This is a genomic window from Chryseobacterium cucumeris (genome assembly GCF_016775705.1).
Lineage (GTDB): Bacteria > Bacteroidota > Bacteroidia > Flavobacteriales > Weeksellaceae > Chryseobacterium > Chryseobacterium cupriresistens.
On record NZ_CP068760.1, the window covers coordinates 2883575 to 2941245 of the forward strand.

At 37.5% G+C, this 57671-nt stretch carries 43 protein-coding genes (2 of these 43 running past the window's edge); 20 read left to right on the plus strand and 23 right to left on the minus strand.

The window, feature by feature from the left end:
• The 3 genes from JNG87_RS12950 to JNG87_RS12960 all read right to left on the minus strand — a co-directional run.
• A protein-coding gene (locus JNG87_RS12950) for a reprolysin-like metallopeptidase (protein WP_202838793.1) crosses the window boundary here: on the minus strand, window positions 1-2870 show its 5' portion. It extends 91 nt beyond the left edge of the window; only the first 2870 of its 2961 coding nucleotides appear in the window; its start codon is at window positions 2868-2870; its stop codon lies off the left edge, out of view.
• Window positions 2871-3096: 226 nt separating this feature from the next.
• Window positions 3097-3924, minus strand: a complete 828-nt coding sequence (gene tatC / locus JNG87_RS12955) for a twin-arginine translocase subunit TatC (protein ID WP_202838794.1) — start codon at window positions 3922-3924, stop codon at window positions 3097-3099.
• Between the two features lie 130 nt (window positions 3925-4054).
• Window positions 4055-5014: an SIS domain-containing protein gene (locus tag JNG87_RS12960; protein WP_202838795.1), complete on the minus strand. Its 960-nt coding sequence runs from the start codon at window positions 5012-5014 to the stop codon at window positions 4055-4057.
• Window positions 5015-5172: 158 nt separating this feature from the next.
• On the opposite strand from JNG87_RS12960, the gene recQ reads away from it, so the two are divergent.
• From recQ to lpdA, 7 genes are all read left to right on the plus strand, one after another.
• Window positions 5173-7377 (plus strand): DNA helicase RecQ, encoded by a 2205-nt coding sequence (gene recQ / locus JNG87_RS12965; RefSeq protein ID WP_202838796.1) that lies wholly within the window; start codon window positions 5173-5175, stop codon window positions 7375-7377.
• A 1-nt stretch (window position 7378) separates the two neighbouring features.
• Window positions 7379-7702, plus strand: coding sequence for a hypothetical protein (locus tag JNG87_RS12970; protein WP_202838797.1), 324 nt, complete (start codon window positions 7379-7381; stop codon window positions 7700-7702).
• Between the two features lie 27 nt (window positions 7703-7729).
• Window positions 7730-7933, plus strand: coding sequence for a hypothetical protein (locus JNG87_RS12975; RefSeq protein WP_202838798.1), 204 nt, complete (start codon window positions 7730-7732; stop codon window positions 7931-7933).
• A 10-nt stretch (window positions 7934-7943) separates the two neighbouring features.
• Window positions 7944-9026, plus strand: a complete 1083-nt coding sequence (locus tag JNG87_RS12980; RefSeq protein ID WP_202838799.1) for a glycosyltransferase — start codon at window positions 7944-7946, stop codon at window positions 9024-9026.
• Window positions 9027-9102: 76 nt separating this feature from the next.
• Entirely contained in the window at window positions 9103-9447 is a 345-nt protein-coding gene (locus JNG87_RS12985; protein WP_202838800.1) for a hypothetical protein, read from the plus strand.
• A 37-nt stretch (window positions 9448-9484) separates the two neighbouring features.
• On the plus strand, window positions 9485-9871 hold the full coding sequence (locus JNG87_RS12990; protein WP_202838801.1) for a cupin domain-containing protein: 387 nt from the start codon (window positions 9485-9487) through the stop codon (window positions 9869-9871).
• Window positions 9872-10001: 130 nt separating this feature from the next.
• Window positions 10002-11405: a dihydrolipoyl dehydrogenase gene (gene lpdA / locus JNG87_RS12995; RefSeq protein ID WP_047429636.1), complete on the plus strand. Its 1404-nt coding sequence runs from the start codon at window positions 10002-10004 to the stop codon at window positions 11403-11405.
• A gap of 139 nt (window positions 11406-11544) precedes the next feature.
• Here lpdA and JNG87_RS13000 read toward each other — a convergent pair whose 3' ends face one another.
• A complete protein-coding gene (locus JNG87_RS13000) occupies window positions 11545-11991 on the minus strand; it encodes a hypothetical protein (RefSeq protein WP_202838802.1) in 447 nt (148 codons plus the stop codon).
• Window positions 11992-12125: 134 nt separating this feature from the next.
• On the opposite strand from JNG87_RS13000, the gene JNG87_RS13005 reads away from it, so the two are divergent.
• Window positions 12126-12950 carry a S1 RNA-binding domain-containing protein gene (locus JNG87_RS13005; protein ID WP_202838803.1) on the plus strand — a complete coding sequence of 275 codons (825 nt, stop codon included), beginning with the start codon at window positions 12126-12128 and terminating at the stop codon, window positions 12948-12950.
• Between the two features lie 37 nt (window positions 12951-12987).
• Here the strand turns inward: JNG87_RS13005 and JNG87_RS13010 are convergent, their stop codons facing one another.
• Complete coding sequence (locus JNG87_RS13010; protein ID WP_202838804.1) at window positions 12988-16899, minus strand: T9SS type B sorting domain-containing protein; 3912 nt, start codon at window positions 16897-16899, stop codon at window positions 12988-12990.
• A 178-nt stretch (window positions 16900-17077) separates the two neighbouring features.
• Between JNG87_RS13010 and JNG87_RS13015 the strand changes: the two genes are divergently transcribed.
• From JNG87_RS13015 to JNG87_RS13030, 4 genes are all read left to right on the plus strand, one after another.
• The gene (locus tag JNG87_RS13015; RefSeq protein ID WP_062675102.1) at window positions 17078-17671 is read left to right on the plus strand and encodes a TetR/AcrR family transcriptional regulator; all 594 of its coding nucleotides are present in this window, start codon (window positions 17078-17080) and stop codon (window positions 17669-17671) included.
• Between the two features lie 88 nt (window positions 17672-17759).
• Entirely contained in the window at window positions 17760-19112 is a 1353-nt protein-coding gene (locus tag JNG87_RS13020; protein WP_062675101.1) for a TolC family protein, read from the plus strand.
• Between the two features lie 9 nt (window positions 19113-19121).
• Window positions 19122-20183, plus strand: coding sequence for an efflux RND transporter periplasmic adaptor subunit (locus JNG87_RS13025; RefSeq protein WP_137905617.1), 1062 nt, complete (start codon window positions 19122-19124; stop codon window positions 20181-20183).
• A 7-nt stretch (window positions 20184-20190) separates the two neighbouring features.
• A complete protein-coding gene (locus tag JNG87_RS13030; protein ID WP_110010947.1) occupies window positions 20191-23379 on the plus strand; it encodes an efflux RND transporter permease subunit in 3189 nt (1062 codons plus the stop codon).
• 352 nt (window positions 23380-23731) lie between these two features.
• Here the strand turns inward: JNG87_RS13030 and JNG87_RS13035 are convergent, their stop codons facing one another.
• From JNG87_RS13035 to JNG87_RS13055, 5 genes are all read right to left on the minus strand, one after another.
• Complete coding sequence (locus tag JNG87_RS13035) at window positions 23732-24079, minus strand: IS110 family transposase (protein WP_202838805.1); 348 nt, start codon at window positions 24077-24079, stop codon at window positions 23732-23734.
• Window positions 24080-24365: 286 nt separating this feature from the next.
• Window positions 24366-26225, minus strand: coding sequence for a CocE/NonD family hydrolase (locus JNG87_RS13040; protein WP_110009984.1), 1860 nt, complete (start codon window positions 26223-26225; stop codon window positions 24366-24368).
• A gap of 276 nt (window positions 26226-26501) precedes the next feature.
• Window positions 26502-29267: a TonB-dependent receptor gene (locus tag JNG87_RS13045; protein WP_202838806.1), complete on the minus strand. Its 2766-nt coding sequence runs from the start codon at window positions 29265-29267 to the stop codon at window positions 26502-26504.
• Between the two features lie 96 nt (window positions 29268-29363).
• Window positions 29364-29783, minus strand: coding sequence for an SH3 domain-containing protein (locus JNG87_RS13050; RefSeq protein ID WP_202838807.1), 420 nt, complete (start codon window positions 29781-29783; stop codon window positions 29364-29366).
• 6 nt (window positions 29784-29789) lie between these two features.
• Window positions 29790-30278, minus strand: a complete 489-nt coding sequence (locus tag JNG87_RS13055) for a BON domain-containing protein (RefSeq protein WP_202838808.1) — start codon at window positions 30276-30278, stop codon at window positions 29790-29792.
• 220 nt (window positions 30279-30498) lie between these two features.
• On the opposite strand from JNG87_RS13055, the gene JNG87_RS13060 reads away from it, so the two are divergent.
• Both JNG87_RS13060 and JNG87_RS13065 read left to right on the plus strand, forming a co-directional pair.
• Complete coding sequence (locus tag JNG87_RS13060; protein WP_202838809.1) at window positions 30499-31749, plus strand: dicarboxylate/amino acid:cation symporter; 1251 nt, start codon at window positions 30499-30501, stop codon at window positions 31747-31749.
• Between the two features lie 6 nt (window positions 31750-31755).
• Entirely contained in the window at window positions 31756-32478 is a 723-nt protein-coding gene (locus JNG87_RS13065; protein WP_202838810.1) for a phytanoyl-CoA dioxygenase family protein, read from the plus strand.
• A gap of 45 nt (window positions 32479-32523) precedes the next feature.
• Here JNG87_RS13065 and JNG87_RS13070 read toward each other — a convergent pair whose 3' ends face one another.
• The 3 genes from JNG87_RS13070 to JNG87_RS13080 all read right to left on the minus strand — a co-directional run bounded on the left by JNG87_RS13070 (window position 32524) and on the right by JNG87_RS13080 (window position 36688).
• On the minus strand, window positions 32524-33294 hold the full coding sequence (locus JNG87_RS13070; RefSeq protein WP_202838811.1) for a hypothetical protein: 771 nt from the start codon (window positions 33292-33294) through the stop codon (window positions 32524-32526).
• 19 nt (window positions 33295-33313) lie between these two features.
• On the minus strand, window positions 33314-36115 hold the full coding sequence (locus tag JNG87_RS13075) for a GH92 family glycosyl hydrolase (RefSeq protein ID WP_202838812.1): 2802 nt from the start codon (window positions 36113-36115) through the stop codon (window positions 33314-33316).
• Window positions 36116-36232: 117 nt separating this feature from the next.
• Window positions 36233-36688 (minus strand): hypothetical protein, encoded by a 456-nt coding sequence (locus tag JNG87_RS13080; protein ID WP_110009979.1) that lies wholly within the window; start codon window positions 36686-36688, stop codon window positions 36233-36235.
• Between the two features lie 150 nt (window positions 36689-36838).
• Here JNG87_RS13080 and JNG87_RS13085 point away from each other — a divergent pair, with 150 nt between their 5' ends.
• Together JNG87_RS13085 and JNG87_RS13090 are read left to right on the plus strand one after the other, a co-directional pair.
• Window positions 36839-37945, plus strand: coding sequence for an Mrp/NBP35 family ATP-binding protein (locus tag JNG87_RS13085; RefSeq protein WP_110009978.1), 1107 nt, complete (start codon window positions 36839-36841; stop codon window positions 37943-37945).
• A 47-nt stretch (window positions 37946-37992) separates the two neighbouring features.
• Entirely contained in the window at window positions 37993-38241 is a 249-nt protein-coding gene (locus JNG87_RS13090) for a NifU family protein (RefSeq protein WP_002977212.1), read from the plus strand.
• A gap of 155 nt (window positions 38242-38396) precedes the next feature.
• Here the strand turns inward: JNG87_RS13090 and JNG87_RS13095 are convergent, their stop codons facing one another.
• The 7 genes from JNG87_RS13095 to ppk1 form a co-directional block, all read right to left on the minus strand.
• Window positions 38397-39422 (minus strand): hypothetical protein, encoded by a 1026-nt coding sequence (locus JNG87_RS13095; protein WP_137905057.1) that lies wholly within the window; start codon window positions 39420-39422, stop codon window positions 38397-38399.
• 300 nt (window positions 39423-39722) lie between these two features.
• Window positions 39723-40115 (minus strand): DUF3060 domain-containing protein, encoded by a 393-nt coding sequence (locus tag JNG87_RS13100; RefSeq protein WP_110009976.1) that lies wholly within the window; start codon window positions 40113-40115, stop codon window positions 39723-39725.
• 177 nt (window positions 40116-40292) lie between these two features.
• On the minus strand, window positions 40293-43331 hold the full coding sequence (locus JNG87_RS13105; protein WP_202838813.1) for a choice-of-anchor I family protein: 3039 nt from the start codon (window positions 43329-43331) through the stop codon (window positions 40293-40295).
• Between the two features lie 143 nt (window positions 43332-43474).
• The gene (locus tag JNG87_RS13110) at window positions 43475-43624 is read right to left on the minus strand and encodes a hypothetical protein (protein WP_156106575.1); all 150 of its coding nucleotides are present in this window, start codon (window positions 43622-43624) and stop codon (window positions 43475-43477) included.
• Window positions 43621-44274 carry an NAD-dependent epimerase/dehydratase family protein gene (locus JNG87_RS13115; RefSeq protein ID WP_202838814.1) on the minus strand — a complete coding sequence of 218 codons (654 nt, stop codon included), beginning with the start codon at window positions 44272-44274 and terminating at the stop codon, window positions 43621-43623. The genes JNG87_RS13110 and JNG87_RS13115 overlap by 4 nt, the downstream gene beginning before the upstream one ends.
• A 278-nt stretch (window positions 44275-44552) precedes the next feature.
• Window positions 44553-45437 carry an exopolyphosphatase gene (locus JNG87_RS13120; RefSeq protein WP_202838815.1) on the minus strand — a complete coding sequence of 295 codons (885 nt, stop codon included), beginning with the start codon at window positions 45435-45437 and terminating at the stop codon, window positions 44553-44555.
• Window positions 45434-47506, minus strand: coding sequence for a polyphosphate kinase 1 (gene ppk1, locus JNG87_RS13125; protein ID WP_202838816.1), 2073 nt, complete (start codon window positions 47504-47506; stop codon window positions 45434-45436). The genes JNG87_RS13120 and ppk1 overlap by 4 nt, the downstream gene beginning before the upstream one ends.
• Before the next feature lie 241 nt (window positions 47507-47747).
• Here ppk1 and JNG87_RS13130 point away from each other — a divergent pair, with 241 nt between their 5' ends.
• Together JNG87_RS13130 and dnaK are read left to right on the plus strand one after the other, a co-directional pair.
• Window positions 47748-48452, plus strand: coding sequence for a hypothetical protein (locus JNG87_RS13130; RefSeq protein ID WP_123279316.1), 705 nt, complete (start codon window positions 47748-47750; stop codon window positions 48450-48452).
• Between the two features lie 202 nt (window positions 48453-48654).
• Window positions 48655-50553, plus strand: coding sequence for a molecular chaperone DnaK (gene dnaK, locus JNG87_RS13135; protein WP_202838817.1), 1899 nt, complete (start codon window positions 48655-48657; stop codon window positions 50551-50553).
• Window positions 50554-50667: 114 nt separating this feature from the next.
• On the opposite strand, the gene JNG87_RS13140 is transcribed toward dnaK, so the two are convergent.
• Window positions 50668-51030 carry a winged helix-turn-helix transcriptional regulator gene (locus tag JNG87_RS13140; protein ID WP_202838818.1) on the minus strand — a complete coding sequence of 121 codons (363 nt, stop codon included), beginning with the start codon at window positions 51028-51030 and terminating at the stop codon, window positions 50668-50670.
• Between the two features lie 93 nt (window positions 51031-51123).
• Here JNG87_RS13140 and JNG87_RS13145 point away from each other — a divergent pair, with 93 nt between their 5' ends.
• Window positions 51124-51567, plus strand: a complete 444-nt coding sequence (locus JNG87_RS13145) for a DUF3291 domain-containing protein (RefSeq protein ID WP_238349589.1) — start codon at window positions 51124-51126, stop codon at window positions 51565-51567.
• A gap of 78 nt (window positions 51568-51645) precedes the next feature.
• Window positions 51646-52788 carry a cytochrome-c peroxidase gene (locus JNG87_RS13150; RefSeq protein ID WP_202838820.1) on the plus strand — a complete coding sequence of 381 codons (1143 nt, stop codon included), beginning with the start codon at window positions 51646-51648 and terminating at the stop codon, window positions 52786-52788.
• A gap of 147 nt (window positions 52789-52935) precedes the next feature.
• On the opposite strand, the gene JNG87_RS13155 is transcribed toward JNG87_RS13150, so the two are convergent.
• Both JNG87_RS13155 and JNG87_RS13160 read right to left on the minus strand, forming a co-directional pair.
• Window positions 52936-54810 (minus strand): hypothetical protein, encoded by a 1875-nt coding sequence (locus JNG87_RS13155; RefSeq protein ID WP_202838821.1) that lies wholly within the window; start codon window positions 54808-54810, stop codon window positions 52936-52938.
• A gap of 1157 nt (window positions 54811-55967) precedes the next feature.
• A protein-coding gene (locus tag JNG87_RS13160; RefSeq protein WP_202838822.1) for a hypothetical protein crosses the window boundary here: on the minus strand, window positions 55968-57671 show its 3' portion. It continues 228 nt past the right edge of the window; only the last 1704 of its 1932 coding nucleotides appear in the window; its start codon lies off the right edge, out of view; the stop codon is at window positions 55968-55970.

Here is a 57671-nt window from a genome sequence, read left to right on the forward strand (position 1 = left end):
TTATGATCATTAATTGGTCCGTTCATTACTTTCTGACCGGCCATATTCGTAATGACAAACTGAGCTTTAGATGAGATTTCAGTTACATTCAATATATCACTTGCCGGGTTAGGGTAGATCTGGATTGAACTCTTATCTTTCACTGTCTCACTCGTGGAAAGCTGCTGCTGAATCAACACCGGATAATCCTCAACCTCACCATATTGCTGGTTGCTGCATCCGCTGCTTGGCTGGCTTTCATATCCTAATACAACTCTCATAATAACGTTTCCTCCCGTATACGCGTCTGCCGGTACAGAGAATGTTCCGGAAACAGGTGATAAGATACTAGGTGCACTGGTATAGATGACTTCAGAAGAAGAGAATACTCCGTCTTTGTTAAAATCTATCCAGGCGGTTACTCCGTCGTTATACTGAGAACCTGTCCATCCTTTGGTGATACTTACATTATTTCCTGTAGATCCGGACATCAGCGTAATCAGTTTTGAAGGATCTGTAGTATAGTCTGTATAAGGTGTATTGCTGCTGGTGTTTGAAACAGGGCTCATACCCGCACCGGTTACTGTAACATTGGAAATATACTCGTCAGCAGCATTTGTTCCTGTGATTGAACATTTGGTAAATGATAATGTGGTAAAATTTGTTGATGCTGAATAAGAACCAACCGAACCTCCGCAGACATTGGCTATCTGTACTTCATATTGAGTAGCTTCTGTAAGCCCTGAAATAGTATAAGAATTTGTTGAAACAGGAATGGTAGTCCATGTGGCTGTCCCCACTTTTCTGTACTGTACAGAATACGTTGCTCCAACTAACGCTGTCCAGTTTACAGATGCAGATGTTCTGGTAATACCACTTACCGTAACTCCTGTAGGAGCAGATGTTGTACAGGCGCCCGCTGATGCGGAAACAGTAGCATTCCCAATGGCATAGAATACATTATCAATGGCACTTACTCTTATTTTTACACCGGTACCTGTAGCCAGAGAAGAGAATGAAAACGGCTCAGATCCGTCATTGGCAGTAGATGGACTGATAACTGTCCATGTCGTTCCATTATCTGTAGTATAATCTATTTTAACATTCTGAACATTGTATGGAGCATTATTCGTGTTGACAACATCCCAGGTAACCGCTCCAGGCGTATTATTATAAACGGTGGTTGAAGTTACTTTGAAAGGACCTTCATTTCCTATGTCTACTTTCATCAGACTGCTTTGTGTCTGTTGCTGTGCAGCATCCGGATTGTTATCTCTCACTGTTACCTTGAAATTCATGGTTCTTGGGATATTGGATACAGTTTCCCAGTCTGTAGGGCTGGTAAGAGTACCATTAAGAACGTTGGTGAATTTAGGGAAATAACGGGTAGGGGAAGTGGTAGGCATCAGAGATCTGAAATTCGCACCATTATTTCTGGTTGCACTTACCGGACCAAAAGCAGACGTAGCCAGATCATACTGTTCCCAGGTATAGGTCATCGGATCATTTTGTGTATCTGTTGCAGAAGCTGTTAACACAAAAGCTGTTCCTTTAGGGATCATTTTATTAGCCATTGGCTGAATAGAAGGTGGTGTATTTGCCACATTTGTAATAATTCCACAGTCCTGAGCATTAACGTAGGCTCCTACTTCTTCAATATTTTTGGTATGGAAATAAGCATCAGAATGCATCTGAACATTATAGTTGGTAATACCGGCATATCCCATAATCGAAGATCCTGATCCCGGCTCCATGTGGGCTCCGTGCAAAGCAATAGACATGGTGTGTGCAGCACCAAACTGGTGACCAATTTCATGAGCTACAAAATCGATATCATAATTATCTCCAAAAGGCTGATCCGGAGTAGAAGGAGAAGTGATTCCCGCTCCTTTGGAAGTCGCATCATTGTTGTTTTCAGGATTTCTGCAGACATTTCCCACATCTCCGGCACTGCCTCCACCACCTCTGTGGCCAAAGAAATGTCCTATATCATAGGCAGCGTTACCTACACCAGCGGTATTGGTAAGGGTTTGCTGAAGCTGAAGGTTCCATGCTGCGGGAGCGCTATAGGTACCATTTGAATTGGTAATTACATTCGAATAAGGATCTGTAGCGGGATCTGCAAATATAAGTTGTGGAAGATCCTGTACGATCATGTGGATCCCAAAATCTTTTTCAAAAACACCATTTACACGGTTCATCGTAGCATTAATACGTGCTGCTGCCAAAGGAACACTTCCGGCAAGCTGTGTGTATTCACCGTTTACCGAGATGGCAATTCTATAGGTTCTGTATTTTTGTTCGTTACTTTTATTAGCGCTCCCTAAACCCTTTAAAACGTTTTTTGTTTTAAGCAGCTTATTCATTTCTTTCTTTGCCTTCTCAGGCTCAGCAGTTCTGCATTCGAAAGGGTCTTCATGGGATTTGTTGGATTTGAAAAAGACCCCGTATACATCCTTTTCTTTATTGATCGGTTCTATAAATTCGTATTTTCCTGAATCAGTATCGAATGTCATAGATTGGAAATCATTAGGTGCTGTACTGAACCGGATTTGTTTATGTGGATTATCTAACCCGATACCGGCATATGCTCCCAATTCGTATCGGTCTGCCATTGATTTTTCAACTACGGGCGAACTGTAAACCGAAAACCTTTCAATTCTTCCATCTGCTGTAGGGATAGAAACGATTACAGCGTTTCCTCCTTTTCCTGCTTCAGGAACATCCTTTAGTTGATTTCTTAGTGCAGAAAGATCAAATTTGTAAGCATATTCTACCTTTACTTCCTTTCTTATCGGGGTAATTTTTTCCGAGACAGGTTCCCAGCGTTGTGCCTGCAAACCGCCCAGACTTAAAGCCAGTGCACAGACGAAAATAATTTTCTTTTTCATATTTTTATTGATTGTTGTTAAAGTTTTTAAAGATAGCGTATTTTTTTAAAAGAAATGTTGATATAACTGTGTTAATTATTCTAAACTTTATATTTTTGGTTAAATTTTGTTGTTGTTTTAATTAAATTAAGAATAAATCTAATTAAGATTAATGTTTTTATATAAAATAAGCGCTACTATTCAACTGAATAGTAGCGCATATGCTTTTATGAGTAAAAAATACTGTTTATTTCTGTACTGCAGGAAGATTTGCGTTGTTTTTCTGTACTTTTTTATAAGTGAATGTACACATCATGATGCTGAATTCATATAAAATCAACAGCGGGAATGCGGCCATCAGCATACTTAAAACGTCTGCCGGAGTAATGATTGCAGCTACTACCATAATTAATACAATGGCATGGCGACGGTAAGTTTTCATGAACGCAGGCGTAAGAATTCCAATGCTGGTAAGGAAATAGATCAGAATCGGGAAAAGGAAAATAACACCCATACCCAACACCACCTGTAAAAATAATGTGGTATAATCACTTAAATCATAAAGGGGAACAATAATATCTGAGATTTTAAAAATAACTCCGAAATTGACTGCAAACGGAAGGATAAGAAAATAACCGCATAAAACTCCGGTCATAAAAAGCATCCATACCGCATTAATAATATAAATAGAATTTTTTTTCTCTCTCGGATGTAAAGCCGGACTGATAAAACGCCACAGTTCCCATACAATATAGGGAAATGCCGCTACCATTCCGCCAAAAATTGAAACAGCCATCATGACATTGAACTGCTGATACAATCTTTGTACACGAACAGGAAAGTCCTTTGGAAGATGAATACTGTCTTCACCTAAAATCATTCTTGAAAAATGATTTACAAGTCTGAAGGTAGGGAAATCATTTCTGGTAGGGCCAAAAAAGATATGGTCCATAATCCAGTTGATGTTAAAGCCTACCACAAAAGCGGCAACTATGATAGCAATAATCGATCGGATCAGGTGCCCTCTTAATTCTCCTATATGCCCAAGAAAGGACATGTCTTTACCTTCACTCACAGAATAAAATTTTAAAGCGCAAATTTATAAAAAAAATGACAGAAGCAAGAGTCTGTGAATGATTAGTTAGATTTTACCTGTAATCCGCAAAATCATTCCTCAGTTTAACATCTCCTCTGATTTATAAGTTCTAATTAATTCCTTCGTCTAACAGTTTATGCAGATCGATAATCCCAAAATACTTCCCGTTTTCCGTTACTACAAGCTGGCCGATATTATTTTCTTTCAGAATTTTCATGGCTTCTTTAGCCAAAGCACCCTTTTCAATTGTTCTCGGACGGGCAGACATGATATCTTTTGCTGACACCTTACTGATATCTTCTCCTTTCATCAGCATTCTTCTTAAATCTCCGTCTGTAATAACGCCAATAATCTGGTCTCCATTCGTTACCACCGTGATTCCGTGGCTCGAGGCACTGATGGAAATAATGACATCTCTTATTGAAGAATCTTCCGTAACCTGAGGCTTTTGAGAAGAAAGGAACTGTTCTACTTTTGATGTCAGGTTTTTTCCTAAACTTCCTCCCGGGTGGAATTTGGCAAAATCATTCGCTTTGAAATCATTCAGTTCCATTAAAGCAACAGCTAGCGCATCGCCCAATGCCATTTGTATTGTAGTAGAACTGGTGGGAGCCAGTTTATTCGGGCAGGCTTCGATATCAACATGAGTATCCAAAATAACTTCCGAAAATTCTGCCAGTTTACTGGATCTGTTTCCGGTCATGCCAATTAAAGAAGAAGAGTAATCTTTTAAATAAGGAACCAGATTGGCAATTTCCGGAGAATTTCCTGAATTTGAGATACACAAAACCACGTCCTGTTTCTGAATAACTCCAAGATCACCATGAATCGCTTCCGAAGCATGCAAAAACTGTGAAGGCGTACCGGTTGAGTTTAATGTAGCAACAATTTTGTTACCCACATGCGCAGATTTTCCAATTCCTACCACAATGAGCTTCCCTTTTGCCGAATGAATGATCTCTACTGCACTGGCAAATTCGTCATCAATTCTGTTTTTTAATTTTTCAAGTTCAGAAATTTCTATTTCTAAAGTGCTTTTTGCAATTGATATAATGTTGGTTCTATCCATTTTACGATGATAAGGTATACAAAAAAGTTCCTAAAAAATGTTATATTTTAAAAAGAATATTTAATATAAATTTTATTTTTTATAAATTCGTTCGCTTTTATTTTAAGCAGAATTTTTATAACTTTGGGTGAGATGCAAATTTAGCAATAGAAAATTAGATGAGCGCAAAAAAAGCCAATTTATCAGGCGAATTGAAAAAGTATTTTGGGTTTTCTACATTTAAGGGCCAGCAGGAACAGATTATAGATAACCTATTGAATGGGAAGGATATATTTGTTTTAATGCCTACAGGTGGCGGGAAATCATTATGTTACCAGCTTCCGGCTCTTATTTCGGAAGGAACGGCAATAGTAGTTTCGCCCCTGATAGCGTTGATGAAAAATCAGGTAGATGCCGTGAACGGCCTTTCATCTGATGATGGGGTAGCACACGTACTGAATTCATCATTAAACAAAACGCAGACCAAACAGGTTTTTGACGATATCAAAAGCGGCAAAACCAAGCTTCTGTATGTAGCTCCTGAATCATTAATTAAAGATGATTACCTGGATTTTTTGAAAGAAGTGAAAATTTCTTTCTTTGCTATCGACGAGGCTCACTGTATTTCAGAGTGGGGACATGATTTCAGACCGGAATACAGAAATCTGAAACAGATTATAGACAAAATCGCCAATGTACCGGTGATTGCTTTAACGGCTACTGCTACTCCTAAGGTTCAGGATGATATTCAGAAAACTTTAGGAATGACCAATGCATTGGTGTTTAAAGAAAGCTTTAACCGTCCTAATCTCTATTACGAAGTATGTCCTAAAATCAATGTAGATAAGGAAATTGTAAAATTTATCAATCAGCATAAAGGAAAATCAGGAATTGTATACTGCCTGAGCCGTAGAAAAGTGGAAGAATTTGCCCAGCTTCTGCAGGTGAACGGAATCAACGCCCTGCCTTATCACGCCGGTCTTGACCAAAAAGTAAGAGTAGCAAATCAGGATAAATTCCTGATGGAAGAGGTAGATGTTATTGTAGCCACTATTGCCTTCGGGATGGGAATTGATAAACCGGATGTACGTTTTGTGATCCATTACGACTTCCCGAAATCACTGGAAAGTTATTACCAGGAAACAGGAAGAGCTGGAAGAGACGGAGGAGAAGGCCACTGCCTGGCATTCTATGATCCGAAGGATATCGAAAAACTGGAAAAATTCCTGGCACAGAAGCCTGTTTCTGAAAGAGAAATCGGATTGCAGCTTCTGAATGAAGTGGTGGGCTATGCTGAAACTTCCATGAGCAGAAGACAATATATCCTGTACTATTTTGGAGAAAGTTTCGATCCTGTGAACGGAGACGGAGCAAAGATGTGTGACAACTCATCCAATCCACCAAAATTGAAAGATGCTACTGCCGATTTAAAAAAGGCCCTGGAGCTGATTAGAGATACAGGCGAGAAGTTCAAATCAAAAGATCTGATATCCGTCATTGTAGGAAAAGAAAATGCAGTGACGAAATCCTATAAACTTGAACAAAGTTCTCACTTTGGCTTTGGAAAGGATGAAAAAGATAATTATTGGAAAACAATTTTAAGGCAAGCGACTGTTCAGAATTTTTTACAGAAAGATATTGAAACCTATGGGGTTTTAAAAATTACAGAGAAAGGGAAAAGTGTTCTGAATGGCAAATCTAAAGATACCTTTTTAATTGCTGAAGACAGAGAATTTGATCTTACCCAGGCGAAAGCTGAGAGTGATCAGGTACAGCAGCAGGCTGGAGGAGGTCTGGATCAGAATCTTTTTAACCTGTTGAAAGAACTGAGGAAAAAAGTCGCTAAAAAACATGGAATTCCACCATATACGGTGTTTATGGATCCAAGTTTGGAAGATATGACGGTTCAGTATCCGATTACGGTAGATGAAATTACCAAAATCTACGGAGTAGGGGAAGGAAAGGCCAAAAAATACGGTAAAGAATTCGCAGACTACATCAAAACATACGTAGAAGATAACAATATCGAACGTACCCAGGATATGGTATTAAAACAGGTGGCCAATAAATCAAGCCATAAAGTTTTCATTATCCAAAGTACTGATAAAAAGATTGATCTTGAAGATATAGCAAGAGCTAAAAACCTTTCTATGGATGAACTCCTGAAAGAGATGGAAAGGATTGTTTACCAGGGCACCAAACTCAATATCGATTATTACATTGAAGATAATTTCGACGAGGACATTGTAGACGGATTCATGGAATTCATGAACGAATCTGAAAGCGACAGCATGAAGGTATTGCTGGATGAATTCGGGGATGAATTATCTGATGAAGAAGTGAGAATGTTGAGAATTAAATTCATCAGTGACGTAGCGAACTAAAATGACTCTAAACAATAACGAAATAATTTTAAAAGAAATTCTTCCTAAGAAGAGTTTCTTTTTTAATATGACAGAAAAGTTGAGGATAGCTTTTTCTGTATTCTACCTTGCAATAGGTATGTTTTTCATTACAAGTAGTTTAAATTCCAGCTTTTGGCTCTTTTCAATAATAGGATTTGGTGTTTTTTGTAATGCTTTATATGTTGCTTTTTTAAGATGGATTGTAAAGTATTGGAGACTGAAAAACAATTATTATGTAATTACAAATCAAAGAATAGCTATTGTTGAAAAGGAAAATGGGAAGATTGTAAAGTATAAGGAATAGAATGAAATAAAGGAAGTAAATGCCGAAATGAATACTAAACATTTTGGTAATATCATTTTTGGTGAACCTGAGACTTTTTTCGGTAAAAATGATGAAAGTTTTTCTTTTTTTAAGAGAAGAGGAGTCAATTTTACTGAAGATAAGTATGCCTTTCTAAGTGTTGGAAATATTAACGAAATTATTCCTTTATTTAACGAGTTAGGCTTGAAGGTTAACAAAACTTTTTACTAACTTTACACTGATGAAAAAAATATCTGTCATATTTATTCTGCCGGACTTAGAAACCGGGGGTGCAGAAAGGATTGTTACAACTATTGCGAATCATCTCTCCCGAGATCGGTTTGAGCCTAAGATTTTGCTGCTACGTAAGCAGGGCGGATATTTGAATTTTCTGAAAAAAGATGTCGAAATTATCGATATCAATACTGAAAGAATAAGACATTCATTAAGACCTATTTTAGGAGAAATCTACAGAAGAAAACCGGATATTGTCTTTTCGGGTTTTGGTGAGGTAAATGCTTATTTATCCCTGTTTATAAAACTGTTTCCAAGAACGAAATTTATTGCGAGGGAAACTAATGTTGTTACACAGCATGTAACCCGCAAAGAGATTAAGTTTTTCTATAATTTTTACAACAACTATCAGAAAATCATTGCTCAAAGCGATGATATGATGAAAGATCTTGTCGATAATTTTAATATTAAAAAGAAAAAAATTGTCAAGATCAATAATCCTGTAGACTTTGATTTTATTGAAGATAAAATGGCTATTTCTTTAAAACCTGAATGTTTCAAATACAATTATAAAAATGTAGTGGCCATTGGAAATCTGTCTTCCAGAAAAGGGTTTGATAACTTGCTGAAAGTTTTTTCAAGGCTGAAGAATGAAAACATTATGCTTCATATTTTAGGAGATGGAAAAGATAAAGATCTGCTGCTTCAGACCAAGGAGCTCTTAGGATTAAAAAAAGTAATTTTTCACGGCAGACAGGAAAATCCATACCAGTATCTGAAATATGCGGATTTATTTGTGCTTTCTTCAAGATACGAAGGCTTTCCCAACGTTCTTCTGGAAGCTGGTGCCTGCGGAACTTATTCTTTGGCCAACAACTGTCCCGGAGGAATTAATGAGATTATTCAGCATAATATAAATGGAGAGATTGCAGATATTGAGAACCATGACAGGTTTGCCCAGGAAATTGTAAGAATACTTCAGGGCAATTATAATCGGGATGCTGTAAAAAATTCTATTAAATCAAGGTTCTCGAAGAATATTATTCTGGATAAATATGAAAAGGTCTTATTGGATCTGATCAAACCATAATGACTCCATTTGCTTTATAGACTGTTAATTTCTTACTTTTGAGGCTACAAATTTTATCTGAAAAACAATTTTATTCATGAATAAAATCCAAAAATTAGGATGCGCCTGCGAGAAACCGAACTCCAGCTATACAGAATATAGAAGCTCAGCATTAGGAATTGATCATACCAACGGAAGATATGGAGAAGTAACGATTCAACAGTGCAAGTTGTGCCAAAGAATATGGATTCATTATTTTGTGGAATATGAGCATTATCCTAAATCAGGGAGATGGTATAAAGGAATTGTTTCGAAAAAAGACCGTCCCAACATCACTCCGGAAAATGCAGTAGAATATCTGGAAAGCCTTGAATGGTATGTCTATGGAGGCTCATTTTTTGAAAGTACGGGAACCATTGGACAAGGAAAGTTGAATATATAATCTTGCTATACTGATTTCTTACAATTAATACCGATCTATGAAGCCACTTATTTTCGCTGTTTTAATGCTGAACTCTGTTGTTATGATTGCTCAGCAGAAGACCATCTCCAGAAAAGAATTATTAAAAACTGCTCTTGATCAGAAAGTAAAATCCACAGAGATTCAGGAAATAACTATGGCTGCAGGACAAGGAGCTCCCGAGCATCTGCATCCCTGTCCCGTTTTAGGAATCATTAATTCCGGAGAAGCCGTTTTTCAGATAGAAGGACAGGAGAAAGTAGTACTTCATACAGGAGATGCTTTTTATGAACCTAAAAATGTGAAAATCCTTCATTTTGATAATGCATCATCTGAAAAACCTCTTGTGTTTACCGCAATTTATCTGAAGGAAGGCGATGAAGAAAATATAAAATTCATAAAATAATACTTTTCATAAAACTAGAGCATATAATTATCATTTTTAAAATTGATAAAACTCACTTTGGTGCTTGGTAATTTATATGTAAATTTGTGAGAATTAAGATAGATAATAATAAACAAATTCATACAATAACATGAGTCAATTCGATGTTACCGTAATAGGTTCTGGTCCCGGTGGTTATGTTGCTGCTATCCGTGCAGCACAGTTAGGTTTCAAAACAGCAATTATTGAAAAATATTCAACTTTAGGCGGAACTTGTCTTAACGTTGGATGTATTCCGTCAAAAGCGCTTCTTGACAGCTCTGAGCATTTCGAAAATGCAAAACACAATTTTGCAGGTCACGGAATCATCATCAACGAGCCGCAAGCGGATATTGCCAGAATGATCGAACGTAAAAACGAAGTGATCAAGCAGAATACTGACGGAATCAGCTACCTGATGAACAAAAATCAGATTACTGTTTTTGAAGGAGTAGGAAGCTTCGAATCTGCTACTCAGATTAAAGTGACTAAAAATGACGGTTCTTCGGAAACGATCGAGTCTAAATATACCATCATTGCAACAGGTTCTAAACCATCTACACTGCCTTTCATCTCTTTAGACAAAGAAAGAGTGATTACTTCTACGGAAGCTTTAAACCTTAAAGAAATTCCTAAGCATTTAGTAGTAATCGGAGGTGGAGTTATCGGTCTTGAACTAGGTTCGGTATACTTAAGATTAGGAGCACAGGTAACTGTTGTTGAATTTATGGATAAAATCATCCCTGGAATGGATGGAGCTTTAAGCAAAGAATTGACTAAAGTTCTTAAAAAACAAGGAATGAAGTTTATGCTTTCCACTGCGGTTTCTGCAGTTGAAAGAAACGGAGATACTGTAAAGATCACGGCTAAAGATAAAAAAGGTGAAGAAGTAGTTGTAGAAGGAGATTACTGTTTGGTTTCTGTAGGTAGAAAACCTTATACAGACGGTCTTGGTCTTGAAAAAGCAGGTGTAGAGCTTGACGAAAGAGGAAGAGTAAAAGTAAACGATCACCTGCAGACTAATGTTGCTAATATCTATGCGATCGGTGACGTTATCAAAGGAGCTATGCTTGCTCACAAAGCTGAAGAAGAAGGAGTTTTCGTTGCTGAAACATTGGCAGGACAAAAACCTCACATCAACTATAACCTGATTCCTGGTGTTGTGTACACATGGCCGGAAGTTGCTGGAGTTGGTAAAACTGAAGAGCAGCTAAAAGAAGAAGGTGTTGCTTACAAAGTAGGATCTTTCCCGATGAGAGCTTTAGGTAGAAGCCGTGCAAGTGGTGATATTGACGGTCTTGTGAAGATTATTGCAGACGAAAAAACTGATGAGGTTTTAGGGATGCACATCGTAGGAGCAAGAGCTGCTGACCTTATTGCAGAAGGGGTAATTGCTATGGAATTCCGTGCAAGCGCTGAAGACATCGCAAGAAGTTCTCACGCTCACCCAACCTATGCAGAAGCTATCAAAGAAGCTGCATTGGATGCTACAGCAAAAAGACCTATTCATATGTAATATCTGATTAAAAGATTTAATCATTTAAATATTTAAAATTAAAGGCTGTTTCTTTTGGAGACAGCCTTTTTTATATGTTTTTGCTATAAAGAACGGAACTTGGTTTTGAAAAAAAAATCATCTATAAACCAATAACTGTTTACATCATTTTCAGATGGTCATAAAACTTAGAATGTTTTGGTGCAATGTTGAACTGGATCCCAAAAGTTATCCCTTTAAAATATTTTTCTTTATGAATGGGAAAAGCATATCCTGTATTGAGAAATATTGCATTAAATAACGAAAAACCTATTCTCGGTTCCAATGAATATGGATTAGCTGATACTCCAAACATTTGCCCGAAACGTAAAAAATTAATATGGATCTCCGGGATGAATTTATCAGTTTGGTCAGCTCTGGTATAAAGCAGGGAAGGGCCAACGATAATGGAACCATCATAGGTTTCACCCAATCTGTATTCTAATCCTGCCTGAAGAACATTTCTTCCGGTATAACGGTAAGAAATACCCAGTGCTGTTTTTTTCAGCAGCTGAGCATTTGAAAAAAACGTTAAAAAAATAAGAGGTAGGATTATCAATTTTCTCATGATTATTTTTGTTCAAATATAAAGGTTTCAGAGGCTTTACAAAAGATGAAGATGGACCTTTAAAGAATTATAATAGCATTGACTAGGATAGCATCTTCAAATTTCCGTACCTTTGTCAGCTAATTTTATCATCAATGCAACTCGGAAAAACTCAAACTTTAACAATTTCAGAAAAAATTAATTCAGGATGGATCCTCGTAGATGAATCCGGTGAGAAGGCTTTTCTGCCTAAAATCTTTATTCAGGAAGAAAAAGAAACAGGTGAAGAAGTTGAAGTTTTTGTATATCAGGATGACGATAAATTAAAAGCAACCACTGAAATTCCTTTGGCTGAAGTAGGTGAATTTGCAGTAATGAGCTGTGTACAAAGCCTTCCTAGCGGAGCTTTTATGGATTGGGGAATCATTAAAGATTTATTTATTCCTTACAAGCAGCAGAAAACCAAAATCATCGAAGGAAAAAGATATCTGGTATATATCTATGTAGATGAAGATATGGAACTGATTACAGGTACTACAAAATTCAAAAGAAATCCTCAGTATGATGATCTTCCGTTCAAAAAAGGTGACAAAGTAGATCTGATTATGATGAACGAAAGTGAACTGGGCTGGAATGTGATCATCAACAAAAAATACATTGGTTTGATTTATGCTTCCGATGTTTTCAAAAAACTGTATCCATTGTCAGAAGAAACAGGATACATCAAAGCTATCCGTGAGGACGGTAAAATAGATGTTTCTTTGCAGCCGGAAGGTTTTGAAAATATTGATGAGTTCAAACAGAAGATTCTGAATAAACTGGAAGAAAATTACGGACTTTTGTATGTGTCCGATAAATCTTCTCCTGAAGAGATTAAAGATGAGCTTCAGATGAGTAAGAAAAACTTCAAGAAAGCAATCGGAGGACTTTATAAAGATAAGATCATCGATATCTCAGACGATAAAATCAAATTATTATAAAAATAAAAAACGGGCAGAAATTTCTGCCCGTTTTTTGTTACTCCCTGTTTTTGATCAAAAGCCATCCGTTGTAGATTCTTCCGTCAGAAACTTTTATGGTATACCAGTAATTTCCTGTAGAAATAGGATGGGATTCATATCTTCCGTCCCACTGGAAAGGTTTATTTCTGATAATCTCTTTGTAGATTACAGCACCTCTTCTGTCATATAAACTTACTTCTGTTCCCGGATAGTTTTCCAATCCTGCTATTCTCCACGCATCATTGATTCCGTCTCCGTTAGGACTGATGGCATTGGGAATATTAAATATCGAGAAGTTTTTCTGTCCTATAATACATCCGGATTTTGTTCTCACATAAACGGTGTATTCTCCCATACTTAAATTGGTGAAAATATTGGAATCCTGCCATGTGGAATTATTTAAAGAAAATTCAAAGTTTCCGCTCTGAGAAAGAATAACGGTCGCTGTATTGCTCGTGATATTGACAGAGACAATATGTGCTAAAACAGAATAGCTTACCTGAATTGAACTTGTATTTTCACAACCGAAAATATTGGCCACTTTTACAGTATATGTTCCCGGAGTCGTTACAGTAATTGTTTGAGTGGTTGCTCCGTTATTCCATTCATAAGAATTAAATCCTGGTCCTGCATCCAGAACAACAGACTTTCCTTCACAAAAATCAAGCTTATCAGGAAGTTGAACAAAAGGTTTTGGATTTAGGGTAAGAATTAACCGGACTCCTTTGAAACATCCGTCAGGCGTTGCCACTCTTACGTGAATAAGTGTTGTTCCGGTATTCAATACGTAAGCTGAAGGATTGGCAATAGGGGTGCCTGCAGTATCAGTGTAGGTAAAAATATAACCGGCCGGATTATTAATAATACTGGCTTCATAAGAATGAAGATCGACAGTCATTGAATTTGCGGTAGTTGAATTACATAAAACCTGTGTTACATCTTTTGCAGGAACATTATCCGTAGACAGAGTTACTGTTATTGCCAGTTTTTCAGATTCACAGTTGTTTAATGTTTGCGTTACATAATAGATTTGTCCGCTTACCAGAGGAGTTGACATTGGAATTACATTTCCTGCTGCATTATAAAATTTAAGAGCAGTTCCCGTTACAATCAGTTTTTCTAAAGTAGGGTTGGCAGAAGCACAGAAATCCTGATTTACATTGGCTGTCGGTTTAGGAGTTGTATTTACCGTTACCAAAACTGCTGTTTTATTACTCTCACAACCATTAATAGTCTGAGATGCATAATAGGTCTGTCCATTGATAAGAACAGTTGTTGCAGGTACAATATTTCCTGCTGCATCATACCATTTTATATTCTGACCTGTGATTTGAAGGTCAGAGATTTTAGGATTATTGGTGGCGCAGAAAGTTTGTGGAGTGTTAGCCGTTGTCGGAAGAGCTGTTGATGTCACAATTACATTCTGGTTCTGAGTAGCGGTATTTCCATTTCCGTCGTTATAAGTCCAGTGGATAATATAGTTTCCGGGGCTTGAATAAGATAAAGGATCTGTTGTTGTTGCAGTAATTGGTCCTGCACAGTTATCAGTAGCAGTAGGAATAGTAGTAACCGTTGTATGACAGTCTCCTGTAATGTCTGCCAGCAGAGTAACATCAGGAACCGGAGCCGCATTATCACCTACAATCACGTTTACTGTAAAAGTCCCGTCACAAGCGCCAGATCCTGAAACCTGGCATATATATGATCCTGCCTGAGCTGTTGTTGCATTTGGAATAGTTGGGTTTTGCTCATTGGATGTGAAGCCATTTGGCCCGGTCCAGCTATATACTGTTCCTCCGGTAGCGTTGAGTTGGATTGTCCCATTAGGACATACCGGCGAATTAGAAGTAACAACCGCTGCAGAGGTACAATCCTGAAATTTAGCAATGAAAATATCATTTCCACCACCTGGCGACTGTTGAAAGGTTCCCGGTGTTGCAATACCAGCTGAATTCCCACTTGACATGCCTGTCAGATAAATGGCACCTTCATCATCTTTTGTCGCCTCTCCCTGTTGCGTTGCACCGTTTCCTGTGTAATAGGTTCCCCATTCTTTTACATCATTCTGATTGTATTTAATTAAAAACGTAGAAATATACATTGCGGGCATTCCCATATAGGCACCCGGAGTAGAGATGTCGGGCTGCCCGCTGGAATGCAGTCCTGTAAAAAAAACATTTCCGTTAGTATCAGGATATGCCAATAGCTGGAAAGAGCCTGTAAAGTTAAAATAGCTTTTGCTAATCGCATTCGTAGTTAAATTTACCCTCCATATTCCAGGCTGCCCCATTGGAAAAGCGGTAGTTGAATATCTTCCCGGAAGAATTAAAGTATTATTTACAATTCTGGCTTTCCATATCTGTTCCGAACCACTGTTTCCATAATAGCTTGATCTCAGAATTGAAGTTCCTGATTTTGAAATCTTAAGGTATAGTCCGTCTGATTCCCCGCCTTTTAACGGTTGAAAAGCATTGTTCATAGGGATTGCAGAAGATTGTGTTGCTCCAATTATTTCAAGGTTATCGCTTGAGGAGAGAATTTGGAAAATGGAAGTAGAACCGTCACTTCTTCCAAAGTAAGTAGCCCAATCGACATTCCCTGTTGTTGAATTCAGAGATGCCAGAATACCGTCTGTATACCCGATCGGTGTTGATTTTGCAGGCTGCATGGCGTTAACAGTCGGAAAGTCAGCACTGAAAGAATCACCACCAATGTATACATGATTTTGACTGTAGGAAACAGTATAGAGTTTATTCTGCCTGCTTGAAGAAAACTCTTTTTCAAAAGCAAAACTTCCGTTATTATTAAACTTTACCAAAACAATATTTTCATTATATTGTGCTCTTTGAACGGTTCCGCCTGCATAAATATTAAAACTTTCATCAAAATCTACATCTGCAAATCCGTCATTCATTCCGAAACCATAGTAGGTTCCCCAAAGCCTCTGCCCGGTTTTGGTCAGTTTCATCAGGAATGCGTCAAGAGCGCCGGCAACATTTTGCTGATAGGTTCCGGAAGTAGCGAAGTTTGTGGTACTGGTAGTGGTTCCGAAAACATAGCCCTTACTCTGAAGATCTGTTTTTATCCTGCCGTAATCTTCTCCGTATCCTCCTGCATAGCTTCCCCATATTCTTGTGGGTACCGGATCTATTACAATGGTCTTGTCAGAAGTATTTACAGGAGCGGCAAATCCAAAAGTATGGTCTCCAAGATCCTTAAAAGAAACTTCAATATTTTTTTTGGTATTTCCGGCAATCCAGCTGTTAGGAATATCTTCATAGATTTCCCCAAACCGCACATTCATGGTGAGCCTACCATTGTTTATTAAAGTAGGAGCTCCATTAAATTTCATTTGTATGTCTGAAATTTTTCCACCAGGATTGATGATGAAATTATATTCGATGGGTTTTAAAGTATCGTTAGGTTTAAAGAATACCAAATCTATATGAGGGTATATATTCTTATAGCGGATTTTTTGATATCGGTGAACATTACTAATGCCTTTTGGATTATCTGGAAGGTTATAATAGTTATCATAATCCGGAGATCGGCCTTCTGCAGTAATTGTTGATTGGGTATTGGAATTCACGAGATCAATATCTACCCTGTGAATCAGCTTTTCATAAATATATTCACGGATATGATACTGATCTGGTACTGAAAGCGCATTTTTTTCCTTTTTTGAAAAATCAGGATTACTGGTTTTCTTTATTTCGTAAATATCGTAAGAAAATCCTCCGGTTCGAAGCTGTACATTAAGACCGTTTGAATGGAAAAGGTATCGTACATCTTGATTTACCTTCCCGTTCTGATCCGTAATCTGACCTTTGTTTTCATAAAAATAATAGGAGTTGTTTTCAGAAATTTTTTTCTGTGAAAATAGAAGTATCGTGCTCAAAAAAGAGAACAACGAAAGAATTTTCTTCATCAGTTATTAATTTTTGCGGCAAAGATATAAAAATAGCTTTCTTATTGAATAATAAGTAATCGTAAACTTTCATTCACAAACATGATGGATGTCATGACATTTTTGTTTAATATTTTTGTTTAACAATTTTGTCAAAAATAATTTTTACTATAAATTTGCACAAATTTGTTTAACAAAAATGTCAAATCAAGCAAAAAAAGACCAAACACAGGAATTGATCAAGGAGACAGCGAAGAATTTATTCTTTGTGAAAGGAAAGTTTGATGCTACTACGCAGGAGATTGCAGATGAAGCAGGAGTGAACAGAACCCTTATTAATTATTATTTCCGTTCAAGAGATAAGCTTATCCAGATCATCTTTGATGAAGCCCAAAGAGTAGAACAGGAAAAATCGAAGATCATTCAGAATTCAGCTCTTCCTTTTAAAGAGAAGATCAGCAAATTTATAGAAAGCAGTCTTTCCACAAGCCTTCAGTATCCATATCTGGAAACGTATATCGTGTCACAGATCAATAAAGGAACCTGCCATCACAGAGAAATTGAGGAAGATATCCTGAACGATATGTACAAGGATATTGAAAAAGAAATGGAATTGGGAAATATTGAGAAAATGGCACCAGTTCAGTTTATTCTGAATATGGTTTCGCTACTGGTATTTCCTAGTGCTATAAGACCATTATTCATGGAGAATCTATTAATTAATGATGAAGAATATGATAAGATTATTTCTGAACGAAAAGAAATTATTATCAATATGTTGTTCAAAAACTAAAAAAACTAAAGTATTTCTGAAAATGATTCGTCAAATAGAAATAAATAATGAATGAAAATTAAATAAAAAATAAACGAAGTATAAAATTATGAATAGAAAACGTATAACTGCTACAAAGCTAAAAATTGGGATAGCTTCAGCATTTATGATTTTCGGCTCTACCCTGATGTCTGCCCAGCAGCAGGTTTCCCTGCAGGAAGCAATTAAACAGGCACTTCAAAATAAAGCAGAAGCTAAAAAAGCTGCTTTACAGGTGAAAAAAGCCGAATACAAGATTGATGAAGCCAGAGCCGGTGCCCTTCCTCAGGTCAGTGCTACGGCAGGTTTAACCTATAATCCGATTATTCAGGAATCTTTGCTGGAATTTGGAGGAGAGAAAATCAGAGCTCAGTTTGGGCAGCCTTGGGGTTCAACAGCATCTGTACAACTTCAGCAGGCGATTTTTGATCAGAGAGTATTTACAGGATTGAAAGCTGCAAAATCAACTAGAGAGTTTTATGTACTGAATGCTCAGTTAACCAATGAACAGATTATTGAAAATGTTGCAACAGCTTATTATCAGGTGTTCGTACAGGAGGAAAACCTTAAAACGGTAACAGCCAGCTATGCCAACACTGAAAAAGTAAGAAATGTTATTAAAAGTTTGGTTGATAACGGTTTGGCAAAAGCAATCGATTTGGACAGAACCAATGTTCAGCTTACCAATATCGGTTCCAACAAGCAGGCTTTAATCAACTCTGTTGAACTTTCAAAAAATGCCCTGAAGTTTTATATGGGAATCCCGATTTCTACAGACATCGAGCTTGAAGAAAAACAAATCGAACCAAAACCTGAGCTGATTGCGAGCAACGTAAATCTTAATGATCGTACAGAGCTTAAAGTTTTAAATAAAAACAGGGAACTTTTGGTTTTCAATAAAAAAGCGACTGAAGCTTATCTTTATCCATCAGTAAATCTTACGGCGAACTACGGATGGGGAGCTAACGGAGCAAAATTCCCATTGACCAATGGCCTTAGTAAAGGCGTTCTCTGGAGCGATTTTTCAGCAATTGGTTTGAATGTCAATATTCCTATTTTCACGGGTGGAGCTACCAAAGCGAAAATCAACCAGGCAGAAATTGATATTCAGGATCTTGATGTTGATATTGAAAACACTCAGCTGAGCTTAAGTTTAGATTATAAAAATGCCGTTACCAATATGGAAAATGCATTGATCAATCTCGAAAGCATGAAAGATAATGTAGGATTGGCAGAAAGAGTTCAGAAAAATACCCAGTCAAACTACCAGTATGGGCTGGCAACACTTACAGAAGTGCTGGATTCTGAAAATGCTCTTACGCAGGCAAAACAGAACTATTCTAATGCATTGCTGGATTATAAACAGGCAGAGATCAAGCTGATAAAAGCTAAGGGTGAACTAAACACACTACAAAACTTATAATAAACTAAAATGAAAAAAACTTTAATATATATCATCGTAGCAGCTGTACTGGTAGGTTTAGCCGCTTACAAGATTGCGGGTAACAAAGAAAAACAGACGCAGGAAGTAAAAGAAGTTGCCAAGCAGGTAGATAAAATCAATGTTAATATTGTAACCGTTACAAGGGAAAATATTGATACAGACTACTCAGCCAACGGAACTTTTATTCCTAAGCAGGAAATGAACCAGTCTTCTGAAATATCAGGACGTATTGTAAGCGTTCTGGTAAAAGAAGGTTCAAGGGTAGGAGCAGGACAGGTTTTGGCAACGATTAAAAAAGATGCTATCGAAGTGGATGTTACCCAGGCTCAGAACAATCTTCAGAATGCTATTATTGATAACCAACGCTATGAGAACGCATATAAAACAGGCGGAGTTACAAAACAACAGCTTGATAACTCAAGACTACAGCTGAAAAATGCTCAGGCTGCAGTAAGAGCTCAAGGTGTGAAAGTAAATGATACAAGCATCCGTGCTGGAATCAGCGGTACTATCAACAAGAAAATGGTTGAACCCGGAACGGTGGTTTCTCCTGGAACATCGATGTTTGAAATCGTTAATATCAACAGTCTGAAACTTTCTGTTTTGGTAGATGAAAGCCAGATCGGAAAAATCCAGTTAGGTCAGGAAGTTCCGATTAAAGTAAATGTTCTTCCGGAAGACTCTTTCGTAGGTAGAATTACTTTCATCGCTCCTAAAAGTGATGCTTCTCTGAATTTCCCAGTTGAAATCGAAGTACAAAACAGAGGAAACCTTAAGGCTGGTATGTATGCAACAGCTAAATTCAGTACAAACAACGGCGCAGAAACTCAGAATATGCTGACAGTCCCTGCAGAAGCCTTTGTTAACGGAGTAAGCTCAGGACAATTATTCATTGTTCAGAATGGTGTTGCTAAATTGATCAAAGTAACCATCGGAAAAGTTTACGGAGATAAAGTTCAGATTTTAAGTGGATTGAATGGAGGAGAACAGGTGGTAACCAGCGGACAGATCAACCTGGACAACGGATCTAAAGTGAACATTGTAAAGTAGCAGATCTATGAAGTTAGCAGAAATATCGATCAAAAGACCCTCGCTGGTAATTGTATTATTTACAATTCTGACGTTGGGAGGTATCCTGAGTTATACACTCATGGGATACGAATTGATTCCGAAGTTTGAAACCAATATGGTAACCATTTCTACGGTCTACCCGGGAGCTTCGCCTGCAGAGGTGGAAACCTCCGTAACCCGGAAAATTGAAGATGCCGTAGGTTCTTTGGAAAACGTAAAAAAAGTAGAATCTTCTTCATACGAAAGCTTATCCGTAATCATGGTTCAGCTGAATGATGGAGCCGATGTAGATTACGCTTTAAATGATGCGCAGAGAAAAGTAAATGCTATTCTGGCAGACCTTCCGGAAGATGTGAAGGCGCCGTCTCTGAATAAATTCTCCTTAGATGATTTACCGATTATCACCATGAGTATTTCATCGGATAAACTGAATAGTAAGGACCTTTATGACTTATTGGATAAAAAGATTGAACCTATTTTCTCCCGTGTAAACGGTGTCGCTCAGGTTGACCTTGTAGGTGGACAGGAGAGAGAGATTCAGGTAAATCTTGATGAGAAAAAATTACAGGGGTACGGACTTTCAATTGGAGACGTACAACAGGCCATTCTTTCATCAAACTTAGATTTCCCTACAGGAAGTTTGAAGACGAGAACTACAAAATCTACGATCAGACTTTCAGGAAAATATAAATCTACGGAGGAAATGAACAACCTTGTTGTTTCCAATAAAAACGGAGCTCAGGTACGTTTATCTGATATTGCAACCGTTTTCGACTCTCAGAAGGATGTTGAAAAAGTAGCGAGATTCAATCAGTTCCCTACGATTTTGATGCAGGTTAAAAAACAATCTGATGCCAATGCGGTAGCAGTATCTGAAAGTGTTCAGAAGACCATTAAAACAGTAGAAGAAGCATACAAAGTTCAGGGAGTAAAAGTAAAAATCGTAAACGATACGACAGAATTTACCCTTGAATCAGCCAACCACGTTATTTTCGACTTATTCCTAGCGATTATCCTCGTGGCAATTGTAATGTTACTATTCCTTCACAGTATCAGAAACGCATTCATCGTAATGGTTTCTATCCCGGCTTCATTGGTGGCAGCGTTCATCGGAATGAACTTAATGGGATATACTTTGAACTTAATGAGTTTACTTGGACTTTCACTTGTGGTAGGGATCCTGGTGGATGACGCGATTGTAGTACTGGAAAACATTTACCGTCACATGGAGATGGGTAAAAGTAAGATCAGAGCAGCGTATGATGGAGCTTCAGAAATCGGATTTACTGTTGCGGCAATTACCCTGGTAATTGTAGTGGTATTCTTACCGATCGCGATGAGTTCAGGTCTTGTAGCCAACATCCTTGCCCAGTTCTGCGTCACGGTAGTTATTGCCACCTTATTATCTTTATTGGCTTCATTTACCATCATTCCTTGGTTATCATCAAGATTCGGTAAGCTGGAGCATTTAACAGGGAAAAACTGGTTTGAGAAATTCATTCTTTGGTTTGAAGGATTAATTGACAAGTTTACACACTGGATCACAGGAATCCTTGAATGGTGTCTGAAAACGACGTTAAGAAGAATTTCAACAGTGGTAATCACATTCATTGTTTTAATCAGTTCATTCATGCTGGTAGCATTTGGGTTCATCGGAGGTGAGTTCTTCCCGCCAATCGACCGTGGCCAGTTCCTGGTACAAATGGAATTGTCAAAAGATGCAACCGTTGAGAAGACAAACCAATTAACATTAGAAGTTGAGAAATTCTTAAGAAATGATAAAGATGTTGTAGATCTTATTACAACAGTAGGACAGCAGTCTACAGGTTTTGGTGGTGCTCAGGCAACTACTTACCAATCTGAGGTTCAGGTGAACTTAACTGATAAGTCTGAGCGTTCTGAAAGTACCAATATCAAAGCTGCAAAAATAAAAAGACAGCTGGAAGAGAAATTCACAGGAGTTGAGTTTAAAACGGCTCCAATCGGTATCATGGGAGCGGAAAATGCTCCTATTGAAATGGTAGTAACAGGACCGGATAACGCTACAGCAGTGAAAGAAGCAACAAGAATCCTTGAGCTATTGAAAAAAGTTCCGGGAGCAGTAGACGCCGAATTATCAACCGATACAGGTAGCCCTGAAGTTCAGGTAAGTATCGACAGAGATAAAATGGCAGCTTTAGGCCTGAATCTTTCAAGTGTAGGACAGACGATGCAGACCGCATTCAACGGAAATACAGACGGAAAATTCAGAGCGGGAGAATATGAATATGATATTAATATCCGTTTCGGTGATGTGAACAGACAATCTATTGATGACGTTAAAAACCTTATGTTTACAAACCCTCAGGGTCAGCAGGTTCGGTTAAGTCAGTTTGCTAATGTGGAAATGGGTTCAGGACCGAGTTTGCTTGAACGTAGAGATAAATCTCCTTCTGTAAAAGTAAGAGCGAAAGCTGTTGGTAGACCGGTAGGGGACGTAGCGAATGAATGGGCAAACCAGTTCATGAACAGCGATAAAAAGCCTGTAGGTGTAGATTACATCTGGAGTGGAGATATGGAGAACCAGCAGGAAGGTTTCGGTACATTGGGAATTGCATTATTGGCAGCTATCGTATTGGTATACCTGGTGATGGTTTCACTATATGACAGTTTTGTATATCCTTTCGTGGTATTGTTCTCAATCCCGTTGGCGATGATCGGGGTAATGGTTATCCTTGCCTTAACAGCCAACTCGCTGAACATTTTCACCATGTTGGGTATGATTATGTTGATTGGTCTGGTAGCGAAGAATGCGATCCTTATCGTTGACTTTACGAATGCAAGAAAAGCAGCTGGTGCCAATACTCACGATGCCCTGGTACAGGCGAACCACGCACGTCTTCGTCCGATCCTGATGACCACCATTGCGATGATCTTCGGTATGTTACCGATCGCATTGGCAACAGGTGCCGGAGCAGAGATGAACAAAGGTCTTGCATGGGTAGTAATCGGTGGTCTGACATCATCACTATTCCTTACCCTGATCATTGTACCGGTAGTATATTCATTATTTGACTCTCTTTTAAGAAGAATGGGACAACATAAGAAAGTAGACTACGAAGCTGAAATGAAAGCTGATTACGTACATAGAGAATTGAATGAAGACGGATTTACTCCGAAGCATTTGGATAAATAAATTAAACCTTTAATTAACCGAAAGCCGTGTCATCTTGATACGGCTTTTTTTGTTGGTAAATGTCATTCTGACGAAGGAAGAATCTCGTTTTGTAGTCTTTCCTATGAGATTCTTCACTTCATTTCATTTCGTTCAGAATGACAAACGTAGACTGTTAACTTTTGGCTCATTCAATAGGAGCGGCCTTACTCCTGAGCTCAGATGAAGGAAGCATGCTTAATTCTATAACGTTCATTATTCGGCTTTAGATTCTGTGTTAACTTCCAAATATTTTTTATACATTTATATTTATAAAAGCGACCTTGAGTTAGCTTGCGTAGGGTGAACGTCTTTGATTTTTACCCTACTTTCTTCAAAATCTATCTGAGCTTTTATCGGTAATGGTTTTGATATCCAGAGTCCTGATGAAATTACTGATCTTATTAGGCAGCACAATGACTGTTTTTTCTTCCTTTGCATAAAGAAAATGAGCAAATCTTTCATGATACACCCCCGTAGCCTCCATGACAAAAATAACCTCTATATTAAGTGTCTTTTTGCTGTACACCCATTTAAGAAGTGATTCAAAGCCTTTTTCGCTGTTGCTAAAAACTTTATAATCTTTGATTTCTGTACTTAGATCTTCCATTAATTTGCCAAAACTTGCCACCAGTTCATCTTTGGCTACATCTATTCCTACAACCTGTTTTAATGCACTCATATTTTTATCTTTAAATAAAAGCAAGTCTTCCTTCGTTTTGTCTCCTGATTATTATCCAAGATATCTTTTTCGATCCTTTAAATTCTGTTCAAACTCTAAAAGGAATAAAGAAGTGAGGACATTTCTAAAGCACAATATACTTCCTGAGTTATTTAGCCAAAACTGTTCTCTCACCCCTTTTGCTTTGTATGTAAATTTATTCTTTTGCAAACATAGGAGCCAAAACTTAAAATAAACTTCAAGCTCTAAAAACAAAAAAGCTGTTCAAACGAACAGCTTTTTCAATTTATTTTAAAATTTCAGCTTCAATGGAGCTGTCATCATACACTTTGATGAATGCTTTGGTGTAATCTTCTTTGTTGGCAAAATTCGGGTTATCCATAAATTTCTGTGGATTGATGGCGAAAAGCGGGAACCATGTGCTGCTGATCTGAATCTGGATTTTGTGTCCCTTTTTGAACGTATGAACTACATCCTGAAGTCTGAAGTTAACAGCCGTCTTCTGGTTCGGAACCAAAGCTTCTCCCTTTTCTTTGGTATTTCTGAATCTTGCAGGCATGATCTCACTTCTTACCATCTGGTGGTAGTTGCCATAGATAACGCCTTCTTTCTTTTCTGCAGGCTTAAAATCTTCAGGATAAACATCAATCAGTTTTACTGCAAAATCGGCATCTGTAGACGTGGATGCAATATTCAGTTTAGCCACAATCTCTCCTGCAAATGTAATATCATCAGTCAATACATCGGTAGTGAATGTTAATACATCTGGTCTTCCTACAGCAAATCTCTGGTCTTCCGACATATAATTTTTTGGAGTGAAACCGTTAAAGTCTTTTAAATGATCTGAGCTTAGAACAGGATTGTTAGGATCACTATAATATTCAGAATAGCCTTGTCCGGATGATTTTTTCAGGGTTTTATCAGAAAGATAGAAATTCACTTTCTGAGCATTTTTCGGTGGGTAAGAAGCGAATTCCTTCCATGCTTTAGCACCGGTGTCATACATCAGTGCTTCAGGAAGTCCTGCATCTTCTTTGGTATTGCCTTTCAGATAATGATTGAAAAACCTTGTTTCAATATTTTTCTGATAGTATGTAGCAATGCTGTCACCAAAATACGTTTCACTGTGGAAATGTTTTCCCTGCTCCTGAGACCAGCCGCCATGGGAGAAAGGTCCCATAACGATAGTATTTTTTGCTTTAGGGCTTGTTTTTTCTATGGTTTTATAAATATTCAATGGTCCTGAAAGATCTTCTGCATCAAACCATCCTCCGACAGTCATTACAGCGTGATTAATATTCTTTAAGTGAGGAAGAAGACCTCTTTTCTGCCAGAATTCATCATAGTTGGTATGATTCATAATCTCTGTCATGAAGAAATTATTCTTGTAATATTTTTCATATCCATCTTTCAGAGTACCCATATCTCTGTAGAATTTCAAACCGTCTTCAGAAGTCTGTTTGATGAAAGAATCCATATACCAGGCCTGTTTCTCCGGCTGCGTTTTTTGAACCCCAAAAACAGGGAATGTTCTGAAATAGCCGAGCATAAATCTTCCGTTGTGAAGAAAGTCGTCATTCCAGAAATCAGAAATAGGTGCCTGTGGTGAAGAAGCTACCAAAGCAGGATGCTGTGACAACGTTCCTACAGCAGTATAGAATCCCGGGTATGATGTTCCGAATTGGCCTACTTTACCATTGTTATCTTTCACATTTTTCAAAAGCCATTCGATGGTGTCATAAGTATCAGTACTTTCATCAACATCTTTTTTGGTCTTGCGTTCCACCTGCGGAGTCATATTGGTAAAAGTGCCTTCACTCATATATCTTCCGCGTACGTCCTGATACACGAAAATATACTTGTCTTTCATAAGATACGTGTTGGGACCTACCTTTGTTTTATATTCACTTTCTCCGTACGGTGCGATACTGTAACAGGTTCTCTGCATCAGGAACGGATATTTGTTCTTGTTCGATATATCTTTCGGGATATATACCGCAGTGAAAAGTTTTACGCCATCACGCATTGGAATATAAAATTCTTTCTTGGTGAAATTGTCTTTAACGAAAGTATCTTTCTGTTCCGTTTTCTGAGCTTTTCCAAGAATGAAAAAAAGAATACATAATACTGAAATATGGATTTTCATAAAAAAAATTTGATGCTAATTTAAAAATAAAAACAGGTTTATTCGTAAATCTTGTTTAAAAGGTTGTTGTGATTACTACTAATCTGTGTAATATGATGATATTTCTTGGAAACCACCCCGTCAAAAATTCTTTGAATTTTCGCCACCCCTCCGGAGGAGGGGAATATTACGTATTCACTTGTAATGGAGCTCAGTATTATATTTCAGGTTGTCTATAAAAATAGCCGGAAAGATCCGGCCATTATCAAAAATTATATATAAAGTATGGTGTGATTATTACTTCTTTTTTCCTGCAAACTTATTCAGTTTCATGCTGATGGAAAACATGATGTATCGTTTCAGGATGAGATCTTCACGATCTTCAAAATAAGAATCGGTGATCGTTCTTCTTACGCTTTGATTTTGATTTAAAACATCATAGACCTTTACTTTTGCCGTAAACTGTTTTTTATAGAACGAATATCCAAGGCTGGTATTCCAGAAGTAGAAATCTTTTTTAAAGCCCGGAGCAATGTTGGAATTGGTATTGTATTCAAAATCGTTTCCAAATACGAAATTGCCTTTCAGCATATAATTGGTGAGTTCCAGTTTTAAGGATTGATTGGCTGTATTTACATTCGTTATATTATAATTGGTATAATTTGAAAAACTGTATCCAAGTCTGTAAGAAGGTTTGATGGTCATTTTATCCTTGATTTCATAGGTAAGATTAAGGCCTGGGTTTAGATTATAAGAATTGCTGGTGAAAGATTGTCCATCAATGAAACCGTTATTGTAAGCATAATTCATGGTGAGTCTTGGATTGATAATAAGTTTATTATTCTTCCATTTCAATACTTTACTGAAACCTCCGCCGGCATTGATGCTTTTATTTCCGCTTACGTTGTCATAAGTAATAACCTGTTTCCCTGCATTATCATAGGTGGAAAAATTGATAATATCATTATTTCTGTACGTAAAGCCAATATTGAAATAGTAGCTGAGATCTTTTACTTTATTATAATTGTTGAAATACAGATAAAGATTGTTGGTCCAGGTGTTTTTTAAGTTAGGGTTTCCCTGATAGGTAATCAGAGGATTGGATTCATCTTTATAAGGAGTCAGTTGTTCTGCGGTGGGAATGGTGAAGTTGGAATAGTTGTAAATGTTTAAGGTTTTTCCTTCACTCAGCTGGTAGTAAAGATTGACATTATATTGGGGGAGTACAAAATTTTTCTGCAGATCATATTGCTGTCCGTTATAGATAGAATTTACCTTCATATCTGAAATATCAAGATTCATGGAAGCCCAGAAATTCAGTTTCTTTTTATTAATCTGATATGTAAGCTCAGGAGAGATCTGATTGATTCTTTGCTTCATATTGTTGGATAAAAGCTGATTGTATTTAGTATAATCTCCGGTTGTATTATCAAAATCATTTACATTCCTCAAGTCTCTAGTAGATCGGGTTTCATATTTCAATTCAAAACTTACACTTGAAGAATCGGAAACAGGTTCTGTATATCCGGCAGTAAAATTGAAACTGCTGTTCTGATTTTTATTTTTGGCTAACTGATCCCTGTTGTCTGTTGATATTCCATTGGATTGATAGAACGTGTTTTGAGATTGATTCAGATTATCCCTTCTGGATTCTGAAATGGAACTGTTCATATTGGCGGAAATTGAACGGCCTTTTTTTCTGAATTTTCTTGAAAAATAGAGATATGGATTAAATGAATTGCTTTCCGAATCATTACTGGAATACGCATTACTTTCATTCAGAAGACTGCCATTCCTTAAAGAAGAGGATCTTGAGTTATTGAAACTGAAACTGCTGTTTTTTGTAAATCTCGGAGAAAGGTAGATACTTGTCATAGAATCCAGCTTGATTTTAGCTGAAGTATCAAAACTGTATTGTTTGGATTCATTTTCTCCGTTACTTTCAGAATTGGTCTGAAGCGTGTAAGCAGGGAGAAGAGTAGACCTTGAGACTTTGGATTTTGTTTCCGTATTGGAATCGGAATGCATTAGGCTGAAGGAATCCAGATCGGCATCTTTTCCCAGTTTGTCACTGTAGTTTAAGCCAATGGTCGTAGACCTTTGAATTCCTTTCGTACCACCTCCCTGGTTAAAGTAAGTTACATTTCCTACCGTTGAGACAGATCCTCCCTGCATCATCCAGGCATTCCGGCCATTACCCATGCTGTCAAAAACCTCATCTCTGGAAAATCCCTGGGAATTGATATTATTGGAAGAAGCCAATAGACTTATTTTCGTATCCCCTTTAAAATAACTGGCCAATCCGCTTGCTTCATACCGTTTGTCTGATCCATAACCGACGGTAAGTCTTGTCAGTAAACCTTTATTTTTCTTTTCATCAATATTAAAATTGATGGTCGTATTCTGAGATTTGGCTGCTTTTCCGCTCAGTTCCTCCTCCTTTGTTTTGGTGGTGGTAAATTGGATATTCTTGATGATATCTGCCGGTAAGTTCTGAAGAGCGATTTTACCATCTTTATCAAAGAAAGGTTTTCCGTTGATCATAATTTGATCCACCTCTTTTCCATTCACAGTAATCTTTCCTTCATTGCTGATTTCTACACCGGGAATCTGCTTCAGAAGCTCTTCAATTTTACTGTCAGGCCGTACTTTGATAGCGGCTGCATTAAATTCAATCGTATCTTTTTTAATTTTTACCGGAGAAACCGTAATTTTTACCTCATCAATCGTATTCACAATGCCTTGTTTCTCGAGCTGAATATCCCCCAGTGATAATGACTGGTTTATTTTTTCAAATTTTTTCGAATAGGAAGATAATTTATCAGCGTCTACTTTAAGAATGGAAGGTTCTTTCATATCATCAATCTTCAGCGAGAATTTCCCTTCCCTATTGGTTGCCGTATAATTGATAATGGATGAATCTTTTTGTTTCAAAAGATAGACGGTGGCATTTTCTATCGCTTTCTTTTCGGAATCGGATATTTTTCCGTCAATGTGTAACTTTTGGGCGTGCAGAATAATGACAGTGAACATCAAAGTCAATAGCAACAGAGTTTTCTTCATTAGTTTTTTTTTCAGAGCCGTAAAAATATAAAAACATCCCAAAGTTGGGATGTTTCTAGGCTTTTTTTGTGAAAATTTATTATTTTTTAATAAAAATTATGCTCTTAAATATCTTGAGTAAGCATATCCTTCCTGGCCGTCTGCATTTTTCACTTTCCACCAGTCATCAGAAGTCTGCTCAATAAGCGTTACAGAAGAACCTTTTGCAGCTTTACCTACAACGGCGGCTTCAGTAGAAGGTTCCTGTCTGATATTAAGGTTAGATTCTTCAGTAGCCACTGTTAAAGAAGCTCCTGCAGCAAGACCTGCAACCTGTACATCAATATTGATATCTGAAGCAGAATAAGTAGAATCAATAGCTCCTAAAGCATTCCATACAGCATCTTTAGCCGCAGTATTGGAAGCATTTCCGGAAACATAAAGAATTCCGTCCTGCTCCTGAACCTGAAGATTGGAAATCCCTGCAGACTGTGCCGCTGAAACTACACTTGAATATTTATCTTGTAATTCGCTCATCTTTAATTATTTTACGATTAGGTTGTTGTTATACTTTCCGATTTTCAAAGCATCTACAGATTCTTTGATTTTTCTGGCCTGTAGAGCAGAAACATTTCCTGTAAGCGTAAGCTGTCCGTTTATAACTTCTACTTTTACAGAAGGGAAATCCTTCACTGCATCCTGAACTTTTTTCTGAACAGCAGGATCTACAGCAGATGCCGTTTCAACTGGTGCTGCAGGTGCAGGAGCTACTACGGTAGACATATCCATTACGTCTTTTACTCCGCTGATGGCTTTTAATTTAGCAATCATTGCGTCTTTAGACTGTTGATCTGCGAAAGTACCACTTAAGTGAGCTACACCTTCTTTTACTTCAACAGAAGCATTGGGATTAGAAGTTACTATAGTTGTAGCCTGAGTCTGAAGGTCGGCATCAGAAACTTTCTTTTTACAAGAAATAGCACCGAAAGATACAGCTACAGCTAATGCAGCCATTGCAATAGTTTTTTTCATATTGTATATTTATTAATGTTGTTATACACTCAAATGTAATAATAAAATTTGTACCAAAAGAATAAAAAGTCAATAAATGTTTCTTAATTTTTTTACAATATTTTCTAAACCAGGGTTTTAATTTTCAGGGATTAAAAACTTAATGCAAAATTCAACGCTATAGAAGAAAATCGTCTGCCAATTGAAAAACCATTATATTTGCGCAAATTGAACTATATATATGAAAGGACAGAATAAACTTTTTATAGCAATTATCATTGCCCTTCTTCTGGGAGTAGGAATCGGAGGTATTGTACACGTGAGCTATCCGGATAGTGCAGAACCCTTTTCTAAAAACATAAAACTGTTGGGAACGGTTTTTATCAGATTGGTACAGATGATTATTGCTCCATTGGTTTTTACGACATTAGTAGTAGGGATTGCCAAAATGAGTGATATCAAAATGATTGGAAGAGTAGGTACAAAAGCCATGCTTTGGTTTATTTCAGCTTCTCTGATTTCCCTTTTTATCGGGTTGATCCTTGTTAACTGGCTGGAGCCAGGACATGTTACCAAATTACCAATTCAGGATGTCGCTTCTGCTGACGAACTTCTTAAAAACAGCAAAAGTTTTTCCATGGAAGATTTCGTAAAACACATGATTCCTAAAAGTTTATTTGAAGCCTTCGCTACCAACGAAGTACTGCAGATTGTTGTATTTGCGGTAATGTTTGGAGTTGCTTTGGCTAATCTGGGAGAAGAATATGCTAAACCAGTTGTGAAACTATTTGATATTATTGCGCATGCTATTCTTAAAATGGTAGGCTATATCATGTGGTTTGCTCCTCTTGGAGTACTGGGAGCTATTGCAGCCGTAGTGGCCATCAATGGTTTTGAAATTTTTAAAGTATATGCTATTTATTTAAGAGACTTCTTCTTTGCTATAGGAGTTCTTTGGCTGGTCCTTTTACTGGTAGGATATTTCATCCTAGGAAACCGTCTTTTTGACCTTTTAAAAAGAATTAAAGAACCATTACTGATTGCTTTCTCTACTACAAGTTCAGAAGCAGTATTCCCGAAATTGGTGGAAGAACTGGAGAAATTTGGGTGTAACAGTAGAGTAGTATCTTTTATTTTACCTTTAGGATATTCATTCAACCTGGACGGAAGTATGATGTACATGACATTTGCTTCAATCTTCATTGCACAGATCTACGGAATCGAAATGACCCTTGGACAGCAGATCACTATGCTTTTGGTACTAATGCTTACGTCAAAAGGGATTGCAGGAGTTCCAAGAGCTTCTCTGGTAATTATTGTGGCAACATGTTCAATGTTTGGTATCCCGCCGGAAGGTATTGCTTTGATTTTACCAATTGACCATTTCTGTGATATGGGTAGAAGTATGACGAACGTACTTGGAAATACACTGGCAACCACAGCAGTTTCAAAATGGGAAGGACAGTTAACTGAACCATTAGACAAAATTTAAATATCAATGAGTTTAAACAACTTAGAAAATCATAAAAGCCATATTGAAAAATATGGCTTTGCTGTTATCAATGATGTGTTTTCGCAGAAAGAACTGGAAGACATCAACCTTGTTCTGCAAAATATAGACACTTCAAAAGAAAATTTTAGAAAGTCTGAAGACCTTTTTGCTATCAGGCAGTTCTTAAAAGAAGTTCCGGAAATCAAAGATCTTGTGTTTAATGAAAACATCCGGAAAGTGGTGAAAGAAATCTTCGGTGAAAAATATTTTGTGGTTAAAAGTATCTATTTTGATAAGCCTGAAACCTCCAACTGGTACGTGGCCTATCATCAGGATCTTACTATTTCTGTGGATAAGAAGTTGGAACTCGCTAATTTCGGACCTTGGACCACCAAACAAAATCAGTTTGCGGTACAGCCTCCACTCAACGTTTTGGAAAATATCTATACCATCAGAATCCATCTGGATGATACCGATGAAAATAACGGAGCATTGAAAGTAGTTCCAAAATCCCACACAAAAGGCATTTACAGACCGGAAACCATCGACTGGACTGTAGAAACAGAAGAAATCTGCAACGTAGAAAAAGGGGGAATTATGCTGATGAAACCTTTAACGCTTCACGGCTCTAACAGAACAACGAACGGAAAGAAAAGAAGAGTCATACACATCGAATTTTCTGATATCGAACTTCCGGAAGTTCTGCAATGGTCGGAAAGAATGAATTGATAAATAAACCCTTCTTCACATTCTGAAGAAGGGTTTATTTTAGTATTAATCACAGGAGATGACTTCACCATAAGGCTTGTCTATATTTTCTTTATGATAGGAGAGAAATAGTAGACCTTCTTTTGGGTTGGCATTCCAGAAAGATGTCGGTGTGGAGACTTTCATCTTTGTTTTCAGTATATTTTCGATCATATTATCCTTACTTCCAAAAGTTGTAACAGGAGTAATTTCCTGAATTTTTGATGTATCATCTATTTTTATTTTATAGATAGCAAAAGGCTGCTTAGGCTTGAATCCACTGATCTTTGACAAATCAGATTTATATTCAGTTTGGAATTCATCATAGCAACGGGTAAACTGTAAGCCTATAAACCTGAATGTATTATTATTTAAATAAGTAAAGGCTTTTTCCAGATTTTTAAGCCACGATTTTTCATCTTTTGTTGGTTTATTTTCCAGTTTTGATTTTGGAGTACAGGATGAAATGGAATAGGTGTTATTGTATTGGTTTAAAAAGATCAGATATCTTTCATTGACCAGGACATCAATTTCACAAGCTCCGGAATAGGAATTTCCAATGAGTCCTCTCACATTCATTGTTTTGAATGTTTTAGCTCCCTTATATACTTTTTCAATTTCAATATCTGCTTTATAGGATCTTTGCTCAGTATTTTCGTCATATACTTTCAAAATTTTGATAATACCTACAAATTCAGAATTTTGATAATTGTGTGCTAAGGTTTCATATACACATTTACAAGCTGAAACTTTTATAATACTTAAAAGTAAAAAGAGTAGTAATGATAATTTTTTCATAGGTGTTGTTTTTGTTTTTTTACTTCACAGCAATCTCATCAATAAAGATATAAGCATCACCGCCTGCTCCCTGATGCCATTCCGGAAGTTTTCCGAAGTAGTAGGCTTTTACTTTGATATAACGTGCTTCGGTAGGAAGAATTTCTGTAGAAAAATCTTTGATCTGTACTTTTTCATCCTTAGGATCAATAGTATTGTCAACGGTCTTCAGAAGGACAAAATCTTTTCCGTTCATGGAAGCGTAATATTCCACCTTTTTAGGCATCAGAATCCATGCTTTGCTATCCTGAAGGTACGTTGAAGATAAATATTTAATGTTTTGAGGGGATTTAAGATCAATAACGGCTTCAAAATTCTGTCCCTGATAACCATGCCATTCACCTTTTCTCCAGTTAACATCTCCTCTGATTCCGTCAATAAGAGCAAGATTTCCGGTAGCACTGTATTGTGGAGTTACTTTTGACAGAATATTAATATCCCAGTAATTGGGTCTTCTGTTGAAATGAGCAGTAGTTACAGAACTTTTTTCGCCGTTTCTTTCAGCATAAGCCATTACCTGAGTAGTTTTGGTGATGGAGAATGGTCCTTTATAAGTTGAAAACGTCTTTCTTTTATTGCTGTCACTCTCATCCATTGTCATATAATATACTTTGTCGCTTGGGTTTAATGGAGTGATTTCAACTTTGGTAGAAAAGTCGAAGATTCTGTCGGCAGCAATTACCGGAGAGGCTGTCTGTTCAGGATATTTAAAATCTTTAGCAGGTTTTACATTTTCGAAACCTAATTTTTTGAGCTCCGCTCTGCCTGTAGTTTTTGTAATCGTTCTTGTAGTGCCGTCTTCAAGGTGAATTTTAATTTCATCAAAATAAGGAGTGGTGGTTTCCCATTCCGGTAATCCCGGGGTTACAGAATAAATTCCCATTGAGCTTAAAACATACCAGGCACTCATCTGGCCGCAGTCTTCATTTCCGATCAATCCGTCAGGGGTGTTTTTATAAAAATTATCAAGAATGTATTTGATTTTCGCATCTGTTTTTTCTGGCTTGTCGACGAAATTATACAGATAGGCAATGTGGTGGCTTGGCTCATTTCCCTGGGCATATTGGCCCATCAATCCTGTGATGTCCACTTGTTCTCTTCCCGTAGTTTTATCAGGAGCAGTAAAGATAGCATCAATAAACTGTTCAAACTTTTCTTTCCCGCCATGAGCAGCAATAAGTCCCGGAATGTCCTGCTGTACAGAATATGAATAATGCCACGAGTTTCCTTCCGTATAATTGTTGTTAACTTCTCTCGGATCAAAAGGCTCATACCAATTCCCGTTTTTTCTCGGCTGCATAAAGCCTGTTTTTGGATTGTAAAGGTTTTTCCAGTTCTGAGAACGTTTCATGAACTCCTGATACTCTTCTTTTTTGCCTAAAATTTTTGCCATCTGAGCAATACACCAGTCATCATAAGCATATTCTACAGTTTTCGAAACACTTTCATGCTCGTCATCTATACTGATATAATGATTCTGTTTATAAGCATTCAATCCAAAAATATCCTGCATGGCAGAACCTTTTGCAGCCTGAAATGCCTTTTCATAATCAAACCCCTGAATTCCCTTAGCCATAGCATCTGCAATGACGGAAACAGAGTGGTAGCCAATCATACATTCTGTTTCATTGGAAGCCAGTTCCCATACCGGAAGTTTCCCTCCCTGTTCGTATTGTTTAATAAAGGTATTGATAAAATCAGCAGTTCTTTTTCTGTCGATTAAAGTCATCAGCGGATGTGCTCCTCTGAAGGTGTCCCAAAGTGAAAATACCGTATAATAATCAAAACCATTGGCGGTATAAAGCTTATTATCTCTACCTCTGTATCTTCCGTCTACATCCATATTGATGTTGGGTTGTGTGAAAACGTGATATAGAGCAGTGTAAAAAACGGTCAATTTGTTTTTATCATCAGATTTCACCTCAATTTTTGAAAGCTCTTTGTCCCAGTCAGATTGAGCTTGCTTTCTTACAGTGTCAAAATCGCCTGACTGTCCTTCTGCCAGCATATTTTTTCCTGCTCCTTCATATCCTGTAGGAGAAACAGAAACTTTTACATTGATCTTTTCTCCTTTTTTAACGGTGGCTGAAAATGCCAGGGCCAGTTTTGTTCCGGTAAAAAGATTGTTTTCCTGCTTTCCGTTAACTTCTTTTTTTGAAATTTTCATAGGCTTTGAAAACTCAATTCTGGCATAGATATACTGGTTGGTGGCCCATGCTTCACTTCTTCTGAAAACCTCAATGGTTTTATCATCAATGATCTTTACTTCTCCTTCCAGAAGTTTGTCTCTGTGGTTGAGGTCTAAGATAATATTGGCATTTCCGGCATTGTTGAAAGTGTATTCATGATACCCGACTCTTTTTGTCGTTGTAAGGCGAACATCAATATTATTTTTATCTAATTTTACAGCATAGAATCCTGCTGTTGCTTTTTCATTTTTATGCGAAAATTTCGAAGAATAGTCTTTGCTGTTCAGGCTTGGATTTCCCATAGTAGGTATCAGCATAATGTCTCCATAATCAGAAACTCCTGTACCATTTAAATGCGTATGAGAAAAACCATAGATGACAGAATCCGAATAATGATATCCGCCGCATCCGTCCCAGCTTCCATCAATTCTTGTATCGGGAGAAAGCTGTACCATCCCGAATGGAACGATTGCCCCGGGAAAAGTGTGGCCATGCCCTCCGGTTCCTATAAACGGATTCACATATTGGGAATAGCTCTGTGCAGAAATGATCTGAGTAATAAATATAGAAAATGCAATAAGCCCTTTTTTCATGTTCTGATTTTATCAGACGAAGATATTGAAAAACAGCAAAAGTGATGCAATAAAAGATCATTACCGTTTGTCCTGTTAAAAACGATCTCATTCATAAGAAGACAGAGCGAATTTAAATTACACTTCTCCTTCAAAAAAATGATTGAGATAGGTCTCTTTATCTTTGTCTTCTCTTCCGGAGCCCAGATATTTTTTCCAGGACTGAGATTCATGATAGACAATACCCATTTCCCAGACACAATAAGTTGGGAGGTGGGTTTTGTTTCTGTCCCATATTTCAAATTGTCCGGAACCATCATAATACACGCTCTCCCATAATTCGTTTTCATTTCGCCATGTACATACCAGTAAAAGATAGTTTTTTCCGCAGCGGTGCATAATGACAAATCCGAGATCATCAATGTTTTTAAAGTTTTCTTCAGCACTTTCGATACACTTTTGGGCATTTTCAATGTCCTGTTGTGAAACTTCTGCAGGATCATTGGCCAGGTCATACCATTTGAATTTTGTTTTTCCAACAATAATAATTCCTTTTGGCTGTGCATATTTGGAAGGATAGGAGGTCGTTTTCATATCAATTGCTTTCTGGGAGAGGATGTGGTATCAGAATGAAAAAACAGAATAAGAAATTTTTAACGATCTGATTTATCACCTGATATTATAGATTTTATTGATTCTAAATTACCGAAAAAATGCGTAAATTTGTAAACAATTTATATTTATATGTTGACGAAAGAAAAGGTTCAGGAATTCCTTAAAGAAATAGAAGTAGACGATTTGGTGAATAATCTTCAGATTATGGGTAACGATGTTTATATTGATATGACTGCCCATTCGCCTGCAATGCACGAAAAGAAAAAACTGGAGGCTGCTATGAAACAGGCTTTTGCCAGTGAGTTTGGAGAAGACATTCATTTAAAACTTAAAATCGTTTCTCCGGAGCCTAGTGAAATTCAGCAAAGTCAGATCAAAGGAAAACAGATTCCGGGAATTCAAAATATTATCGCTATTGCTTCCGGTAAAGGAGGAGTAGGGAAATCTACCGTTTCTGCAAATATGGCAGTAACGTTGGCTAAAATGGGCTTTAAAGTAGGATTACTGGATGCTGATATCTACGGTCCTTCAGTTCCTACCATGTTTGATACAGAGGGACAAAAACCAATTTCTGTAGAAGTGAATGGTAAGAATCTGATGAAGCCTATCGAAAATTATGGAGTAAAAATGCTTTCAATAGGATACTTCTCAGGAGCCAATCAGGCAGTAGTATGGAGAGGTCCTATGGCTTCAAAAGCTTTGAACCAGATGATCAGAGATGCAGCATGGGGAGAACTGGATTTCCTTCTAATTGACCTTCCTCCGGGAACAGGTGACATTCACTTGTCAATTATCCAGGAAGTACCAGTAACAGGAGCGGTCATCGTAAGTACACCTCAGCATGTTGCATTGGCAGACGTAAGAAAAGGAATTGCCATGTTCCAGATGGAAAGTATTAACATTCCTGTGCTTGGTTTGATCGAAAATATGGCGTATTTTACACCGGAAGAACTTCCTGACAATAAATATTATATCTTTGGAAACCAGGGAGCACAATATTTAGCGGAAGATCTTGGAATTCCGGTATTGGGTGAAATTCCACTAATCCAGAGCATCAGAGAAGCAGGTGACGTTGGAAGACCGGCAGCACTTCAGGAAGGATCTAAAATTGAAGATATCTACACAGAAACTGCCAGAAAAATGGTAGAAAGCTTAGTGGAAAGAAATAAAAATCTTCCTCCCACTGAAGCAGTGAAGATTTCCACAATGGCAGGATGCTCGCCAAAAGCAAAATAATAATAATTTCAATAAAATTTGAAGAAACCGAATTGAACTGAAAAAATATGGAAACAAACATAACGCACGAAGATACAGTAACAAGAGTAATGGAAGCTCTGGAAAGCATCAGGCCGTTTTTGAATAAAGACGGTGGTGATATTGAGCTTATTGATGTGAAAGATAATCAGGTGTTTGTAAAACTTTTAGGTAACTGTTCCGGGTGTTCATTGAATTTTTCAACCTTAAAACTGGGTGTTGAAAATACAATCAAACAACATGCTCCGGAAATCGAAAAGGTAATCAACGTAGAGTAAATTATATCTGAGATATTTTTAAAAAGACAGGCTTTTTTTAAGGCCTGTCTTTTTATTTGCATTAATAACAATAAGTTTGGTGAACCAAACCTGACGTGTTTTTAATCCGTCAGGTTTATTAATTTCTAGGTATATTTTCACGAAATAAATGAAAATTATAATCCTGCCGGAGGTGCAGCTGCTGCTCCACTATTTAATCCTCCTAAGTTTTGAGACACTGGTGTAAGCGTTTTAAGTACACTATTATTGATAACAAGGCAGTAGATTGTCCATGTTCCATTCACTCCACCTGGAGTAGCCGTGGCTAAATAGTCAGCTGATAAACGCCATGTTCCGGCAGAAGTAAATGCAAACACATTTGCGGGAGCATAAGTAGGAGGTGTTGTTCCTGTATTAGTATTTAAAGAGGTGTTAAAACTATTTCCTACTACTGTCACAGTATAATCTGTGCTGCTTATTTTAGTGTCATAATTAGCAATCCAGTCTCCATTAACGTTAGAAATTGTATAAACAATATAATTTAGCGGTGATGTATTTCCGGTTGATGAAACAGCAATTTTCACTTCTCCTGTTGTGTTGTCTCTCACAAGGGTAGAAACATTAGTTGATGAATTGGAACTTGCAGCAGTCCCAATTCTCACATTACCATTAATATCCAATTTAGTAGTAGGTGCGGAAGTCCCGATTCCTATTCTGTCATTTTGTGTATCTACAGAAAAAGTAGTGCCGTCAATATTAAATTGATTGACACTGGGGGTACTTGCCGTAAAAGATAATGTTTTATTAGTCATGGCGACAGTACGATTTGCTTGTATCGTACCATCTGTATTATATATACTGGTATCGCTGGGAACAGAGGTAATTACTTTTTGCCAGATCGTTCCATCAAAATAATAGTAGCCGGGTGTAGTAACATTGTTTGTTTTTACTGTAAGGGTACCTGTTGTATCTAATACATATACTAAGGTACCTGTTTGCGGGGAATTATAAGCCCCGTCTTTAGCAATAAGGTCAGCTCTTGATAATCTAGGAGTGATTAATCCCTCAGCAATAGCAGGAGCTGTGGCTGTTGTTAATGCTTTTACATCAAGAGTTGCAGTGGGAGAGCTTGTGTTTATCCCTACTTGAGCAAAATATAAGCTGAAAAATAAGCTTAATGAGAACAATAGTACTTTTTTCATGATTTCTTTTGGTTTTGTGTTTTTTAACTGTAAAATGGTTTTACTGTTAAATATTAAAATGTTATTTAAATATACAAATAATATAATAAATTTGATTGAAATTTTTATTTGAAAAAGGTCATAAGGAGATACTTTATAAGCAGGAATTTTTAAGGACTGTCTTTTATTTGTATTAATAGCAAGAAGTTTGGTTCAGCTTGGTGAACCAAACCTGACGGGTTTTTAAAACCCGTCAGGTTTATTAATTAATTTATACTTTAGGTCTAGGATGAGATTTTTCAGATTCCGAAAAATGTTTTTTTATTGTTTTACAACCTTATTTCCCACTCCAGTAATAGAAACATCCGGTTTCCCTGATTTTGTTCCTGAAGTTCTGTAGTAAACGGTGTTATCACCACCTTCCATGGATATTTTGTCTACTTTATCGATGTATATTTTGTTACCTGTTCCTGAGATTGTAACTTTTTTTGCACTCCCTTTTACCGTAAGCTTGTTATCACCACCTTCTACCTCAACAACGCCTCCGCTGAGTGTATAATTGAGTGTATGTCCTACACCTTCTACATGTACCACTTTATTGCCTTCGGTTTTCTCCACACCTTTTGTAGATTCTGTTTTTCTTGATTGTGAGAAAGCAGTAGCTGTTCCCAGCAACAGGAAAGTAAGAATTCCTGCGGTTTTAATATTCTTCATGCGAATTGGTTTTTTATTCGGGATAAATATAGATATAAAATGCTTTCTTCCAAGTATTTCAAAAGTTAAATCATCTTAAATAAAGAGTCTTCATATGGCATATTGTATATTCCAATAACAAAAAAGCCCCGGAAATCCGAAGCTTTACAATGGAATGGTATGCTGTAATATATATATTTACTTTACAATAACTCTCTTGATCTGTCCTTCTGAAGTTTTTACCAGATAAACACCGGTAGAAAGCGTAGAAGTATTGATTGTTAAAGCATTCTTTTCTTTTCCGATCAATTTTCCGGACATATCGTACAATTCGTAATCCTGTTTTCTGTTGAAATAAAGTGTATTTCCTTTGTTGACAGGGTTTGGAAATACATTGAAGGTTGCCTGTTCAGATTTTATCTCACCTGTTCCAAGCGTAGCAGGCATGGCTACTTCATACATGGATAAAGTTCCGCTGATCTCATTCGCAACGATCACATACCCTTTATTGGTTGTTGTATTTTCAGGGGCAATGTAAATGATTCCTTCAGGACCATTGTCTCCTCCGTATGCTGAAGTAGAACGGGAATGTTTGTAATCTGTAAACGTAGGGTTATTAGGGTTCGTAATATTATAAACCATAACACCTCCGGTTCTTTCCAGTGTGATGAAAGCATACGTCTGTCCGTTGATGTTTCCTAAAGCAACTCCTTCCGGTTCCGGACCTTTGGCGCGGCTTCTGTTTTTAATACCGTTAGACTCATTATCAGCATTGAAAATTAAAGGATGGTAAGCTGAAATATATCTTTCAAACTGATCTCCGCTGTCGTAGACAATCTGTTTAGTATCAGCATTGAAAATAGAGAAAGAACGTGCTCCTAAAGCCGCCATTTCTTCAAACTCCGAATCTCCATCCGTATTTCCTGTAGCAGATGAAACCCTGAATCTGCCAAGATTATAAGCCGCTTTTAAAATACCTGCATTCGGAAACAATACAGGATCTAAAGTATAACTGTTAGCACCTACTGTAGTTCTTTCGCTGAATCCTGAAAGATCTTTTTCATCACCTTCATTAGCGGTTATAATATAATTGGTGTTTCCTATTTTATAATTCTGTACAGCGTCCGGAACATAGTAAGCTTTTACCGGCCAGTTGGCAATTAAAACCTCTCCATTACTATCTGAGGCATCAAAACCGTTACCCGGAATACTCATGTCTTTTTTTCCCAATCCCCAGATTCCTGTGATGGTTTTTGTAACCAGATTAATCTCAGCGATGGCATTGTTTTCCTGAAGAGTTACCCATGCTTTCTGACTGTCGGCACTGATGGTTATATATTCCGGTTCCAGATCCTGAGAAAGGGTATTATTCGTTCTTACTTTTCTTAAACCGGTAGCGGTTAATGCTGCTACCTGATTATCAAAACTATTAAAATTAAGTGTCGCTACATTACTTTGGGTAAGATTTCCGATACCTCCGGAAATATCAATGATGCTGATGGTTCCTTCAGGATCTGCCGTATAGGCATCATTAGGTTCTCCTTCATTGGCGGTAACTACTTTTGTTCCGTCAGGGGAGAATGTCACCATATCCGGTAAAGCTCCTACAGTTACCTGCTTCAGGAAATTTCCATTGATGTCAAAAAATACTACAGATCCATTTTGCTGGGGATCAGTATTGGGAGAGGCGGCTGCAATGATTCCGTTTTTCACAGCGATACTTGTGATACCGCCATAAGGAGCCATATTCACTGTTTTTATGACTGAAGGTATTGAAGGATTACTGAAATCAATAATATCAAATACATCAGTAATCGAACTGATCGTGAATAAGCGTTGTGTTGACGGATCATGAACCACAATTTCCGTAGAACTGTTATTATTTCCTGAAGGATCAAAACTTAGAAGATAATTCAGCTGAATCTGATGGGAAGGAACCGGAGCCTGCTTATCATTATCTACAATATAAACGGTTGCGGAATTGTCTCCTGAAATAGTAGCTCCAACAGGATTTTCAAGGCTTACCACAAAATATTCAGCCTGCTGTTCTGCCACTGTGTCATCAATAATCGGAATATTGACGGTGTAACTCGTTGTAGATGGACTAATGTTAATAGTCTGATTGGCTAAAGTAAAATCATTGTTGTCAGCTGTACTGAAAGGTGCGGGTTTTACAACAAGGTTTACCGCAGAAGCCGAAGGATTGGTAATATTGATTTTAAATGCAAGATTTCCCGCATTTTCATTAACCTTAATAAAATTCTTTTCTAAAGCAACTGTTGTTCCGGCAGTAGTAAAAGTAGTGGAAGTGACAGTTGTAATTCCGTTATCACTGAAATCTTCAACCACATTGGGCTTAAGCGCTAAATAATAGGTCTGCCCCGGCACAAGTCCGGAAGCAGGAATTACAGTGATGGTATTGTTAGTGAATGTTGTAGTGAAAGGAATTGGGGTACCTGAAGAATTTCCCAGACGGAAATCAATAAGGTTCTGTGCATTGGAATCGTTGATCGCAGAATTATCTGTTAGCCTTATATTTTCGTTAAAAGATAAGGTCGGATTTAAAGCCGTCGAAGCATTATTGGTATTGTGAGCAGGTAAATAAGTAACCGTTGGTGGAGTAGTATCAGGGCCTCCCGCAGGAACGGCATCTACTGTAAAGTTATCAAAACGGTTGTTCCCGCCTGTTCCTCCTCCTGTTGCCGAAAATTCTACCTTTAATTTAAAGTTAGGGTTGTTATTAGCACCCGGTACAGCAGAAAAATCGAGTGTTATCAGCTGGGGATCTGCATCCTGAGGATACACGGTCTGAAACTGTACAAAAGTAGTTCCGTCTGTTGAATAAGACCAGGTCTGTGTTCCTGCTCCCTGACCGGATCTTCTGGTGGTGAACTTAACAATGATGTTATTATAGCCCGTTGTAGGAAGATTAAACTGTAAAGCTCCTCCAATCGGATTGTTGAATCTTAAATGGGCTCCGGAGCCATCACCGTTTCTTGCATTTAAATTTTGCAGACTAAAATTCTGTCCGGTACCTCCGGCAAAATCAATAACACTCGTTCCTCCTGTTATAGGTGCAAGAGAACCATTTACCATCGTAGAATTAGGGGTCGTAATTGTGGCTGCAGAAGCATTATCATTAAAATTCCAGTAATGAATCAGTGTCTGCCCGAAAAGACCGCTCTGAAAGAAGAATGCGGCAATCACAGACCCTTTTAATAGGTAATTGTTGATCATTTTTTATTTCAATTAGATAAATACAAAAATGAACTTTATACCTTGCAATTATTTTAATGGAACTTTAAAAAATGTTTAAAAAATAGGTTTATTTCCGATAAAATACAAAAAATTATGTTGAATAAGAAACTTTAGAATGAAAATTATTTTCCTGATTTTCCCGAAAAGTTTAAAATTGTACCTGATTTATTTCCTTCCAAAGGATGTTTCTGCATATAAAAATATCCTGAAACAGCAGTCACAAGCAAGAGTACAAAAATAACCAGAACAATTCTTTTTAACATGTCTCTCATAGCGCTAAATTTTTAATATCTCTAATTTCTAAAGTAGATGTAGGGTATCCCTTTTGTGTCACATTGATCATTGCTCTACCCACTTCGTGTAAAGTTAATGATTTTGACTGAAAAAATACAGGAAAAATCCAAATAAAAGGTTTAAAAAACCATTTTACATTGATTTGACCCTCAACAGGTTTCATAAATCCCGGACGGAAATTATAAGCGCCTCTGAAATTCATTCTTTTCAGATCATTTTCTGTTTTTCCTTTTACACGGGCCCACATCATTTTTCCACTCTCTGTGCTGTCTGTACCTGCCCCGGAAACATAGTTGAACACCATTTCAGGATTTTGGTTCAAAACAGCTTTTGCAAAATGAAGGGTTGTATCATAAGTGATTTGGGTGTATTCTTCTTCGTTCATGCCTATACTGCTAATTCCTGCACAGAAAAAGCAGGCATCATAACCTTTTAGTTTTTCATCATTCAGATCGAGCGAAAGAAAGTCAGGGACGAGATATTCTTTCAGCTTAGGATACGTTTTCCCGGAGGGTTTTCTGCTTATGCTCAGGATTTCGGAAACATCCGGGTTTTCAAGACATTCCATTAAAACACCTTCGCCTACCATTCCCGTAGCTCCTGTAAGAATTATTTTGATTGGGTTCATTGCTTTGCTATTGATATTGGATATGACGGATAGGGATAGGGTTTTACTTTAAAATTTTAGATAAAAGATAAAAGATGTTGTCTTAAATGTCTGGATTCAATAATTCAATAGGGATGGGCTTTAGCCCGCCTTAAAAATGAGCCGCCTTGTACTGGATTTAGCTAAAACTTAATTATACAGATTGCTTCGTCGCTATGCTTCTCGCAATGACAATGGGGAAAACTTTTAAAATAAAAGCCAGCGCATTTTTGCGCTGGCCTTCAATATCTTTATAAGCTTTACTTTTTATGTCGCAGCTGACTGTAAATATTATGGATCAATCCGTCTGCTACGGAAATTTTAGGAACAAAGATCTTATTGATATCAGACCATGACATGACATTGTTAAAAATTCCCAGGGCATGTACCAATACATCGGCACGATCCTCTCTAAGGTTGTAGTTGGTCATTCTTTCTTCCACAGAAAGTTCATTGAATTCTTTGTAAACCTTTTTCAGATGAGACAGAGACATTGGTTTTCCATCTTTGGTCTTGCTCATAGAGAATACTTTGTTGATATTTCCACCCGAACCGATGGCAACAATTGGCTTTTTGCTGACAATATTTTTCTTGATTTCCTCCTTCATTTCTTTCCAGTTATCCATCGTAACAAGATTGTTGAGAAGACGGATTGTTCCGATGTTGAAAGATTTTTCGTAAACCATCTTGCCATTTTCGTAGAAGGTCAGTTCTGTAGAACCTCCGCCCACGTCGATATATAAATAGGCAAATTCTTTATCAAGACCTTCTGCAACATGATTTTCATAAATCAGGGTAGCTTCCTCATCACCGGAAATAATTTCAATATTGATTCCTGATGTGTCTTTTACCAGATTGATGATATCATTACCGTTGGCAGCATCACGCATGGCACTGGTAGCACAGGCTCTGTAGTGGTCTACTTTGTATATTTTCATCAGGTCACTAAAGATTTTCATGGAATCAATGACCATTTTTTCTCTTTCCGGACCTATCTTTCCGATGGTAAAAACATCCATTCCCAGTCTCAGAGGAATTCTGAGAAGGTTCAGCTTAATAAATTCAGGCTTTCTGTTATTGATCTTTACCTCATTGATAAGAAGGCGGGCTGCATTACTCCCTATGTCTATCGCTGCTATCTTCATTTCTTGCTTGTTTTAGCTTTTAAATATTTATAGGTTTCTATTTGTGATCGGCATTCTTTTTTATCATTTCTTACGTATTCATTGCTCAGTTTTTTGTCTAAAATCCTTGCTTTTACGTTATCTCTAAGCTGGATATCAAGAATATCTTTTAATTCCTTCTTAAGGTTCTTATTAGTGATTTTAGCGGCTGCTTCAATCCTGTAGTCAAGGTTTCTTGTCATCCAGTCTGCGGAAGAAATGTACATGTCTTCAGCCCCTTTATTGTAAAAATACATAACTCTGGCGTGTTCCAGGTATTCATCTACAATACTGATGGCTTTTATTTTTTCTTTGAATTCCTTTTGATTTACGGCACAATAGATACCTCTTACAATCATTCTGGTTACCACTCCGGCTTTAGCAGCTTCATATATTTTTTCAATCAGTGCGCGGTCACTCATTGAGTTTACTTTGACAATGATTTCTGCTCTTCGTCCTGCCTTAGCTTCTTCGATTTCCTTATCGATATGGTGAACAATCTTTTCACGCATAAACTGAGGGCAAACTAATAAATTTTTACAAGTTTTCAAAATGGAAATAAAATCATCTTTCGGTTTTTTCAACACATTGAAGACTTTATTGATATCTGCCATGATGCCTCGGTCTGCAGTCAGCAACAGATGATCACCATATATTCTGGCTGTTTTTTCGTTGAAATTTCCGGTACTTACGAAGCCATACTGGATTGTTTTATTGTGGGCTCTCTTCTTGATGACACAAAGTTTGGCATGTACTTTTTTATTAGGGATTCCTACAAGCACAGTAATTCCTTCCGGTTCCAGCATATCTTTCCATTCCAGGTTGGATTCTTCATCAAATCTTGCCTGAAGCTCCAGCATCACAGTCACTTCTTTACCATTTCTGGCAGCGTAAATCAGAGCATTGATAATTTTTGAACTGCTTGCCAGACGGTACGCTGTAATTTGTATGGATTTTACATCCGGATCCATAGCGGCTTCACGGAGAAGATCAATCACCGGATTGTACTTGTGATAAGGGAAGGTAAGGAGTACATCTTCTTTTAAAATGACATCTGTCACTCTTTCCCCATGCTCAAACGCCTGATGCGTAAAAGAGGTTCTTTCTACAGGTCTTTCATACTTTTCAAAAACATCGGGAAAATCCATGAAATGCTTGAAATTATGAATTTTGCCTCCCGGAATGATGCTGTCTTTCTTAGTTAAGTTAAGCTTTCTGATAAGGAGTTCCAGCAGAGCTTTATCCATATCTTTATCAAAAACAAAACGGGTAGGCTTTCCTTTTCTTCTGTTTTTGAGTCCTTTTTCTATTTTTTCTGCAAAGTTGGTTCTGATATCATTATCCAGATCCAGTTCGGCATCCTTTGTTACTTTAAATGCATTGGCTGCAAATTCATCATATCCAAAATAAGAAAATATGTGCGGAAGATTGAAGGCGATTACATCCTCCAGAAGCATTACATTTTTTTCTTCCGGATCTTCTGTTGGCAGCAATACGAATCTTCCTACAAAACGGGAAGGAATTTCAATAATGGCATAATTACTGGAATACTGCCAGTCTTTTTTTCTCATGGCTACTCCCAGATAAAGACTTTTATCACGCAAATAAGGCATAGGAGTATTTTCGTGAAGGAGAATCGGGATCACATTGGATTCTACCACTTCATCGAAATATTGTCTGACAAATTCTTTTTGGTTGGCTGTCAGGTTTTTGGCATTCTTAATAAAAACTTTATGATCAGCCATTTCGGTCTGGATTTTTTTCCAGGTTTTATCGAAATTCAGCTGTTGTCTCATCACAACTTCATTGATTCTCTGAAGGATCTTGGATGGCGGCTGATAAAAAGATTCGGCAATCACTTTTTCCTTAAAATCCATGGCGCGCTTTAATCCGGCAACACGCACTCTGAAAAATTCATCTAAATTGTTGGAGAAAATTCCGAGGAAACGTATTCTTAAATGTAAGGGAACTTTTTCATCCATAGCTTCCTGCAAAACTCTTTCATTAAAGGCAAGCCAAGTAATATCTCGGGGATTAAAGTGTATTGACATTCTAAATGTGTATATTTTATCAAAAATAATCATTCGTACAGATTCTTCCTCTATTTCTTAGGTTAAACTTTGATTAATTTTTAAAGGTTTGGTGAGTTATTATTTGTGATCCTCGATTTTCCTTATAAAGTAATTGGTTTTCAGTGGTTTTTGATATATTTATATCACGAACTATTTGCCATTAATCAGGATATATATTCATTGGAGAAAATGCTTTAAAGAATTATAAAAACTTGTAACCATGAAAAAAATTACGATTATACTTCTGCTACAGTTATTTGGTTGGGGATACAGTCAATATGTAGAGGTTTTGGAAAAAGGAAATTTGGAAAACCTGTCTCCTCAAAAATTTATGATTCCTTTACAGAATCAGGAAAACTATAAATCTGCTTTTTTAGGACGATATAAAGCTCATTATCCCGGTACCTACCTCGGACATTTGTTTACAGCTATTAGCGATGAAGCAAAGAATGCAGGGGCCAATGCCTATTATATTGTGAGTTTCAAAGAAGGAGATAAACAAAATGAGTCTGAACTGATATTGGATACTTATCATATCCGGGATTCTGATATCAAAGATCAAAGTCTGCTGATTGAAAAAAATAGAATTTATATTATTGGGGAACCCGTTTTAAATAGTGAAAATACGTCAAAGTTTAAAGTAAACGGAGCCAGAAAAGAAGTAAAAGACAATACATTTGCAACTGTAGTAATAAAGGAAAATGAAGAGGTTAAAATAGTAAAAGGAGGAATTACTGGAATGGCAGTATGGGTAAAATGGAAGCCGGAGCAGTTTAATAAATTCTACAGCTTTTCAGGCATCGGAATAGACGGTGCAGGTTTTGGAGCTAATGGAATGGGAGTTGGCATTAATACAGGAAGGATATATTCCGTAGATCCTGACCTTGGGTATTTTTTAATCCGGGTTTTAAAAGAAAGTAAATAGTATCTTTCACCTCATAGAGGAGAAGTTGACATATCTTCATACATAAAAAATGATTTTTTTTCCTGAATATAATTTCAAAACCTCGATTTTATCGGGGTTTTTATTTTTATTGTGTCATTTTGTCATATTTTTTTGAATGGTACAGATATTGAGAAATTGAGAGTGTAAATTAAAATTAAAAATAGAAAAAATATAAAATATTATGAGTAAAATAATTGGAATTGACTTAGGAACAACCAACTCTTGTGTTGCTGTAATGGAGGGGAAAGACCCTGTTGTTATTCCTAACGCAGAAGGTAAGAGAACTACTCCTTCTATCGTAGCTTTTACGGAAGACGGAGAGAGAAAAGTAGGTGATCCTGCAAAAAGACAGGCTGTAACGAATCCAACAAAAACTGTTTACTCTATCAAAAGATTTATCGGAACCCACTTTAAAGATGATGCTTCTGAAATCACAAGAGTACCTTATAAAGTAGTTGCCGGACCAAACGATACAGTAAAAGTAAAAATCGACGATAGAGAATATACTCCACAGGAAATTTCTGCAATGACTCTTCAGAAAATGAAGAAAACTGCTGAAGATTATCTTGGTCAGGAAGTAACAAGAGCAGTAATCACTGTTCCTGCATACTTCAACGATGCACAAAGACAAGCTACTAAAGAAGCTGGTGAAATTGCAGGTCTTAAAGTAGAAAGAATCATCAACGAACCTACCGCTGCAGCGTTAGCGTATGGTCTTGATAAAAACCATAAAGATCAGAAAATCGCAGTATATGACCTTGGTGGTGGTACTTTCGATATCTCTATCCTTGATTTGGGAGACGGTGTATTCGAAGTATTGTCTACAAACGGTGATACCCACTTGGGAGGTGATGACTTTGATGATGTGATCATCAACTGGATGGCTGACGAGTTCAAAGCTGAAGAAGGGGTAGACTTGAAAGCTGATGCCATTGCTCTTCAAAGATTGAAAGAAGCAGCTGAAAAAGCTAAAATTGAATTGTCTTCTTCTCCTCAGACTGAAATCAACTTACCATATATCACAGCTACTGCTACAGGTCCTAAGCACTTAGTGAAGACTTTAACAAAAGCTAAATTCGAGCAATTATCTGCTGATCTTGTAAGAAGATCTATGGAGCCTGTTGCTAAAGCATTAAAAGATGCTGGTTTATCAACTTCTGATATCGACGAAGTAATCCTGGTAGGTGGTTCTACAAGAATCCCGATTATCCAGGAAGAAGTAGAAAAATTCTTCGGTAAAAAACCATCCAAAGGAGTAAACCCGGATGAGGTTGTAGCCATTGGTGCAGCTATTCAGGGAGGTGTATTGACAGGAGATGTAAAAGACGTATTACTACTTGACGTTACGCCACTTTCTTTAGGTATCGAAACAATGGGTTCTGTATTCACAAAATTAATTGAAGCGAACACTACGATCCCAACAAAAAAATCTGAAGTATTCTCTACAGCTTCTGACAACCAGCCGGCTGTAAGCATCAGAGTCGGACAGGGGGAAAGACCAATGTTCAACGATAACAAGGAAATCGGTAGATTTGACCTTACAGATATTCCACCAGCACCAAGAGGAGTTCCTCAGATTGAAGTAACATTCGATATTGATGCGAACGGTATCTTAAGCGTATCTGCTAAAGATAAAGGAACTGGTAAAGAGCAGTCTATCAAAATCCAGGCTTCTTCAGGTCTTTCTGACGAAGAAATCGAAAGAATGAAGAAAGAAGCTCAGGAAAACTCTGCGGCTGATGCTAAGAGAAAAGAAGAAGTTGAAATCTTCAACAAAGCTGACGGATTGATCTTCCAGACTGAAAAACAATTGAAAGAATTCGGTGAGAAACTTTCTGCTGACAAAAAAGCAGCTATTGAAGCAGCTCATGCAGAATTAAAAACAGCTTTCGAAGCTAAAAATGCTGATGACGTAAAAGCTAAAACTGAAGCGTTAGATGCAGCCTGGATGGCCGCTTCTGAAGAATTATACGCAGCGGGTCAACAGCCAGGTGCTGATGCAGGTGCAGGAGCTCAGAATGCTGGTGGAAACGCCGGAGCTGAAGATGTACAGGATGCAGACTTCGAAGAAGTAAAATAATAAATGTAAACACTAACATTTAATTATAAATCAACCCGGCAGCAAACAAAGTTTGCTGCCGGGTTTTATTTTACAGGAGATTTAACTTGCCCTCAGAAATAGGGTTACAGTTTTTTAAGTACCTTTTTTATCCTTCAGAATCATTTTACCCCAATCATTGATATGATCCAATAAAGGAATAAATGACAATCCCAAATCTGAAAGACTATATACAACTTTTACCGGAGGCTTTGTTCCAAATACCGTTCGTGTTATCAGCTGATCTCTTTCCAATTGCCTCAACTGAATACTTAAAGTTGTTTCTGTAATAAAAGAAAGGTCTTTCTTGAGCTCGCCAAACCTTTTATCCCCATTTTTTAAGTGGCAGAGAATAACCCCTTTCCATCTTCCTCCAATGAGATCCATGACGAAACTTACAGCACAGGGATAAGATTTCTGATCAACATTAACGAATAAGGACTCACATTTTTTTTCCATCTTTTCTATAGTATCTAAATTGATAGTTATTTTATGATAATAGTACAGGAGCTATTTTTACACAATATTAATCAGAATAAAAGAAATAAAAAAATGTATCAGCTAGCCCAAATTAATGTTGCCCGAATGATAGGAACCAACATAGAAGATCCGGTGATGAATGAGTTTGTCAGTCATTTGGATTCAGTAAACCAATTGGCAGAGAAAAGCGACGGATTTATCTGGAGACTCAAAGATGATGAAAACAATGCTACAAGTTTTAATCCACTAAACGATGAACAGGTTATCATCAATTTATCGGTGTGGGAAAACATAGAATCCCTGGAACATTTTACTTATAAAACATTCCACGTTGATTTTCTGAGAAGAAGAAGAGAATGGTTCCAAAAATACGGAAAAGCTCACTATGCGATGTGGTGGATTAAAAATAATGAATATCCTGGTATAGATGAAGCATTGAAACGGCTAGAATATTTGCAGGAACACGGTTCCTCTTCTTATGCATTTAATTTTCAGCATGTTTTTCAGTCGCCATAGTTGCAGCGTTGAAAAACTTTTGCAATGAGCATGCTAATAAAGCTATCTTTGTACGGTTCAGTATTTTTATTGAAATAAATGAAAGAAAGATATATTGCTTTTCTGGCAGTTGCCGGAGTACTATGTTTACTAAGTTATACTTCTAATGATCCTGCAGGATATACTGTGGAAGAGCTTCGCACACTGTACAGCAGCGGGGACCAGAGTAAATGGCCGGCACCTCATTTATTTGATGAAGCTAAAGAAGGGTTTCAGGATATCGGACCGTTGCCAAAAATGAGTTTTCCTGAAGATAATCCCTATTCCGAAGATAAAACGGAACTGGGAAAAATGTTATTCTTTGATCCGAGATTGTCAGGAAGCGGACAAATTTCCTGTGCCAGCTGTCATAATCCCGAAACAGGATGGTCAGACGGAAGCAGGGTCTCTTTTGGTCATAACAGGCAGACGGGAACCAGAAATGCTCCTGCTTTGGTAAATATAGGATATGCTAAAACACTTTTCTGGGATGGCCGTTCCGCAACTTTGGAAGAACAGGTGAAAGCCCCTATTGAAAATCCGGTAGAAATGAATCTTCATATGTCTATGGCAACAAAAAACATCAGTAAGATTAAAGAATATAAACCTTTTTTTCTGAAAGCTTTCGGAAACGAAGACGTAACAGAAGAAAAGATTGCAAAAGCGATTGCCGCATTTGAACGTTCACTGACCAGTCCGCCTTCGAGGTTTGATCAGTTTGTTACCGGAAAGAAAGATGCTTTAACGGATTCCGAAATCAATGGTCTTCATCTATTCAGAACCAAAGCTAATTGTATCAACTGCCACAATACACCTTATTTCTCTGACCGGAAATTTCACAATCTGGGGCTTACTTATTATGGAACACCATATGAAGATCTGGGAAGATATATCGTTACCCATAAAAATGAAGATGTAGGAAAATTTAAAACCCCTGCCTTGAGAGAAGTTTCTGAGAACAAACCTTATATGCATAACGGGCTTTTCCCTGAGCTGGCGAACGTTGTCATGATGTATAATGCCGGAATGCTGAAGGAAATTCCAAAAGGAGAGCAGATCAATGATCATAAGTTTCCTCGTAAATCAGCAATGATAAAAAAACTAAATTTAACTGATGATGAAGTGTTTGATATCGTAGCATTTTTAAAAACACTGAGCAGTTATCAATACAAAGTACGTCCGCCGGAATTACCTAAGTCATAATAATTTATAGTAAAACTATTTTAACCATAAAGATTGATTTTGTGTGTTTTGAGCTTGCAAAAATTAAATTCATAAAACAAAAAGGTCTCTGGAGCTGAGCTCAAGAGATCTTTTTGTAATTGATGTAATTGATGATGCTTTTACTTACTAGTTATCTTTAGTGAAAACAGTAGCAGCCATTGAAGCTTTACCCCAGTTGAAATTACTTCCTGTAGCGGACCACATATTAAACCTAACTGGATAAGAATTACTTTCAGCATACCCATTTAAAGTATAGGTTACTGTAACAGGAGAAGCACTGGTATTGTTAAAGGTATCATTAAATTTTCCGGAGACAGAAACCATTTCAGAGCCAGTAGTTCCTTCCGGAAGGGTAAATTTTCTGGAACCCTCTGGTGCTTCTATACCATCTTTGAGAAAACGTATTCCAAAATAACCAGTAATAGGTACACCAGTATACTGAACTCCAGTCCCCATCGGAACGCTATAATCTACAACAATTTTAGCAGTATTGTTAGCTGGAATAGTTACCGAAACAGATAATCCCAGATCAATATTATTTACAGTAGTACCAGAAGGTAATGCTATCTGGCCTACCGGAGCTGTTGCCGTATCCGTAAAAACTCCTAAAAGTTGATAATCAGTTGTCTGAGGGGCTAATTTATCCCACTTTGGAGCTGCCGGAGTTCCTGAATTAGTATAAAGTCCTTCTCCATAGGGAGTTAAGGCGGTGTTGGAATTATAAACCATTAACCCTTTTGCAGGAGAGGGAACAGTAGCTCCATCTGTGACTGAGGTTAATGATACTCTTGGCAGCAAAAAGCCTCTGTTGGTAGCAGTAAGATCAAGCAAAGCTGAGTTATCAGGAGCATTGGTACCCACCCCGACATTTCCGCCTACAGGATTAAGTGCTAAAGGAAGACCCGTAGTTGAAGTTTTATTCTGGCTTGAAATATAAGATCCAAAAGGGGCATTGGTATAGGTTCCGAAATCCAGAGCATGATTCGTACTCCCATCAACTCTAAAGGTTGCATTGGTATTGGCTGTACCCAATGCAGAAGGCTGTGCATTGATTCCGGCTACCACCAGCTTATTCGTAGGGGTAGTGGTTCCAATTCCCAGACGGTCATTGGCTGCATCCACAGATAAGGTATTTCCGTCTACAGAAAATGCATTGGTCTGCGTTCCTGTAAATGCCAGGGTATTAGCGCCCTGTGTTACCGTTCTGTTTCCGGTAAGAGTACCGTCTGCAGTATAGAGATTTACCGGAGTAGCTCCTACAGATCCGCCATCTGTAGATCTCCATCCTGAATTACTGTATACATATTCCAAAGCTTTGCCATTGGGAATGGTAACCCCACCTAATGAGGCGCCAAAACCTCCTGTTGTATTATTATAAACAATGATTCGCTGACCTGCATTAGGGGCAGCAGGCGCAGTAACCGTAACGGTTGCTGTAGCAGCGCCGGTAAGTTGTACCTGGCTGACATTGGCAGGTATCGTAACAGCATTACCCGCAACAGCTAAAGCGGTTTCACGGTTGGTAATCGCTCCGTTTACATCCAAAGCTGTTCCTGGAGAATCTGTAGCAACCCCTACATTTCCTCCCACCGGATTTAATACTAATGGAAGACCTGTGGCAGCCGTTTTGTTCTGGCTTGAAATATAGGATCCATAAGGAGAGTTGGCATAGGTTCCGAAATCCAGCGCATGGCTGGTATTTCCATCAACTCTGAGTGCAGCATTGGTATTGGCTGTGCCCAATGCTGAGGGTTGGGCATTAATGCCCGTTACCACCAGTTTATTAGTGGGGGATACTGTGCCTATCCCAACATTACCGTTAGATATCACAGTAAAATCGTCAGTAGACTGAGCTGTTGAAGGCACTCCCGTTGTTGGATTATTTTTTAATCCGTCAATGTTAAATATTCCCTGAGGATTACTTGTATTGATCCCCACTTGTGATTTTGCCACCAGAGAAAAGGTGGTGAGCAAGCCGGCTAGTAATAAATTTTTTTTCATAATATATAAGAAATTAAGATTAGAATAAATTAATATCTCTTTTTGTTGTCGGGAACTCCATCATAGCAACAGAGTCTCCTTACATTTTACTATTATATCTATATCAGATTCACATATTTTTTGTCAATCTTTCATTTCAATTGTTGAAATGAAATAAAAAAGATTGTGCTGTATAGTATTGTTTTTTTGATCTTCAATTTATTTCATGATTTCCTTAGTAAAAATAAGATTTATTAAGGTGGTCGCATGTTTTTGATATACAACACACATACATCACATGTACATCATTTGATGAAATCAATGTATTTTATACTTTGTATTATCATTGTTGTGTGAAATAATTAATCTATAATGTGTTTTATCTTTTTATATTTAAACCTTAGCAATACGGTGTTCCGGTATTCTGCAGCTCTTTTGTAAAGGCTCTTTTGATTTTGATTAAAAAAGAAATTACTTGTAGCTGTAAAAGATATAAGCTCATACATCATCTGGTATTGATGGTATCATAAATGGTATTTTTGAATGAAATACAGATTGTAAAAAGGCTTAATGTAATTACTGCATATTTTAAGTGTAAAAATATAAAGCCTGGATGAGCAGGTATCTCACGGTACTAATAATCATCCAGGTTTAATAAAATTATTGACTTGTCTCTTTTATGAATACCCGGGATTAATAATTAACAAAAGGTCTTCATATGGATAGTCCTTCGGCAGGCTCAGGGTGACAACCCGGATACCAACTGGAATTTTTAAACGTTGTCAGGATGAGCCTGTCAAAGCTAATATTAAAGTTGTTTACACTTTACAAAACCACAAAAATCACAAAAGATTTCATTTAAAAAACATTTGAGTTTACTTAAGTAAGTTTAAAATGAGACTGCACAAAAGCTCACATAAGAGATAAACATTTCAACTTCGCTCAACAGGCAAAGATTTTCACAAAGCTTAAGTGGGCTATTATATAAAGTCTGACTCTAAAAAAATGGAATGTTTAAAACTTTTGGGTCTTTTGTATTTAAAAATAATGAATATAAAAGTGTAAACAGCTTCATTACTAAAAAAGGACAGGTCAATAAATAAAAATACCCTTCAAAATTTTTTTTGAAGAGTATTTGAAGCTGGATATGTTCCAGATGACTTAGTTATTGGTTACTGCTATGGAACGGGAGAAGCAGTTGCCGCTCCGACGCTGCTGCCTCCAAGATTATAAGTGCCAGTACTCAGATTCGACATTTGTTCATTGGAAATAATCAGTACTCTGATTCCCCACACAAATGAACTGCCTGATGTAGTATTTGCATTAGGGACATCTGCATAAATCCTCCAGGTTCCGTTTTGCTGAAAAGTATAGATATCTGGTGCCTGAAAATCAAAAACGGTTGAACCATTACCTTTAAAGCCTGCATTGATATCACTGTGATTATTGGTGTCAAATCCCACTACAATGGCAGTATATGAAGAAACAGGTATTTTGGTATCGAAGTTAGAGATGAAATCTCCGTTCGGGTTTGTAAAAGTATAATATTTAAAATACATTTTTGAAACAGGTCCTATTTTACCCCAGTTCGGTGATGCGCTTGTTCCTCCGTTATAGTAAATTCCTTCTCCCTGAGGTGACATGGCTGTATTGTTGTTATACACCAGAAGGCCTTTTGCAGGTGCGGGAACAGTACTGGCATCTGATGGAGATGACAGGGATACTCTTGGCAGTAAAAGTCCTTTATTGGCAGCATTAAGATCCAGCAATGCTGAATTATCCGGACTATTGATTCCTACCCCTACATTCCCGGAAGGAGTAACTACCACTTTTGCACTATTATTAGCCATCAGGTTCAGATTATTTGAAGTAGTAGTCCCCACATAACCTGCTCCTGCTCCGATATATGTTTTCAGATTCACTGTACCATTGGTATGGTTTAAACCAAAACTATTATCAGGGGTGCTGATGGTCAGTTTGGTGTCAGGCGTTGCAGTACCAAGACCTACACGGTCATTGGCAGCATCTACAGATAAGGTAGTTCCATCCACAGAAAATGCATTGGTCTGTGTTCCTGTAAAGGCAAGGGTATTGGCTCCCTGGGTAACAGTACGGTTTCCTGTCAGAGACCCATCCGTGTTATAGATATTGGCAGATGCAGGTGCTGCCGGTAGAGCTTTCCATGTTGCTACTCCGCTGGCATCGGATGTTAACACCTTATCTGTCCCTTGCGTTCCGTCTACAATTTTCAAAGCCCCGCTTGTTCCTGATTCAATCTGAAGCTTACTAGTAGGATTTGTTGTCCCGATACCAATGTTTCCGGAAGATTTGATGGTCAGTCTCGGCGCATAATCTGTAGCATTTCTGGTTGAAAATTGTAATCCTGCATAGCTGTTGGCTGCATCACGGTCGATTCCTGTAATGCTTGCTCCTGATAGTCCTGTTTCAGATGTTGATGGAATGAACCCCAGCTCTGCAAACTGCCCGCCGGTGCTATTTAAATTATAGAGGGTAATATTTCTTGAAACTCCTTGTGAACACGGAGCCCCGCAATTTTCAATTCCTGCAGAAATGGTATTGGTTGTAGCTCCCGCACTGTTTTGAACAGACAGGGCAGAAGCAGGAGCGATGGTACCGATTCCCACTCTGCTGTTTGCAGCATCCACGGAGAAATTTTTCCCATTGACAGAAAAAGCATTGGTTTTTGTCCCTGTGAATGCCAGGGTATTGGCTCCCTGCGTTACTGTTCTGTTACCGGTAAGGGTGCCATCTGCATTGTAAATATTAACGGGAGTGCTCAGCTTTGTCCATACAGTACCATTGTAATAATAGTAGCCAACGGTATCAATATTCAAAGCGGTACCTGCAGCGGTACCCGTAGC

Coding starts and splice junctions, on each gene's coding strand:
- JNG87_RS12960 (WP_202838795.1), bottom strand. CDS start 5,014: ATGGATAGAACCAACATTATATCAATTGCAAAAAGCACTTTAGAAATA.
- recQ (WP_202838796.1), top strand. CDS start 5,173: ATGAGCGCAAAAAAAGCCAATTTATCAGGCGAATTGAAAAAGTATTTT.
- JNG87_RS12970 (WP_202838797.1), top strand. CDS start 7,379: ATGACTCTAAACAATAACGAAATAATTTTAAAAGAAATTCTTCCTAAG.
- JNG87_RS12975 (WP_202838798.1), top strand. CDS start 7,730: ATGAATACTAAACATTTTGGTAATATCATTTTTGGTGAACCTGAGACT.
- JNG87_RS12980 (WP_202838799.1), top strand. CDS start 7,944: ATGAAAAAAATATCTGTCATATTTATTCTGCCGGACTTAGAAACCGGG.
- JNG87_RS12985 (WP_202838800.1), top strand. CDS start 9,103: ATGAATAAAATCCAAAAATTAGGATGCGCCTGCGAGAAACCGAACTCC.
- JNG87_RS12990 (WP_202838801.1), top strand. CDS start 9,485: ATGAAGCCACTTATTTTCGCTGTTTTAATGCTGAACTCTGTTGTTATG.
- lpdA (WP_047429636.1), top strand. CDS start 10,002: ATGAGTCAATTCGATGTTACCGTAATAGGTTCTGGTCCCGGTGGTTAT.
- JNG87_RS13000 (WP_202838802.1), bottom strand. CDS start 11,991: ATGAGAAAATTGATAATCCTACCTCTTATTTTTTTAACGTTTTTTTCA.
- JNG87_RS13005 (WP_202838803.1), top strand. CDS start 12,126: ATGCAACTCGGAAAAACTCAAACTTTAACAATTTCAGAAAAAATTAAT.
- JNG87_RS13010 (WP_202838804.1), bottom strand. CDS start 16,899: ATGAAGAAAATTCTTTCGTTGTTCTCTTTTTTGAGCACGATACTTCTA.
- JNG87_RS13015 (WP_062675102.1), top strand. CDS start 17,078: ATGTCAAATCAAGCAAAAAAAGACCAAACACAGGAATTGATCAAGGAG.
- JNG87_RS13020 (WP_062675101.1), top strand. CDS start 17,760: ATGAATAGAAAACGTATAACTGCTACAAAGCTAAAAATTGGGATAGCT.
- JNG87_RS13025 (WP_137905617.1), top strand. CDS start 19,122: ATGAAAAAAACTTTAATATATATCATCGTAGCAGCTGTACTGGTAGGT.
- JNG87_RS13030 (WP_110010947.1), top strand. CDS start 20,191: ATGAAGTTAGCAGAAATATCGATCAAAAGACCCTCGCTGGTAATTGTA.
- JNG87_RS13035 (WP_202838805.1), bottom strand. CDS start 24,079: ATGAGTGCATTAAAACAGGTTGTAGGAATAGATGTAGCCAAAGATGAA.
- JNG87_RS13040 (WP_110009984.1), bottom strand. CDS start 26,225: ATGAAAATCCATATTTCAGTATTATGTATTCTTTTTTTCATTCTTGGA.
- JNG87_RS13045 (WP_202838806.1), bottom strand. CDS start 29,267: ATGAAGAAAACTCTGTTGCTATTGACTTTGATGTTCACTGTCATTATT.
- JNG87_RS13050 (WP_202838807.1), bottom strand. CDS start 29,783: ATGAGCGAATTACAAGATAAATATTCAAGTGTAGTTTCAGCGGCACAG.
- JNG87_RS13055 (WP_202838808.1), bottom strand. CDS start 30,278: ATGAAAAAAACTATTGCAATGGCTGCATTAGCTGTAGCTGTATCTTTC.
- JNG87_RS13060 (WP_202838809.1), top strand. CDS start 30,499: ATGAAAGGACAGAATAAACTTTTTATAGCAATTATCATTGCCCTTCTT.
- JNG87_RS13065 (WP_202838810.1), top strand. CDS start 31,756: ATGAGTTTAAACAACTTAGAAAATCATAAAAGCCATATTGAAAAATAT.
- JNG87_RS13070 (WP_202838811.1), bottom strand. CDS start 33,294: ATGAAAAAATTATCATTACTACTCTTTTTACTTTTAAGTATTATAAAA.
- JNG87_RS13075 (WP_202838812.1), bottom strand. CDS start 36,115: ATGAAAAAAGGGCTTATTGCATTTTCTATATTTATTACTCAGATCATT.
- JNG87_RS13080 (WP_110009979.1), bottom strand. CDS start 36,688: ATGAAAACGACCTCCTATCCTTCCAAATATGCACAGCCAAAAGGAATT.
- JNG87_RS13085 (WP_110009978.1), top strand. CDS start 36,839: ATGTTGACGAAAGAAAAGGTTCAGGAATTCCTTAAAGAAATAGAAGTA.
- JNG87_RS13090 (WP_002977212.1), top strand. CDS start 37,993: ATGGAAACAAACATAACGCACGAAGATACAGTAACAAGAGTAATGGAA.
- JNG87_RS13095 (WP_137905057.1), bottom strand. CDS start 39,422: ATGAAAAAAGTACTATTGTTCTCATTAAGCTTATTTTTCAGCTTATAT.
- JNG87_RS13100 (WP_110009976.1), bottom strand. CDS start 40,115: ATGAAGAATATTAAAACCGCAGGAATTCTTACTTTCCTGTTGCTGGGA.
- JNG87_RS13105 (WP_202838813.1), bottom strand. CDS start 43,331: ATGATCAACAATTACCTATTAAAAGGGTCTGTGATTGCCGCATTCTTC.
- JNG87_RS13110 (WP_156106575.1), bottom strand. CDS start 43,624: ATGAGAGACATGTTAAAAAGAATTGTTCTGGTTATTTTTGTACTCTTG.
- JNG87_RS13115 (WP_202838814.1), bottom strand. CDS start 44,274: ATGAACCCAATCAAAATAATTCTTACAGGAGCTACGGGAATGGTAGGC.
- JNG87_RS13120 (WP_202838815.1), bottom strand. CDS start 45,437: ATGAAGATAGCAGCGATAGACATAGGGAGTAATGCAGCCCGCCTTCTT.
- ppk1 (WP_202838816.1), bottom strand. CDS start 47,506: ATGTCAATACACTTTAATCCCCGAGATATTACTTGGCTTGCCTTTAAT.
- JNG87_RS13130 (WP_123279316.1), top strand. CDS start 47,748: ATGAAAAAAATTACGATTATACTTCTGCTACAGTTATTTGGTTGGGGA.
- dnaK (WP_202838817.1), top strand. CDS start 48,655: ATGAGTAAAATAATTGGAATTGACTTAGGAACAACCAACTCTTGTGTT.
- JNG87_RS13140 (WP_202838818.1), bottom strand. CDS start 51,030: ATGGAAAAAAAATGTGAGTCCTTATTCGTTAATGTTGATCAGAAATCT.
- JNG87_RS13145 (WP_238349589.1), top strand. CDS start 51,124: ATGTATCAGCTAGCCCAAATTAATGTTGCCCGAATGATAGGAACCAAC.
- JNG87_RS13150 (WP_202838820.1), top strand. CDS start 51,646: ATGAAAGAAAGATATATTGCTTTTCTGGCAGTTGCCGGAGTACTATGT.
- JNG87_RS13155 (WP_202838821.1), bottom strand. CDS start 54,810: ATGAAAAAAAATTTATTACTAGCCGGCTTGCTCACCACCTTTTCTCTG.